Here is a 57,671-nt window from a genome sequence, read left to right as displayed (position 1 = left end):
CGCGCATTTCCGATCATCGCGGTCTTCGCCGTGCTGGCTCTGCTCGGAGTGCTGGTGTGGGTCAAGGTGTTCACCACCTCCGAGGCCACCTCGGCAACCGCCGAATGCAATGTGCCCACCACCGCCGCCGCAACGGACGGTACACAGCCGGTACCACTCGGCGAGGAAGTGGACCCGACGACACTGCTGGACGTCGAACCTGCTGCCCTGTCCGCATCGAAGGTGCGTGTCTTCAACGCGAACGGTGAGCGCGGACAGGCCGCTCTGGTGGCGGCCCAGCTCATCGATTACGGCTTCGCCAGCGCACCGGACGTCCAGGTCGGCAACGATCCGGTCTACGTCGATCAGAACATGCAGTGCCAGGGCCAGATTCGGTTCGGCCCGGCCGGGCTGGCGGCAGCGAGTGCGGTGTCGCTGATCGCGCCGTGCGCCGAACTCATCGAAGATGCCCGCACCGACGACTCGGTCGATCTGGCACTCGGTACCTACTTCAGCGAGATTCAGCCCAACGACGACGCCGAGGAAGTGTTGCGCACGCTTGCCGGTGCCGCACCCGGTGCCGCGCCTGCGCCACTCGATTCCGACCTGCTCTCGGCAGCACGCGAATCGCGTTGCTGACGCAGTAGCGCCGCGTCAGCCGGGAATCGGGTCGAGGGCACCCGCGCTGCGCAGTACGGCCACGAAGGCGTCCGCGATCCCCGGGGCCGTCGCCACCGTCACCGCACCCTGCGCACTGGTGCTGTTGGCAGCGGGCAGCCTGATCATCGCGCCTGCCTCGGCTGCGATCAGGGCACCCGCCGCCCAATCCCACGGACTGAGCCCGTGTTCGAAGTGAGCGTCCACCACTCCGGACGCGACCATGCACAGATCGAGCGCGGCCGAACCGATCCGGCGGATGTCGCGCACCTGAGGCAGCAGTTCGGAGATGATCGCGCCCTGCACCGCGCGACGCCCGGATCCGTAGCCGAATCCGGTGGCCAACAACGTCATCGACACGTCGGTGACACCGGAACAGTGCAGCTGCTCCTGGGTGCCGTCGGCTCGCTCCACCGTCGCCCCACGCCCCAGAGCGGCCGAGTAGACGAGCTCGCGGGCAACATCGATCACGGCCCCCGCAACACTGACACCGTCGATCTGGACCGCGACCGAGACCGCGTACGCCGGGATTCCGTACATGAAGTTCACGGTTCCGTCGATCGGGTCCAGCACCCATCGCACGCCGTCGAGCGAGTCGTCCTCGCTGCCTTCCTCTTCGCCGAGAATCGCATCCTCCGGCCGCAGCTGCGCCAGCATCTCGCGGAGGACTCTCTCGGTTTCGGTGTCCACTACAGTCACCGGATCGGTCGGCGTGCTCTTGGAGTGCACCGCGCCGTCACCCTCGCTCGAATCGCCGCCGAAGACCTCGGGGCGACGACGCCTGACATGCTCGGCGGCTCGCGTCGCGACCCGTACGGCGACCTCGCGCAGCACGTCCACCTCGCGCGTGTTCGATCCCTCTGCTGCCACCTGCTCTTCCGGCAATTGTGTACTGGCGGTGTCGGTCTGCGATCCGTCTGGTTTCGGCACGCGTACATCGCAACACACACCGACGTCCGAGCACCACCGCAGTGACCGCCGGTGACGTCACCGTCCCGCGAACGCCGAAACGCACTATTGTTCGGAGGCGACGGCACCACACGGATTCGATCACGCCAGGAGCGGCATCCACATGACACAGGCAGGTTCGGACAACACCACCGCTGCGGCAGCGCGCCACGGGTTCGGCGTCGATGTCGGCGGCAGCGGCATCAAGGGCGGCATCGTGGACCTGAGCACCGGAGAGCTCGTCGGCGACCGCTACAAGATCGAGACGCCGCAGCCGTCGACCCCCGATGCCGTCGCGCGCACCGTGGCCGAGATCGTCGCGCACTTCGAGTGGACCGGCCCGGTGGGCGTCACACTGCCTGCAGTGGTGACCAACGGTGTCGCTCGCTCGGCCGCCAACATCGACAAGTCCTGGATCGACACCGACGCCCGCGCGCTGTTCGCGGACGCCATCGGCACCGAGAACGTCACCGTGCTCAACGACGCGGATGCGGCCGGCGTGGCCGAGGACAAGTACGGCGGCGGCAAGGGCAAGGACGGCGTCGTGGTGCTGTTGACGTTCGGCACAGGGATCGGTTCGGCCGTGCTGCACAACGGAGTTCTGCTGCCCAATACCGAATTCGGCCACATGGAGATAGACGGCAAGGAAGCCGAGCATCGTGCGGCGTCGTCGGTGAAGGAGAATCAGGGGCTGTCCTACAAAGAGTGGGCCAAGGAGGTCTCGAAGGTTCTCGAGACGTTCGAGGCGCTGCTCTGGCCGGATCTTTTCATCGCCGGCGGCGGTATCAGCCGCAAGAGCGAGAAGTGGATTCCGCATCTGACCAACCGCACGCCCGTGGTTCCGGCAACCCTGCTGAACACTGCCGGGATCGTCGGTGCCGCACTCGCAGCGGACTCCGCCGTAGCCTCAGCCGAGACCGGTACGTCCGCGGGATCGCCGGACTGACACGCGGGTCGCCACCTGCGTAGGGCGAGGGTCGGTAACAAACTCCTGAGAGGTCGTTACAATGGTGTGTGCCGGTACGCAGCCGGCCGAATCCGAAGACCTCTCCGCCGGAAACAACTCTGGCGTGACGCCGCACGACTTCGTCACGAAAGGGCGTACGTGGCAGCCACCGATATCCGTCAGACCGTAGATTCCGAAACCGAGTCTGCGACACCTGCACCTGCTGTCAAGGCACCCGCTGCGAAGGCACCGGCGAAGAAGGCACCCGCCAAGCGCGCCGCAGCCAAGAAGGCACCGGCGAAGAAGGCCGCAGCAAAGAAGACAGCAGCAACATCCGCGTCCGGGGACGACGCCGACGAGAGCACTCCCGGGATCGAAGACATCGACATCTCCGAGGGCGATCTCGCCGCTGCCGCCAACGATGTCGTCGAGGTGGTCACCGCCGGTGACGATACCGAGGAAGACGCCACCACCGAGCCGACTGCCGAGGACAAGGCGTCCGGCGATTTCGTCTGGGACGAAGAGGAATCCGAGGCGCTGCGCCAGGCCCGCAAGGATGCCGAGCTCACCGCGTCCGCCGACTCCGTCCGTGCCTACCTCAAGCAGATCGGCAAGGTCGCACTCCTCAACGCAGAGGAGGAAGTCGAACTGGCCAAGCGCATCGAGGCCGGCCTGTTCGCGGTCGAGAAGATGCGCGAGTCCGCGGAGAAGGGCGAGAAGCTTCCCGTTGCGCAGCGTCGCGATATGACGTGGATCTGCCGCGACGGCAACCGCGCCAAGAATCACCTCCTCGAAGCGAACCTTCGACTCGTCGTCTCCCTCGCCAAGCGCTACACCGGCCGTGGCATGGCTTTCCTGGACCTCATTCAGGAAGGCAACCTCGGTCTGATTCGCGCGGTCGAGAAGTTCGACTACACGAAGGGCTACAAGTTCTCGACGTACGCCACGTGGTGGATCCGACAGGCGATCACCCGGGCCATGGCCGACCAGGCCCGCACCATCCGTATTCCGGTGCACATGGTCGAGGTCATCAACAAGCTCGGGCGCATCCAACGCGAGCTGCTCCAGGATCTGGGTCGCGAACCCACTCCCGAAGAGCTCGCGAAGGAAATGGACATCACGCCGGAGAAGGTGCTGGAGATCCAGCAGTACGCGCGTGAGCCGATTTCGCTCGACCAGACCATCGGTGACGAGGGCGACAGCCAGCTCGGTGACTTCATCGAGGACTCCGAGGCAGTCGTTGCCGTGGACGCCGTGTCGTTCACGCTGCTCCAGGATCAGCTGCAGTCGGTTCTGGAGACGCTGTCCGAGCGCGAGGCAGGCGTGGTTCGTCTGCGATTCGGCCTCACCGACGGTCAGCCCCGCACCCTCGACGAGATCGGCCAGGTCTACGGGGTCACGCGCGAGCGGATCCGTCAGATCGAGTCCAAGACCATGTCCAAGCTGCGTCACCCGTCGCGTTCTCAGGTGCTGCGCGACTACCTGGACTGATTCGTTCGCTCCACCTCGTACAACGACCGCCGATCACTGTGATCGGCGGTCGTTGTTCTCTGCTGTCTGGATGCCGTCACACCTGCGGTACCCCGAATGTTCCGTCCGGCCCCGGCCGATAGTCGAGCACCGCCGTGACGGCCGCGATCGGCAGCGGTCCGTACAGGTGCGGGAAACGCATGGACTCCGGATCGGTCGGCACCCCCGGTTCCCATCGAACGGGTGCCGCCAGACGAGCCGGATCCAGGCGCAACAGAACCAGATCCGTGCGGCCGGAGAACAGCCGATTCGCGGGCAAGTGCACTTGTTCGGGTGTGGACAGGTGCACGAAACCCACGGATTCGTACGAGTCCGGGGTGTAGTCGGCCTGACCACGCATCGCGAGCCACTCCCCTGCCGTACAGATGTGAACGAGGTCGTCCTGCTTGCTGGTCACAGTTCCATTCTGCAGTGTCGAGTGCGGGTCAGGGCGGCGGAATGTCGGCAACGCCCCGATCTCTGCGGCCCGGCAGCCCACCGACCACCACTGCCGCGATGACCGCCACGATTCCGAGAGCCTCGAGAGCCGTCGGAATCTGGGTCAGCACCACAGCACCGACCACCGTCGCCGTCGCCGGGAGCAGAGCCAGCAACAACGCGAAGCGGGCCCGGCCCACTCGTACCAGGACGTACTGATCGAGAACGTAGGGAACCACACTCGACAACAGCCCGACGCCCAATCCGAGAACCCAGATCCGCCAGTCTCCCAACGCATTCGAGTGTGCGGCCGCGAACGGTCCGAACAGCGGAACGGCCAGGAGTACGGACGCGATTGCGAACCCGGCAGCCATGTCGTCGAGCCCCTGGCCTGCGTCGGCAACCGACTTGCCCAGCACGATGTAGGCAGCCCACAGGGCCGCCGAGCCCAGTGCGAACGCGATCCCGACCAGCCCCACCTCGCCGCCCTCGAACTGCGCGGAGGCGATGGCTCCGACGCCGGCCACCACCAGGAGCAGCGCGCACACATCAGCGGGCTTTCTGGACCCTGCAGCTGCGACCGCGATCGGCCCGAGAAACTCGATGGCCACCGCGGCACCGAGCGGCAGCCTGGCGATCGCCTCGTAGAACATCGCGTTCATGCCGATCGTCGCACCACCGAACGCGGCGGCCGTGATCGCCCGGCGCACGGTCCACGCGCCGCCGGTGCCTGCCCGGTGCCGCCACGGCCGTCGCCAGAGCAGCAACACCAGCGCCGCCCCGAACCCACGCAGCCACGCCACCGCGGCCGGATCGACGGTGTCGAACAAGAACACACCGATCGCCGCACCGACGTACATGCACACCGCGCCGATCACGAACAGCGACGGAATACCCAGCTTCGATGCGCCGGAGAGCGAAGTAGAAGTCGAAGCCACACAGGGGACCCTACTGCCGCGACTCGCCGCGAACACCGATCAGCTCTCAGCGAACACTGTCGACGACGTTCCAGCTCGTGAGCCATGTTTCGTGTTAGTGACAACACAAAGAAACGCGCTCGGGAACAACGCGTGACCGCCATACGTCTGACAGAGTGAACGAACCGCGCCATACCGACGCGGCGGACCGGCCCCAGGCGAACGGGACAACCCGCAAGCCAGTACGGAGGAGTCATGCCCGGAACACTGACCAGCCCAGAATTGACAGCAGCGGACCGGTGCGACCGGTGCGGTGCAGGGGCTCGCGCGCGTGTCGTGCTCTCGACCGGTGGAGAACTTCTCTTCTGCGGTCACCACGCCACCGAACACGAAGCCCGCTTGCGTGAACTGAACGCAACGGTGATGACCGAATCGGACTCCACGGTGTAACCCACCGACGCGTCGGGGGAAACAGGTTCGCCACGATCGACGAACAACACGAAGAAGACGGACGGTCACAAGACCGTCCGTCTTTTTCGTGGCCGGATCCGCCAGGGATCTCTACATCTTCCGCAACTGCGCGATTCGCTCGCCCAACTGATCGGCCGACGCCATCGCCGTCGGCGGGCCACCACAGATACGTCTCAGATCGCCGTGAATCACCCCGTGCGGCTTCCCGGTGCGGTGGTGGTACACCGCAACCAAACTGTTCAATTCACGCCGCAGACCGGCCAACTGGCCCGCACTGGTTGCCCTGTCGTTGACGACTGCAGGCGCCGGAACCGCGGGGCCGGCAGCCGGCTTGTCGATCTGCTCCTGCTGGCGCTGGCGCAGTAGGTCGCGCATCTGCGTCGCGTCGAGCAAACCGGGCAGACCGAGATAGTCGGCTTCCTCGTCGCTGCCCGAGAACGTCGCGGTACCGAACGAGGAACCGTCGTAGATCACCTGGTCGAGTTCCGCATCCGCGCCCAGCGAGGTGTATGCCTTCTCTTCCTCGCCCAGTTCGTCCTTCTGCTTGTTGGCGTCGGCCAGCAACTCGTCGTCGAAGCCGTCCTTCTCCCGGTGCGGCTTACCGAGGATGTGATCGCGCTGCGCCTCGAGCTGCGACGCGAGATCCAACAGCACCGGTACCGACGGCAGGAAGACGCTCGCCGTCTCCCCCTTGCGCCGAGACCGCACGAAGCGACCGATGGCCTGCGCGAAGTACAGCGGGGTCGACGCGCTCGTCGCGTAGACGCCGACGGCCAGACGCGGAACGTCGACCCCCTCGGACACCATGCGAACGGCAACCATCCACCGCTGGTCGCTCTTTCCGAACTCGGCGATGCGAGCCGAGGACGTGGGGTCGTCCGAGAGCACGATCGCCGGCGTCTCCCCCGTGATCACCTCGATCAGCTTCGCGTAGGCCCGCGCCACCGTCTGATCGGTTGCGATCACCAGACCGCCTGCATCGGGCATTCCGCCTGCACGCAGTTGCGCGAGCCGCGTGTTCGCCGCCAACAGCACGGCGGGCATCCAGTCACCCTGCGGATCCAGTGCGGTGCGCCATGCCCTCGCGGTCTGTTCGGCACTGAGCGGCTCACCCAGCCGCGCGGTGTACTCCTCACCGGCACTGTCCCGCCAGCGCGCTTCACCGGAGTACGCGAGGAACACGACCGGACGGACGACACCGTCCGCAAGAGCATCGGAATAGCCGTACGCGTGATCGGCCTTGGACCGCATCAACCCGTCCTGATCCGGTTCGTAGTTGACGAACGGAATTGGACTGTCGTCGCTGCGGAACGGCGTACCGGTGAGTGCGAGACGTCGGGTGGCGTCTCCGAACGCCTCGCGAATTCCCTCACCCCAGCTCTTCGCGTCGCCGCCATGGTGAATCTCGTCGAGAATCACGAGGGTCTTGCGTGATTCGGTGCGCACCCGATGCTTGAACGGGTGCGAGGCGATCTGCGCATACGTCACGACCACGCCGTGATAGTCGCTCGAGGTCTGACCGGTCGAGTTCGAGAAGCGCGAGTCCAATGCAATGCCGACCCTGGCCGCCGATTCCGCCCACTGGTGCTTGAGGTGTTCGGTGGGCGCAACGACGGTGACCTGATCGACGGTCCGATGCGCGAGCAGTTCTGCGGCCACCCGGAGGGCAAAGGTCGTCTTGCCTGCGCCGGGCGTCGCGACCGCGAGGAAGTCCTTGGGCGAGGCGACGAGATACTTCGTCAGCGCCCGTCGCTGCCACGCGCGCAGCGGCGCTCCCCCGCTCGCGGGAGCGGCAGTCTGCTCGGTGGATGGTGGTGTCGGATCGAACATGTCAGCGCTCACTGGCCGCCGGTTCCTGGCATCGATGTAAATTCCTCGCGCTCTCGATAGCCCTGCAGTGTCCGCGGAGGAGCCTATCGCTCCGCACCGACCGATCCCGCATCGCTGGGGTGAGTCGGATGCGACACGGCGAGTCGGCTGTTAGGCGAAGTCGCCTTTCGTCAGGAATGCTGGAGGAACCATGAGCGAGTCTGCAGGCGGAACTCCACCACCGGAACGGTTGTCGGCGAGAAGGCCGATACACGCGGTGTGGAAAGTGACTCTGCGCACTCTGAGCAAAGCGTGGGACGACTCGATCTTCAGCAAGGCAGCAACGGCCGCGTTCTGGCAGACGCTGTCGCTGCCACCGCTGTTGCTCGGTGTGCTGGGCAGTCTGGGACTCGTCGGCGGATGGTTCGGACCCAACACCGTCGAGATCATCGAGTCCAAGATCATCACGTTCAGCAACACCCTCTTCAGCGGCAGCGTCGTGGACCAGATCATCGCTCCGACGGTCAAGGACGTCCTCGCCCAGGGCAGCGGCGAGATCGTGTCCGTGGGCTTTCTGCTCTCGTTGTGGGCCGGGTCGTCTGCGATCTCGACGTTCGTCGACTCCATCGTGGAAGCGCACGGGCAGGCCGACGCGCGACATCCCGTCTGGCAGAGGTTCTTCGCGCTGCTTCTCTACGTGGGTTTCCTGGTGATCGCAGTCTTCGTGCTTCCGCTCGTCGCCCTCGGACCGGTGTACGTGCAGCAGATTCTGCCGGATTCGTGGATCACCGTGGGCAGCGAGGTCATCGACTTCTTCTACTACCCGGCCGTCGGGCTGTTGCTGATCGTCGGTTTGACCACGCTGTACAAGGTGGCCTTGCACACATCGCTGCCGTGGCATCGTCTCCTGGGCGGAGCCCTGCTGGCCGGGGTGTTCTTCATGATCGCGAGCGCGGTACTGCGCCGGTACCTCGGCTGGGTGACGAGCACCGGGTACACCTACGGCGCGCTGGCGACGCCCATCGCGTTTCTGCTGTTCACGTTCTTCCTCGGCTTCGCCATCGTTCTCGGCGCCGAGTTCAACGCAACGATCCAGGAGTTCTCGCCCGCACGGGCAACACGAATGGACCAGATGCGGGAGTGGATCGCGGCGCAGGCCGCTACCGACGACAAGCCGTCGGGACCGGTGACCGCTGTCGCCCGACGGCTGGCCACGGGACCGATCAAATTGGCGGGAGACCGTACCCGGCCGGAACGCCCCGACCCGATCGCCGAGTAGGTCCTCACTCGCCTTTCTTCAGGCCCTCGTAGACCTTCTTGCAGTCCGGGCACACCGGTGATCCGGGCTTCGCGGATTTGGTGACGGGAAACACCTCACCGCACAGCGCGACGACGTGCGTACCCATCACCGCGCTCTCGGCGATCTTGTTCTTCTTCACGTAGTGGAAGAACTTCGGCCGGTCGTCCTCGGTGGTTTCGTCCGGTGCGATATCGGGACGGTCCTTCGTCTGAGTGCTCATGAACACAGATTAATCCGTGCATCCACAGCGAGGGGTAACCGGTTCCACAGCTCGTCGTATGCATTCTGTGAGCGGTAGTGCCACAGTGGAGGTATGACGAGAACCCCAGGGTTCGACGGCGGCGCGTACAGCGACTCGCCGGATGGGCCTGTCCTGATCACCGAGGCACAGCAGTCGGTCGAAGAACAACACAAAAAGCGTGTACGCAAGTACATGTTCATCATGTCTTTCCGCATCCCGGCGTTGGTGTTGGCTGCCATCGCCTACGGAATGTGGATGAATCCGTGGATCTCCATGGCGATCGTCGGAGCGTCCATTCCACTGCCGTGGATGGCGGTGCTGATCGCCAACGATCGGCCGCCCCGCACCAAGGACGAGATGAGCCGGTACGACTACCGGACCGTGGACAAACCGCAACTGGAATCGAGCAACCACCGGGTGATCGAACCGGGCGACGACTGACGCACCGGCTGTCGCCGATGCGACACTTGCGTCGTGACCGCACCGAATTCCCCGTCCCCGCTCGTCGTCGCCTGCTCCGATCTTCGTGAAGCCTTCGAGCGGGCGGGGTACGACGCCGACGGCGTTCTGACGCTGCTCGGCGACGACGCCCACGCTGCCCTCGGTCGCAGCGAGCCGGTGCCGGTACGCAACGCCAGTCGGGACGGGGGTGCGCTGGGCGTTCTGGTGCGACTGTTCCTGCTCGTCGACGACTGCCCCGAGTCCGACGTCGCTGACGCCATCGCCCCACTGACGGTGGCCGACGCGGTTGCAGCCGGGATACTCACCCGATCCGGATCGACAGTGCGGACAGTGCTCGACATTCGACCGCTCGACGCCGGACATGGAACTCGGTGGATCGTCTCGGATCCGGACGGCAGCATGCGCGCCGCCGAGACCGCCACCGACCACGTGCTCGGCGTAGGGCAGGCCTCGTTGTCGCTGTTGCGAGGAACGCCCACGTCCGCGGTGACAAGCGTTCTCGACGTCGGTACCGGCTGCGGCGTCCAGGCCGTACACGCGTGCGGCTACGCCGCGCAGGTGACCGCGACCGACATCAGTCCGCGATCGATGGACCTCGCGGCGGCGACGATCGCGCTCAACGGTCTCGACATCGAACTGCTGCACGGTTCGTGGTTCGAGCCCGTGGCCGGGCGTCGATTCGATCGCATCGTCGCCAATCCGCCCTTCGTCGTCGGCCGCGCCGAAGTGCAGCACTCGTACCGCGATTCCGGCCTCGATCTCGACGGAGCGAGCGCTCTGATGATCGGCCGGGCCCCGGACCACCTGACGCTCGGCGGTACCGCTGCCATCCTGGGCTCGTGGGTGCACGTCCGCGGTGAGGACTGGCGTGCGCGGGTGGCGTCGTGGCTGCCCGCGCACGGAATCGACGCCTGGGTCGTCGAGCGTGACGTCGCCGATCCCGCGCTCTACGTGGGCACGTGGATGCGCGACGGCGGGCTCGATCCCCGCGATCCCGACGCGGCCGCGGTGGCACAGTCCTGGCTCGACCACTTCGCCGCCGCCGACGTGGAGGGAATCGGCTTCGGGTTCGTCTACCTCCGGAGAACGGATGCGCCGACCGATCTTCTCGCCGAGGAGCTCACCCACGGCTTCTCCGACCCACTGGGCAACGAATCGATCGAGTACTTCGCGCGGCTGAACTGGCTGCGGGAGCACGACATCCTCGACTCGGTGCTCACTCTCGACCCGAACACCGCACTCGAACGCGTCTACCTTCCCGGCGACGAGGGCTGGGCTCCGGTGGCGGTGCGGGTCCATCGCGGAAACGGGCCGCAGTGGCAGCACGACGTCGACGAACTCGGTGCGGCTCTGCTCGCCGGGCTGCGACCCGATGGCCTACCGGTCGGTGAACTGGTGGAGTTGCTCGCTGCTGCGCACGACGAGGACGCCGAGGAACTGGCCGTGCATGCGGTGACGATGATGCAGGGGCTCGTCCGGCACGGCCTGGTTCTGCCGGCTCGATGAGTCCCCGACATCGCCCCGGGAGAGCGACCGTTCCCGGCGGCGTCACTTCTCAGCAACTTCTCAGGACGAACATGACGTAATCCCTGGTCACGCGGGTATCACCAGGATCGGCGTGGGAACTTATCGGAGTCTCCCGAGCGTTGAACCTGTGAGACACCACCGACCAGGAGGCAAGTCATGACCAGCCCCAGCACCACGATTCGTCCACGGCCCACCGATGCCGATCTGGACGCCCAGAGCCCAGCAGCCGATCTCGTTCGCGTGTACCTCAACGGCATCGGCCGCACCGCGTTGCTGACGGCTGCCGAAGAAGTCGATCTGGCCAAGAGGATCGAGGCTGGTCTCTACGCGAAGCAGGTTCTCGAGAACACGAAGCGGCTGAGCGCAGTCAAGAAGCGCAACCTCGCCATCATCGTTCGCGACGGCAGTGCTGCACGCAGCCACCTGCTCGAGGCGAACCTTCGCCTGGTCGTGTCTCTCGCCAAGCGCTACACCGGCCGCGGTATGCCCCTGCTCGACCTGATCCAGGAGGGCAACCTCGGGCTCATCCGCGCGATGGAGAAGTTCGACTACGCCAAGGGCTTCAAGTTCTCGACCTACGCGACGTGGTGGATTCGTCAGGCCATCACCCGCGGCATGGCAGATCAGAGCCGCACGATCCGGCTGCCCGTCCACCTGGTCGAACAGGTCAACAAGTTGGCCAGGATCAAACGTGAGCTGCATCAGCAGCTCGGCCGCGAGGCAACGGACGAGGAACTGTCGAGCGAATCGGGTATCGCGGTGGAGAAGATCGCGGATCTGCTCGACCACAGCCGTGACCCGGTCAGCCTGGATATGCCGGTCGGCAGCGACGAGGAAGCCCCTCTCGGCGACTTCATCGAGGATTCCGAGGCGACGTCCGCCGAGAACGCCGTCATCGCCGGACTGCTGCACAGCGACGTCCGTGTCGTTCTCGGCACTCTCGACGAGCGGGAGCAGCAGGTCATCCGTCTGCGCTACGGCCTGGACGACGGACAGCCCCGCACCCTCGATCAGATCGGCAAGCTCTTCGGGCTCTCCCGAGAGCGGGTCCGTCAGATCGAGCGCGAGGTGATGGTCAAGCTTCGGCAGGGCGACCGCGCCGAGAAGCTGCGGTCCTACGCAAGCTGACCCCGACCACCGACCGGTGGAGCAGCGGTGATCACCCCTGTTCGCGCCACCTCACGCGGTAGCCGAGCCGACGTTCCCTCCCCCTCGGGACGTCGACTCGGCTGCCGCTTTCGTGGCCCGTCCGTTCAGCGCAGGCGACGCGGACCCAGGTCGGCTTTGGTGGGCTCCGGCCCGATGCGGACCCGGGCGTCGGTGATCTGCGCACCGTCGGCGGAAGCCAGAACCGGCTCGCACGAGATCTCGCGAATGTCCGCGATGTCTTCTGCCAGGGCAGAAACTCGCTGAACGAGGTCGATCAGGGCATTTTTGTTGACGGGCACCGCATTGCGATATCCGGACAGCAGCGGAGCCGCCTTCGGCGCATCGATGAGCTGCGCGGCCTCGTCCTCGGTCAGCGGCAGCACCCGGTAGGCACGATCGCCCAACAGATCCGAGATCACCCCGGCCAGACCGAACGAGATGAGCGATCCGAACGACGGGTCGTCCTGTACGCGTACGACGCAGCCGATTCCCTTGACCGCCATGCGCTGAACGTGCAGTAACGGCTCGCCCGAGTCCGCCGCCAGATTCCGATACGCCACCCGCACCGCCGAGGCGTCGGCCATGTCCAGGCGCACTCCGCCGAGATCCGGCCGGTGCCGCCACCGCTCGCCGGTCGCCTTGACCGCTACCGGGTATCCCAGTTCGTCTGCTGCGGCGACGGCCTCGTCCTCGTCGGTCACGGTCCGAAAGGCCACGACGTCGAGGCCATAGCAGCCCAGCAGTTCTGCGGTCTCGAAATCCGAGAGCCACCGTCCGTGACTGCCCGCCGACCGCCATCCCTCGACCAGGTGCTTGGCACGTTCGGAGTCGATGCTCTTGGGACGGACGAGATTCGACACCGGCCGCGAACGCCACGACGAGTACCGCCACGCAGCAGCCAGCGCCGCAACGGCCCGCTCCGGACTCGAGTACGACGGCACCGAACCACGGACGGGGTGCCCACCCGGTCCGCGGACCGCCAGGACGTCGGGAATGCCCTCGGTGGCGAGGAACGTCGAGAGTACGGGCTTGTCGGATCCACGGACGGCGTTGCCGAGCGCGGCCGCGAACGGTTCGACCTCGACCGCGACCGGTGGCACGAACACGACGATCACGGCATCGATGTCGGATGCGGCCAGCGCCGACGACACGGCCGCGGCGAATTCCTCGGGTCCCGCCTGCGGGCCCACATCGGTCGGCGTACTCGCATGCAGGCCCTTGGCTCGCGCCGCGTCCACTGCCAGCACACCCAGAGCCGTCGAATTCCCCACCACGGCAACCCTCGGGCCGACCGGAAGAGGCTGATTTCCGAACAGGACGGCGCAGTCGAAGAGTTCGGAGATGGTGTCGACCTGGATGACTCCGGCCTGCGCGAACAGTGCGCGCACGATCGAATCATCGATGTCGGCACCGATGGCATGTGCGGGTGGCACGGCCCCGCGGCCGCTCTTGACCGCGATGATGGGCTTGCTGCGCGCCACCCGTCGGGCGATCCTGGTGAACTTTCTGGGATTACCGAAGCTCTCGAGGTACAGCAGGATCACCTCGGTGGCCGGGTCCGAATCCCAGTACTGCAGTAGGTCGTTTCCGGACACATCGGCGCGGTTTCCGGCCGAGACGAACGTCGACAGTCCCAGCCTGCGGTTGGCGGCCTCGTCCAGAATCGCGATACCCAGGGCGCCGGACTGACAGAAGAACCCGACGTTGCCCGGAGTGGGCAGATGCGGAGCCAGAGTGGCGTTCAGGCCGAACTCGGGATCGGTGTTCGCCACACCGAGCGCGTTGGGGCCGATCAACCGCATTCCGTGCGCCCTAGCGGCGAGCACAAGCCTGCGCTCGCTCTCCTGCCCTGCAGGTCCGGTCTCGCCGAATCCACCCGACACCACCAGCAACGCTTTGACGCCCTTGTCGAGGCAGTCGTCGAGTACCGCGTCGATCGCATCGGCCGGTACCGCTGCGATCGCCAGATCGACCGGATCCGGAATGTCGTGCACCGTGGCGTAGGCGCGGACCCCGCGAACCGAACGATGGTCGGCATTGACGGGATAGACCGGGCCGGTGAAGTTGCCCGCCAACAGATTCGCGAGAACGGCGTTGCCCACCTTCGAGCTGTCCGTCGATGCTCCGATCACGGCCACCGATCGTGGGCTGAGCACGTTGCGCACACTGCGGGCCTCGGCAGCACGCTCACGCGAATTGCGCACCGACAGCAGAGCTTCGCTGGGGTCGATGGCGAACTCCAGTCGCAGCACGCCACCCTCGAAGGACCTGCTGACCTGATAACCCGCTTCGCGGAAGACGGTGACCATGTTCCGGTTCTCGGCGAGCACCTCGGCGACGAACATGTTCACCCCGTTCTCGGCGGCCGCTCCCGCAAGGTGTTCGAGCAGGATCGGCCCCAGCCCGCGGCCCTGGTGCGCGTCGGCGACGACGAAGGCGACCTCGGCAGAATTGCCGTCCCCCTCGGGCAGTCGTTCGTACCGGCCGACCGCGATGATGTCGTCACCGAGCACCGCGACGAACGCCACCCTGTCGTGGTGATCGACCGTGGTGAAGTTGAGCACGTCACGCTGGGGCATCGTGGGGTAGGGACCGAAATATCGCAGGTATCTCGTCCGCTCGGACAGCCGCCCGTGGAACGCCACGATCCGCTCGGAGTCCGACGGGACGATGGGACGCAGGTGCACCACACCGCCGTCGGAGGTCAGAACGTCGGCAACCCAGTGCTGCGGAAAGGATGTCTCCGCTCGCTCTCTGGCCAGGTCCTTGCCGCTCGGGTCCGACGCCGCAGCGGCCGGCTCCTCGGCCGAGGGGCTGTCGGTCGGATCAGTCACGCGGGTCCTCCGGATCGAGTCCGAGCAGTGGAAACACTGCTCGACGGGTGGCGATGATCGCCGAGTCGACGCGTTCGAGCGCCCGGTCGGTGCCGTCGGTCCCGGCGAGAGATCCACCAGGTCCGTCCCACGCTGGATAGTCGACGTCTCCCCCGTCACCCATGGTCTGCGGCAGGTCGACACTCGGTGCCATGGTCCGTACTCGCTCGCGCCACGTGTCCGGCAGCGCCGACATCGGGTCGATCTCGCGACCGAGCGCGGCAGCGATGAGGTGCGTCCAGGACCGTGGAACGACGCGCACCAAGCCGTACCCTCCACCGCCGACGGCCAACCACCGACCTTCGGAGTGCTTGTCCGCCAGATCACGCATGGCCAGGAATGCAGCGTTCTGGCCGTCGACGGTCAGAGCGAGATCGGCGAGGGGATCTTCGCGGTGGCTGTCGACTCCGCATTGGCTGACGATGATCTGGGGCTTGAACGCCGCGATCGCACCCGGCACGATCGCGTGGAACGCGCGCAGCCACAACCGATCCGCGGTGCCGGGCAGCAACGGAACGTTGATCGAGGTTCCCTCACCGCGTTCGGTTCCCACCTCGGTCGACCATCCGGTGTTCGGCCACAGCGTCGCCGGATGTTGGTGCAACGAGACGGTGAGCACTCTCGGGTCACCGAGAAAAGCCGCTTGAACGCCGTCCCCGTGGTGAGCGTCGACATCGATGTAGGCGATTCGGTCGAACCCGTTGTCCAGCAACCACGAGATGGCGATCGCGGCGTCGTTGTAGACGCAGAAGCCCGAGGCCCAGTCCGCCATCGCGTGGTGCATGCCGCCACCGATGCTCACTGCGCGTCGAGCACGACCCGACGCGATTTCGCGGGCAGCGGCCAGCGAGCCACCGGCGAGCATGGCGCTCGCCTCGTGCATCTGCGGAAACACCGGATTGTCGTCGGAGCCGAGTCCGTGTACGACGTCGTCGGGATCGCGGAGGGCCGGGCCATGCGACGGTGCCTGCTTGACGGCCTCGATGTAGGCGCTGGTGTGAAACCGGAGCAGCTCGGAATCCGGTGCAGCGGCAGGTTCGACCAACTCGACGCCCTCGAGCAGGCCTATGTCGGTGGCGAGCGCCATCGTCAGATCGAGTCGAGTCGGGTTCATCGGGTGGTCGTCGCTCCACCGGTAGCCGAGGTAGTCCGCGCTCCACACGACGATGTCCTCGGGGCGGTTCGGGATGGACGCGGCGGCGCGTGTCGCCTGATCAGACATAGGGACAAAACTACGTTGTCGGGCGGGATGGTGTTGCCGGGTTCCGCTGTTGTCCCGAGAGTCCCCCTGTGAGAAGCCATGGGAAACGACGTCCACCGTTGTGGTGCGCCGCGCCCGCTGCGGCTGGGTGCAGCGCCTATTTCGGGGCGCTGACGGTAGGATCGAGCCCGACGAAGGGGTTGAGTGTGAAGGATCTGGTCGACACCACGGAGATGTACCTCCGGACGATCTACGATTTGGAAGAAGAGGGCGTGATTCCGCTCCGCGCGCGAATCGCCGAGCGGCTGGAACAAAGTGGACCCACCGTCAGCCAAACCGTTGCTCGGATGGAGCGCGACGGGCTGTTGTCCGTCGCAGGCGATCGGCACCTCGAGCTGACCGAGAAGGGCCGAAGCCTGGCGGTTGCGGTCATGCGCAAGCACCGTTTGGCCGAGCGTCTGCTCGTGGACATCATCGGTCTGCGTTGGGAAGACGTGCACGCCGAAGCATGCCGCTGGGAACACGTGATGAGCGAGGAGGTCGAGCGGCGTCTGGTCGCTGTCCTGAACAACCCGACCACCTCGCCGTACGGCAACCCGATCCCCGGTCTGGAGGAACTCGGTCTCGGCCAGTCGACTCTGGCGCCGGAGGCTCTCATCCGCCTCACCGATGTGCCCGTCGGCCAGCCGACCGCAGTCGTGGTGCGACGCCTTGCCGAGCACGTTCAGTCCGACCCGGAGGTCATCGCTCAGCTTCGCGAGGCGGGCGTGGTCCCCGATGCTCGGGTTACAGTCGAAGCCAAGCCCGGATCGGTCACGATCACGGTGCCAGGACACAGCGGTGTCGACATATCCGAGGAAATGGCGCACGCCGTCCAGGTGAAGAAGGTCTGACCTCACACCGGCGACGGCGTCGAACGCGTGTGAGGGAGAACGAACAGTGAAGCTTCTGGTTACCGGTGGTGCGGGATACGTCGGCAGCGTCTGCGCCGCCGTGCTCGTCGAGCGCGGTCACGAGGTCGTGGTCGTGGACAACCTGTCCACCGGTAATCGGGACGCCGTGCCCGGTGGTGCCACATTCGTCGAGGGTGACATCAAGGACGTGGCCGCGGACGTGCTGATCGGCGGCGGTTTCGACGCCGTCCTGCACTTCGCCGCGCAATCTCTCGTGGGCGAGTCGGTGGTCTCGCCCGACAAGTACTGGAGCGGCAACGTCGTCACCTCGCTGGCGTTGCTCGACGCCATCCGAGCATCCGGCACCGAGAAGCTGGTGTTCTCCTCGACCGCCGCCACGTACGGCGAGCCCGAGAAGACTCCCATCACCGAGGACGCACCCACCCGCCCCACCAATCCCTACGGTGCCACCAAGCTCGCAATCGATCATGCGATCACGTCGTACGCGGCGGCCTACGGCCTCGCCGCCACCAGCCTCCGGTACTTCAACGTCGCCGGTGCCTACAACGGTTTCGGGGAGAATCGCGTCGTCGAGACCCACCTGATTCCGCTCGTGCTTCAGGTCGCTCTCGGACAGCGCGAGAAGATCTCGGTGTTCGGCACCGACTGGCCCACTCCGGACGGTACGGCTGTTCGGGACTACATCCACGTCTCCGACCTCGCCGAGGCGCACATCCTCGCCGTCGACGCGGCACAACCGGGCGAGCACACCATCTACAACCTCGGCAGCGGGACCGGATTCTCCGTGCACGAGGTCATCTCGTCCTGCGAGCGCGTCACCGGCCTGCCCATCGCCGTCGAACATGCTCCCCGTCGTGTCGGTGATCCTGCCGTCCTGATCGCGTCGAGCGCGCGTGCAGTCGAGGAGCTGAAATGGACGCCGGAGCTGACCGATCTCGATCGAATCGTGGCCGATGCGTGGACCTTCCTGCAGCAGCTCGGCGACCGGTCACACGCGGCGCGCTGACCCACGTCGCAGCGGCGGGTCTTCGACGAGCCCAACTGCCGTCACCGCCGACCGAACGGGTCGCCGGGTAACAGAACTCCGCAGGCGCGTGCACATGCGAAACCGCTCTCGGCCACTTCGCGAACGAGCTCGGGACCAGCGCCTGCACTGAGCGATCTGTCCAACAGTCGCGCCAGTGAGTAGGTCTCGTCGGCTTCCAGTGCCGCATCGATCGCGATACGGGCCATCGGCCCATCTCCGCGCACGTACGCACTGAAGGCCAGAAGTGTTGCGGCGATGGCTCGTTCGCCCTTCTGCAGGACGCGGGACATCGTCGCCCAGAACTCTTCGACGAATCCCGCGTCTTCGCCGAGGGTCAGCGCCAGCAGAGCGTCACGAACCTGGACGTGACCGATCGCGAGTGCGATCCGAGCGATGTCGGTCGGGTCCAATTCGGTGTCGTACGGTCCCCGCGCAACGTAGGACAGCACCGACTTCAGCTCGTCGGCACCAGACCGGCCGCCGTCCCGTCGTTGTCTCGAGATCTCGGCGGCCACGGCCCGCACGGTCGCGTCGGGGCCCGGCGCTATGGTCTCGGCCAGCTCGCGCCTGGACCGTCGGACGGAGTAGCCGTCGAGCACGCGGGCGACGGTCATCGGCGATGCCGCCGGATCGGACATCACGCCGTGCCGCTGCGGTCCACGCAACGTCCACCAGTCGGCGGAATCGGCGATCTCCGACGCCGCGAGGGCCTCGCTGAGCTGCACTCCGAACGATGCGAGTGTGGCGTCGAGTTCGATCACCAGCGCTTCCACGTCGAGCAGATGCGGTGTTCTGACGGCTCGATCGAGCCTGTCGTCGACGAACACCGCCATGACTGCGGGGATGTTCTCCATCGCGCAGTAGCCGGCCAGGTAGCCGATGACGTCGAGCATCTCCGGGGTCGCGCGAGTGTGACTGCCTGCGCGCCGATCGATGTGTTCGCCTGCCAGGACGAGGTCGTGACGCATCGTGGGTCCGATGCTGGCACCGCCGTCCTTGACCGCGATGAGCACCATCGACCGATGCGGGTGGAACCCGAGCATGGCCGGCACGGCTGCCATCAGGTCGCTCGCGTGGCCGAGGCGAACGCGATGGCGGGAGTCGAAGTTGTCGTGAGAATTCGTCGGTGTGTACATACCGGAGAATCCTGACCGGGGTCCCGACGGCCGACGAGTCTCGACCTGGGCGTTCGTACTGCCCTGTGGAGAACTGCGGTGTTGTGGATGAATCGTGTCGCCGGAGCTGACGACGCCCGTGTCGTGTCGGTGCCGTCTGCTAGGGCTGCGTCAGCTCTGGCCGACCTTCTGGACTGCCGCGGTGAACAGCTCGTCGAGGGTCATCGCATCGGGCGTGCCCGAGCCGAACGACATGAACGTGGCCGACACTCGCACTCCGTCGATCTGGGCCATCAACGTCAGCATCGATTGGGTGACGGCGTCGCCGCCGGCTCCCGAGGCAACGGTCTGCCGCACGGCCAAGGTGTCGTCCGCATCGATGGGTGGTGCCGGCGTCAGAGTGGAGGTCACCGTCGAGGTCGCACCGGACTTGGTTGCGGTGACCTCGCCGCACTGTTCGAGCTGCTCCTTGCGCGCCGAGAGCGGTTCGTCCACTGCGGTCAACTCGATCGAGATGGTGGATCGACTGTCGTTGTCGGTGCCCACGATCATGGCCGTGCCCGTCGGGCCGAAATCCTGGTCGGCGGGCTTGCATCCTGCCGGGCTGACCTCTGCACCGGCAGGAATTCCGCTGAGATCGGGTGCGGCTTGCGAGATCGCCTGCTGGGGCAGCACCAGGGCGTCGTACGGTGCCGGGAAGCTGGACGGGTCGATCAGCAACGTGTTCAGATCCACGCCGGACTGCGACGACGAGGTGGCGGCCCCCGCGCTGGGCTCGGGAGTGCCGGTGACGGTGGAACTGCAGCCGACCAGCACGAGAGCTGCGACCGCCGCCGAGGTCGCGGCGATGGACAGGCGGGTTCTGCGTGCGGCGGGGCTCACAAGACGTCCTCTTCGGGTCGGTGGGACGCCGCAGCACACGCTCCGGCGTCCCACCACTGTCTCATTCCGACCACCTCGAACGCGGCAGGCGACCCGCCGCAGTGTCGCGAATTCAGCTGCCGCGGGCGATCCACTCCTCGAGGTGCGGTGCTTCGTCACCGATGCGCGTCCCGTCACCGTGGCCGGTGTTCACTCGGGTGTCGACGGGAAGCGCGAAGAGCCGATCACGGATGGACCCGATGATGGTCGGGAAATCCGAGTACGACCGTCCGGTGGCACCCGGACCGCCGGAGAAGAGGGTGTCGCCGCTGAACAACTCCCCCGCTTCCGGCAGATACAGGCACGTCGATCCCGGTGAATGCCCGGGCGTGTGCAACGCCAGGATGTCGGTTCCGGCCACGGTGATGCGCTGACCGTCCTCGAGGGTCGAGTGCCCGACGCCAGGGTGCGTCTGTTCCCATAGCATCTCGTCGGCTGGATGCAGCAGAATCGGCGCGTCGAGGGTGTCCGAGAGCTCGGGTGCCACGGTCACGTGGTCGTTGTGACCGTGGGTGCAGATGACGGCCTTGACGGTCCGGCCGGCAACCGCGTCGACGATCGGGGCCGCGGTGTGTGCTGCGTCGACGATCACCACCTCGTCGTCGTCGCCGATCAGCCAGATGTTGTTGTCGACGTCCCAGGTGCCGCCGTCGAGGCTGAACGTGCCCGAGGTGACGACATTCTGGACGCGGAACTGCCCGCTCACAGGACCACCACGGAACGCAGGACGCGTCCCTCGTGCATCGCGGTGAAGGCTGCCTCGACGTCGTCGATGGTGATGCGTTCGGAGACGAACTTCTCGAGCGGCAGACGGCCCTGCTGGTACAGATCCACCAACTGCGGGAAGTCGCGCTCGGGCAGGCAGTCTCCGTACCAGGAGGATTTGAGCGATCCGCCGCGGGAGAAGAAGTCGATCAGCGGCATCTCGAGGGTCATCTCGGGAGTCGGCACGCCGACGAGCACCACGGTTCCGGCGAGGTCGCGTGCGTAGAACGCCTGCTTCCAGGTCTCCGGGCGACCGACGGCGTCGATGACCACGTCGGCACCGAAGCCGCCGGTGAGTTCCTGCACGGCCTCGACCGCGTCGACGACCGAGGAGTCGACGGTGTGGGTGGCTCCGAGGCCGAGTGCCCATTCGAGCTTGCCGGGGTCGCGGTCGACCGCGATGATCGTCGATGCGCCGGCCAGGCGTGCTCCGGCGATCGCGGCATCGCCGACACCGCCGCAGCCGATCACGGCAACCGAATCTCCGCGCGAGACGTTGCCGGTGTTCATCGCTGCTCCCAGCCCGGCCATCACTCCGCAGCCGAGCAGTCCGACGACGGCGGGATCGGCGTCTGCGGCGACCTTGGTGCACTGGCCCTCGTGCACCAGGGTCTTCTCGGCGAATGCGCCGATGCCCAGAGCCGGTGTCAGCTCGGTGCCGTCCTCGAGGGTCATCTTCTGTGCTGCGTTGTGGGTGTCGAAGCAGTACCACGGGGTGCCGCGCTTGCAGGCTCGACATTCGCCGCACACGGCGCGCCAGTTCAGGACGACGAAGTCTCCGACCTCGACGTGCTCGACGCGGTCGCCGATGGTCTCGACGATTCCGGCCGCCTCGTGTCCGAGAAGGAACGGGAACTCGTCGTTGATGCCGCCTTCGCGGTAGTGCAGGTCGGTGTGGCACACCCCGCAGGCCTGGATCTTCACGACGACCTCGTTCGGCCCGGGATCGGGGATGGTGATCGTCTCGATGGAGACGGGCTCGCCCTTGCTCTTGGCGACGACGGCGCGGACCTGCTGCGGCATGTGTTCCTCCACTGTAAATCGGGTGTTTCGTGCTCTGTTCAGCCTCGCACAACGCATCAGCACGTGGCGACATCTGCATGGGTTCGATGCACCGAATCGTGGAGTTCACAAGGTTGTGACCGGGTGGGCACGCAGTCTTTGCGTACGAGCGGTACCTATGACGAATGTCTGAACCCATGGAGTACGACCTGGTGGTCATCGGCTCCGGCCCCGGTGGCCAGAAGGCGGCCATTGCGGCTGCGAAGCTCGGCAAGCGGGTAGCGATCGTGGAGAAGGGCCACATGCTCGGCGGGGTCTGCGTCAATACCGGCACCATCCCGTCCAAGACGCTGCGCGAGGCCGTTCTGTATCTCACGGGCATGAATCAACGTGAGCTGTACGGGGCGAGTTACCGGGTGAAGGCCGATATCACTCCGGCCGACCTGCTGGCCCGAACCCAGCACGTGATCGGCAAGGAGATCGAGGTGGTGCGTTCGCAATTGCTCCGCAACCGCATCGAGTTGATCACCGGTGTCGGCAAGTTCCTCGACGCGCACACCATCGTGATCGAAGACGAGATGCGGGGCGAACGCATCACCGTCAAGGCCGCCAATGTGGTGATCGCCACCGGCACCGCTCCCGCCCGTCCGGCCGACATCGCGTTCGACGACTATCGAGTGCTCGACTCGGACGGAATCCTCAACCTCGAGTTCATTCCGGCATCGATGGTCGTCGTCGGGGCCGGTGTCATCGGAATCGAGTACGCGTCGATGTTCGCTGCACTGGGAACGAAGGTCACCGTCGTCGAAAAACGTGATTCGATGCTCGACTTCTGCGATCGCGAGATCATCGAGTCGTTGCAGTTCCACCTCCGCGATCTCGCGGTGACGTTCCGCTTCGGGGAGGCGGTGACCGCTGTCGACGTCGGCCCGAACGGAACGGTGACGACGCTTGCCAGCGGCAAGCGGATCCCGGCGGAGACGGTGATGTACTCGGCCGGACGCCAGGGTCTGACCACGGCACTCGAACTCGAGAACGCCGGTCTCGAGGCCGACGCGCGTGGTCGTATCTTCGTCGACGAGCATTTCCAGACCAAGGTCGACCACATCTACGCGGTCGGCGATGTCATCGGTTTTCCGGCGTTGGCCGCGACGTCGATGGATCAGGGCAGGCTGGCGGCTTACCACGCGTTCGGCGAGTCCAGCGCCAAGCTGACCGACGTGCAGCCCATCGGCATCTACTCCATCCCCGAGGTCTCGTACGTCGGAGCCACGGAGGTCGACCTGACGAAGGGATCGGTCCCCTATGAGGTCGGAGTGTCGAGGTACCGCGAACTCGCCCGGGGTCAGATCGCCGGCGACTCGTACGGAATGTTGAAGTTGCTCGTCTCCACCGAGGACAGGTCGATACTGGGCGTGCACATCTTCGGGTCGGGTGCGACGGATCTGGTGCACATCGGGCAGGCGGTGATGGGGTGCGGCGGCACCGTCGACTACCTCGTCGATGCCGTGTTCAACTACCCGACGCTGTCCGAGGCATACAAGGTCGCAGCGCTCGACGTCACCAACAAGATCCGCGCGCTGGCGAATTTCGACCGCTGATCGTCTCGGTGTCACCGAGCAGCGACTCGACGGCAGATCGAACGACCGCCGGGGAATGAACGGCGGGCAACCGGTTGTTCTTCTCGGGTAGTGATTCGCCACGTTCGACGTCGGCGCGTACACGGCGCGAGCCGAGGGTCGGCGTATTCTGGCTCGAATCTCGCGTCGAGGTACCGACGAGTCGATCCGAAAGGGGCCCGGCCATGACCGAACAGTCGAAGATGTACGAGCTGGAGTTTCCGGCACCGCAAATCTTCTCCAACGACGGCGTCGGACCCGTCCTCGTGCACGGCCTGGAGGGGTTCTCCGACGCAGGTCACGCAGTGAAGTTGGCAACGACTCATCTGCGCGAGAGCCTGGAATCGGAGCTGGTCGCGTCGTTCGACGTCGACGAGTTGATCGACTACCGGTCCCGTCGGCCGACGATGACGTTCAAGTCCGATCATTTCTCGGACTACGACGCTCCCGAACTGAACCTCTATGCCGTCAAGGACCGAACCGGCACTCCGTTCCTGTTGCTGGCCGGTATGGAGCCTGATCTGCGGTGGGAGAAGTTCACCACCGCTGTGCGCCTGCTCGCCGAACAGCTCGGCGTCCGTCGGACCATCGGTCTCGGCTCGATCCCGATGGCCATTCCGCACACCCGGCCACTCGGTGTGACGGCCCACGCCAGCGACAAGGAGCTGGTCAAGGAAGGCAACAGCTGGGCAGGTGACCTGCAGGTTCCCGGCAGCGCCTCGTCCCTGCTCGAGCTTCGGATGGCGCAGCACGGTCACGAGTCGATGGGGTTCTCGGTGCACGTCCCGCACTACCTCGCCCAGACGGACTACCCCGGTGCAGCCGAAACGCTGCTCGAGAACGTCAGCGAGGCCGCCGAGTTGGATCTGCCGCTGGCCGCGCTGGGTGAAGCCGCGGCGCGAGTTCGGGAACAGGTGAACGAGCACATCACCGGAAACGAAGAAGTCCAGTCGGTGGTGCAGGCGCTCGAGCGCCAGTACGACACCTACGTTGCCGCGCAGGAACAGCAGTCGACGCTGTTGGCCAGTGACGAACCACTGCCGAGCGGCGACGAGCTCGGGGCCGAGTTCGAGCGCTTCCTCGCCGAGCAGGCAGGTCTCGACGAGGGAGAGGACACCCCCGAGCGGTAACAGTGTGAGTGGTCACAGAACATCATCGCTTCGGCGGGCATATCGGACAGCCCAAGCCGATCGAAACATACCTGTAACCGCAAATACGCCCGATGTTCTGCCCCGAGCGACATCTCGTGCAAGAGTCGTACCAACACGTACTCCGGTACGTACGTCTACACACTCGTGCACGGCGTCGCCGTTCTGTGCCGCCGCGCGCGGTGCACCAGGGAATGTCAGGAGGCGCAGATGAGTACCACTCCGCGCAGTCGCAAGCTCCGCCCGGTTCCCGACGAAGAACCACGGCTGATCTTCCGGACCATTCACGGATACCGGCGGGCATTCCGCATGGCCGGCGAAGGTCCGGTGCTGCTGTTGATCCACGGTATCGGCGACAACTCCGAGACGTGGAACGAAGTCATCCCGCACCTCGCGAAGAACTACACCGTCATTGCTCCGGATCTGCTGGGGCACGGTCGCTCGGACAAGCCGCGTGCGGATTACTCCGTCGCCGCGTACGCCAACGGCATGCGTGACCTGCTCTCGGTGCTGGGCATCGAACACGTCACCGTCGTCGGGCACTCGCTGGGCGGCGGCGTCGCCATGCAGTTCGCCTACCAGTTCCCGGGCATGGTCGACAGGTTGGCTCTGGTGTCCTCCGGTGGCGTCACCAAGGACGTACATCCCATTCTTCGTCTGGCGTCCATGCCGTTTCTCAGCGAGGCGGTCAAACTGCTCCGCTTGCCGGGCGCGATCCCCGCGGTGAAGTTGGCGGGCGGCCTGCTGAGCAAACTGCACAGCTCTCCTCTGCGACCCGGGACGCTTCTACACGACACTCCGGATCTCATCCGAGTGCTGAGCGAACTCCCGGCCCCGACGACGTACGAGGCGTATCTGCGGACCCTGCGCGCCGTCGTGGACTGGCGCGGCCAGGTGGTCACGATGCTGGACCGGTGTTACCTCACCGAGAACCTGCCCGTTCTGCTCGTCTGGGGTGACCAGGACTCGGTGATTCCGGTCAGTCATGCGCGCCTCGCGCACTCGGCCATGCCCGGTTCCACGTTGGAGGTGTTCGAGAATTCCGGACACTTCCCGTTCCGGGACGATCCGATGCGCTTTCTGCAGGTCGTCGAGGACTTCATCGATTCCACACCGTCGCTGACTTTCGACGAGGTGCGGTGGCGCAACCTTCTCATCACCGGTGTCGGCGAGGACATGATCACCGGCAGCGCGAGTACCCGCCTCGCGGTGCTCGGAGCGATGGGCTCGGACGAACGCAGCGCCACCTGACGCGTCGACTCGCCTGCGCCGGGCGCGGTGTCGATGCGGGTCCGGCCGTCGATCCCACATAGCCTGTAGAGGTGCTTCTCACCGAACTGATTCCCGATGCCGCCGCCGATCGGTCCGACGGCGTGGATCCGGACGTCCTGTTCGACACGTTCACCACCTGGACTGCCGATCGCGGTCTGACCCTGTATCCCGCACAGGAGGAAGCTCTCATCGAGCTGGTCTCCGGCTCCAACGTCATCCTGGCGACGCCGACCGGATCGGGCAAGTCGATGGTGGCCATCGGAGCCCACTACGCCGCGATGGCCGCAGGCATTCGTAGCTTCTACACCGCGCCGATCAAGGCACTCGTCAGCGAAAAGTTCTTCGCCCTGTGCGAGATCTTCGGTGCTCGGAACGTCGGCATGATGACCGGCGACGCGTCGGTCAACTCCGGTGCCCCGATCATCTGCGCCACCGCCGAGATCGTCGCGAACCTCGCCCTGCGTCAGGGTGCCGGCTCCGACATCGGCCAGGTGATCATGGACGAGTTCCACTACTACTCCGAGCCCGATCGAGGGTGGGCCTGGCAGGTGCCGTTGATCGAGCTGCCGAACGCCCAGTTCTTGTTGATGTCTGCGACTCTGGGCGACGTCTCGTTCTTCCGGGACGATCTGACCCGTCGCACCGGGCGCACCACCACCGTCGTCTCGGGCACCGAGCGTCCGGTTCCGCTGATGTTCTCGTACGTCACCACCCCGATCAGCGAGACCATCGAAGAACTGGTGCAGACGCACCTCGCGCCGGTGTACGTCGTGCATTTCACCCAGGCTTCTGCCCTCGAACGTGCCCAGGCTCTGACCAGTGTCAACGTCGCGTCCAAGCAGGAGAAGGCCGAGATCGCAGAGGCCATCGGCAATTTCCGTTTCACCACCGGCTTCGGCAAGACACTGTCGAGGTTGGTGAGGCACGGCATCGGCGTGCACCACGCAGGCATGCTGCCCAAGTATCGACGTCTGGTCGAGAAGCTCGCGCAGGACGGTCTACTCAAAGTGATCTGTGGAACGGACACCTTGGGGGTGGGCATCAACGTCCCCATTCGGACTGTGCTGTTCACCGGACTCACCAAGTACGACGGCATTCGAACCCGCAAGCTGCGGGCCCGCGAGTTCCATCAGATCGCGGGCCGCGCGGGACGAGCGGGCTACGACACTCTCGGCACCGTCGTGGTCGAGGCACCCGAGCACGACATCGAGAATGCGCGTCTGGTGGCCAAGGCCGGCGACGATCCGAAGAAGCTCAAGCGCGTGCAGCGCAAGAAGGCACCCGACGGTTTCGTCTCGTGGGGCGAACCGACGTTCGAGCGGATCATCGCCGCAAGTCCGGAGCCGCTCACGTCCCGGTTCTCGGTGAGCAACGCCATGCTGCTCAATGTCATTGCCCGGCCTGGCAATTGCTTCCATGCCATGCGCCACCTGCTCGAAGACAATCACGAGACCCGGCCCGCGCAGCGCAAGCACATCCTGCGGGCACTCTCGCTGTACCGCGGTCTGGTCGATGCGGGCATCGTCGAGCAACTCGACGAGCCGGACGCCGACGGCCGACACGCTCGACTGACGGTGGACCTGCAACCGGACTTCGCGCTCAATCAGCCACTGTCGACGTTCGCGGTTGCGTCCTTCGATCTGCTCGACGCCGAATCACCGACCCATGCCCTCGACGTGGTGTCGATCATCGAATCGACCCTCGACGATCCGCGTCAGATCCTGATGGCACAGCAACACGCCGCGCGCGGCGAAGCGGTGTCGCAGATGAAGGCCGACGGCATCGAGTACGACGAGAGAATGGAACTGCTCGAGGAGGTCACGTGGCCGAAACCTCTTGCAGAGCTGCTCGTTCCGGCGTTCGAGATCTATCGCGGCACCCATCCGTGGCTCTCCGAGGTCGGCTTGTCCCCCAAGTCCGTGGTGCGCGACATGGTCGAGCGCGCGATGACGTTCGCAGAATTGATCAGCCACTACGGTCTGATGCGGTCCGAGGGACTCGTCCTGCGTTATCTCGCCGACGCCTATCGCACACTGCGCCAGACGGTTCCACCGGAGTCTCGTACCGAAGAGGTGCAGGACATCACCGAGTGGCTGGGCGAGCTCGTCCGTCAGGTGGATTCGAGCTTGCTCGACGAATGGGAGAATCTGACCGATCCCGGCGCAGAGCCGGAGGCGCTGATCGAGGCCTACGGCTCCGACACCCCGCGTCCGATTTCGGCCAACCCCAGGGCATTCCGGGTTCTGGCTCGCAATGCGATCTTCCGTCGGGTGGACCTGGCGGCGCGTCGCCAATGGAACACACTCGACGAACTCGACGACGGCCCGGACTGGGAGGCCGAACTCGAACCGTTCTTCGCCGAGTACGGCCCGATCGGAACCGGGCCCTCGGCCAGGGGGCCTGCTCTGTTCACCTTGAATGTCGGTGCGGAGTCCACGACGGTGCGTCAGGTGCTCGAGGATCCGGATGGGGACCACGGTTGGTCGCTCGACGCCGTCGTCGATGTGCCGGAATCCGATGCGGCAGGCGAGATCGTGTTCGACGAGATCGTGATTACCCCCGGCTGATTCCACCTGCATTGTCGGTGAGAACCTCTGAGGCGAGAAGACTTGCCAGCGCACGGTATTCGGCTGAGCGCGCGCTCGAAGATCGATACACGAGACCGATGGTGCGGCCGGGAGCAGGGTGCGCGAACTCCGCGGTGGACAGGCCCGCACGAGTGACCTCGACATCGACGGCGCTGCGCGGCAGCAACGTCAGGCCCAGCCCACCTGCTACGCACTGCACCACCGTAGGAATGATCCCGAGCCGCAGACTGCCGGTCGGACGACCACCCAATCCCGCTGCGGCAGTGACTAATCCGTCCACGGCATCGATCGCCGCAGTGGCGCGGCCCAACAACTGGGTGCCGGCCGACGTCACCGACACCCTGCGGGTACTACGCTCGATCAACTGCACCCCCAGCCCCTGCTCGGCGCCGCCAGTGCCTGCGACAGCGAGGGCTCGGAGATGTCCGATTGCATTGCGGCGGTGCCGAACTGGCGATGTCGCGCGATAGCAACGAAGGCTCGCAGATGCGACAGGGTCGGCTGATAGCTTCGATCGGTCACGCCTATCGGTCCAGTGCCACTCATCACGTTTACCTTTCACGACATTTTTGGCACACTCGTACCGGTCGGCCGGGCCCGCACGGCTGTTTCCACGCCACCGGACTGCCCGCATACGAAACGACGCGATCATTCGACACGAGGAGAACACATGGCACTGTTGACAATTGGCGATCAGTTCCCTTCATACAACCTCACCGCCGTCATCGGCGGAGACCTGTCCAAGGTGAACGCACAGCAGCCCGACGACTACTTCACCACCGTCACCAGTGACGACCACGCAGGCAAGTGGCGCATCGTCTTCTTCTGGCCCAAGGACTTCACGTTCGTGTGCCCCACCGAGATCGCCGCGTTCGGCAAGCTGAACGAGGAGTTCGAGGACCGCGATGCACAGGTCCTCGGTGCGTCGGTCGACAACGAGTTCGTCCACTTCCAGTGGCGGGCACAGCACGACGAGCTCAAGACGCTACCCTTCCCCATGCTGTCGGACCTCAAGCGCGAATTGGCCGCTGCCACAGGCGTTCTCAACGCCGACGGCGTTGCCGACCGAGCCACGTTCATCGTCGACCCCAACAACGAGATCCAGTTCGTATCGGTCACGGCGGGATCGGTGGGGCGCAACGTGGACGAGGTCCTGCGAGTTCTCGATGCCCTGCAGTCCGACGAGCTGTGCGCCTGCAACTGGAAGAAGGGTGATCCCACCATCGACGCAGGCGAACTGCTGACGGCGAGCGTCTGACATGACGATCGACAACCTCAAGAACGCCGTCCCCGAGTACGCCAAGGACCTCAAGCTCAATCTCGGTTCCATCGCCCGTTCCACGGTGCTCAGCGAACAGCAGTTGTGGGGCACCCTGCTGTCGGTGGCCGCAGCGTCGAAGTCCGCGACGACGTTGAAGGAGATCGCCGAGGACGCAGCCGATTCGCTGTCGGCCGAGGCGTACAACGCGGCACTCGGCGCCGCGTCGATCATGGGCATGAACAACGTCTTCTACCGAACCAAGGGATACCTGGACGGCAAGTACGACGATCTGCGCGCCGGCCTCCGCATGAACATCATCGGCAACCCCGGCGTGGACAAGGCCGACTTCGAGCTGTGGTCGCTCGCGGTGTCGGCCGTCAACGGGTGCAACCACTGCCTGGAGGCGCACGAGAAGACTCTGCGCGCCGAGGGCGTCGACCGCGAGAAGATCTTCGAGGCCATCCGCGCCGCGTCGATCGTCGCGGGTGTGGCGCAGGCGATCGAAGCGGGCCGAATCCTCGACGGTGCCGCCGTCTGAGCGTCGACTCGACCTGTTCGCCGAACGAGGGATCCGCGGCCGCGGGTCCCTCGTTCGGCGTTTGGTACCGTCCGGGCATGGCTACCGACGTCTCCGTCGTCCGAGTGTTCACCGATGCCGACGGCAGGTTCGGCAACCCCCTCGGCATCGTGGCCGCGGATGATGTCGGCGAGGCGGACCGGCAGCGGTTCGCCACCGAACTCGGCTTCAGCGAGACGGTGTTCGTCGATCGCACCGAGTCCGGTACGGCCTCGGCAACCATCTACACCCCCGCTGTGGAGCTGCCCTTCGCCGGACATCCCACGGTCGGACTCTCGTGGTGGCTACGCGAGCAGGGACACCCGGTCGGTGTGCTCACCGTCCCTGCCGCACCGTTGAACATCCGCTACGACGGCGAGGACACCTGGGTTCGCGCCCGCGCCGACTGGACTCCGCAGTTCACCTTCCATCAGGTCCACGATGCGGCCGAGGTGGCGGCAGCAGACCCGAGTGCGTACGACAGCGGGCACCACTACGTCTGGGCCTGGACCGACGAGGAGCACGGCGCGCTGCGATCGCGCATGTTCGCACCGATGATGGGTATCGCCGAGGACGAAGCGACCGGTGCTGCCGCCGTCCGGCTCACCGGGGAACTCGGCCGGGGTCTCGACATCGTGCAGGGAGCGGGCTCACGGTTGCGGACCACGATCGACGACGGCTGGGTGGAACTGGGCGGACGCACGGTGGCCGACGCATCGATCACGGTGTGACGGGTACGTCCACTTCGATTTCCTCGCCCAGACGAACACCGGCGGCGAGTGGGAGTCGGTCGCCGCTCCAGAACTTTCCTGGGTCGAACCAATTGGCTTTCTTGTTGCCCGTGAGCAGACCCATCGCGTCGTAGGTCATGGCGACCACCTCTGCGCAGTAGGCGGTTTCGAGGTCTGCTCCCTCCTGCTCGCGGCGACGCAGTGTCGGGACCCGTCCGCGGAACCACCGACCGGCGAGCGCGGCGGTGGTCGGAAATGCTGTTCCGTCCAACCGGGCTATCGTGCGCAGCAGTGCGTCCTCCTGCTCCTTCGTGACGGCGTCCGCCAATTGCCGCAGCCAACAACTCTGTTGGTACTTCGTGGACCATTGGGTGACGGCCGCACGCAGATCGTGCAGCTGAACCCCACGCTGAAAGTTGCCGCTCCACATGTCCTGCAACGACTTTCCCAGTTCGGCGTGCCACATCAGCGGAGGCAGGTCGTCGATCACGACAGCCATTCCGACGTGATTGACGGGACTGTTGGTCAGTGCCTGGATAGCGCGATCGGCGTTCGATTGTCCGCGGAAAATCCAGATGTCACCCGTTCTGGTGGCCTCGACTGCGGTATCGAGGCTGATTCGCGACGGATTCATGGTCCACACCCTAGATCTCGTGACGGTACGGTGGCCGGATGAACGTGTGGAAGGCCCTCGGTCTCGCCGGAATGGTCGGTGTCGCGGCCACCGGGGTGTTGGTGGTCCGATCCGAACGCAAGCGTCGTGCGTATGCGCCCGAGGAAGTGCGTGATCAGCTGCACCGGCGCTTCGCCGCCATCTCCGCTGAGCCGCAGCCGGCAGCTGCTCCCCCGCTCTCGCGCGGAAAGCAGCTGCTGAGCAGGCTCCGGTTCAGCCGAGCGCGCTGAGGATTCGCGCGGCCAGCTCTTCGATCTCGGCGTCCGTCATGACGAAAGCCGGCGAGATCTGCATCGCGCCCTGACCGGCCGCGCGACCTGAAACACCGTGTGCACGAAGCGTTTTGACGAAAGGCAACGCCTCGGCCGGGTCGGCGAGCTGCACTGCGGCAACCGCACCGATCCCGCTGCGGATCTCCGCGACTCGCTCGTGCGCAGCGAGTGGCGCGAGGTGGGTATGCAGTGCGGCTTCGATGCGCTTGGAGTGCGTCAACAAGTCCTCGCGCTCGATGATGTCGAGGTTGGCCATCGCCGCGGCAGCCGCGCCTGCATGCCCGCCGTAGGTGTAGCCGTGCCGCCACCAGACTCCGCCTGCGAAGAACGGTTCGGCGATCTTCGGGGCGATGAACACGGCCCCCATGGGCACGTACCCCGAGGTCAGGCCCTTTGCGGTCGTCATCAGGTCGGGTTCGAGCTCGAAGCGAGTGGAGGCGAACCAGCTGCCGCCGATCCGGCCGAATCCGGTGACGACCTCGTCGGCGACGAAGAGCACGTCGTTGTCGCGGCAGATCTGCCGTACCTCGCGCAGGTAGCCCTCCGGCGGCAAGTAGACCCCGCCTGCTCCGATGACCGGCTCGCAGAAGAATGCGGCCACGTTCTCCGCACCGACCTCCTCGATCAGCGCCAGCAGCGACTTGGCGTCGTCCCACGCGACCGTCCTGGCGTCGGGCATGAGCTCGCCGTAGTGCTCTTTGTTCACCGGTATTCCGGCCAGCGCGGTGCCTGCAACGTGCATACCGTGGTACGCCTTCTGCCGACCGATGATCATCTTCTTGGACGGCTGGCCCATCTCCACCCAGTAGCGTCGCGCGAGCTTGGCAGCCGTCTCGATGGAGTCGGATCCACCCGAGGTGAAGAAGATCTTGCTGCCCGGAACCGGTGCGATGGCAGCGAGGCGATCGGCAAGAGCCAGCGTCGTCTCGGGAACGAAGTCACCGAAGTTCGAGTAGTGGGCGATCGAGCTCAGCTGCGTGGCAACGGCGTCGGCAATCTCGCGTCGGCCGTGACCGACGTTGGTGAACCACAGACCGGCAGTCGCGTCGAGATACTTCGTTCCCTCCTTGTCGAAGATGTACGCGCCCTCGCCTCGCGATACGACGAACGGGCCGCTGGCGGTAACGCCTCCCATGTCGGCGAATCCGTGCCATAGCGCGGAAGAGTGTGTGAGTCCGGTCATGGCGGTTCGCTCGGCCGCTGAATCGAGGTCAGAAGACATGCGCTACACAGTAGTGGAGTCCTGTTCGACCGAGTCCGATCCGTCACGAAACCTGACCGAACTCTTCTGTGCCGCGGCAGCATGTCGGACATTTCCGCGAATTACCGGCCGTAGCCACTGGGCCGCGCGATTGTGAGTCACAGCCCGATCTGCGTGCAGATGATCTCGTTCATGATCTCGGTGGTACCGCCACCGATCCCGAGCACACGGGCATCTCGGTAGTGACGTTCGACCTCCGATTCGCGCATGCACCCGAGGCCGCCCAGAAGTTGAACCGCCTCGTACACTGTGTGGTCGCAGACCTTGACCGCATTGTTCTTGGCCATGGCGGTCTCGGCGAGCATCCCGCCTTCGTTGACCCAGCTCACCGCAACCGACCGGCAGAACGCCTCGGCTGCGGTGATCGCCGTGGACAGTTCTGCGATGCGGTGTCGCACGACCTGACGAGTGGACAGCGGTCGCCCGAAGGTCTCGCGCGAACGAACCCATTCGATGCTCAGGTTCAGGCACCGCCGCGCGGTCGCGACGGCCTGAAAGGCGAGCGAGAGCCGTTCGCCCTGAAACTGTCGAGCAATCTGGCCGAAGCCCGATCCCTCGTCACCGATGAGGTAACCGACTGGGACGCGCACGTTGACGTAGAACAACTCTGCGGTGTCCGAGCACAGCCAACCCATCTTGTCCAGACGTCGCGAGACGGTGAATCCTGCTGCGTCGGTGGGGACCACGATCAGCGAGATACCGGCGTGTCCGCGGTCGCCCGTGCGAACGGCGGTGGTGACGAAGTCCGCACGCGTTCCTGAGGTGATGTAGAGCTTGGCCCCGTTGACGACATAGCAGTCGCCGTCTCGGACAGCGGTTGTGGTGATGTTGGCAACGTCGGATCCGCCGCCCGGCTCGGTGATCGCCAACGATCCGATCAGTCGACCTTCCAGAGCGGGTCTCGCGAATCGATCGATCAGATCCTTTTTGCCCGAGGACACGATGTGCGGGGTGGCGATGCCGTGACTGAAGAGCGCCGACACCAGGCCCGATGAGCCGCCCGAGAGGACTATTTCCTCCAAGATCGCGAGCATGTCGAGTGCGTTCCCGCCGGAGCCGCCGGCGCTCTCGGGCACCGCCGCGCCGAGGAGTCCGAGATCGGCCGCGGTCTTGTGCAGTTCACTGGGAACCTCGCCGTCTCGCTCCCAGCCTGCGAGATGGGGGACGACGTGCTTGGTGGTGAAGTTTCGGGTCAGATCGCGCAGAGCTCTGCGCTCTTCGGTGTCCCACGTATCTATCAGTGCGGCAGTCATTTTCCGCTCCAGATCGGGTCGCGCTTCTCGAGAAAGGCCATGATTCCTTCGACCGTGTCCTGCGAGGTGGTCAAGCGCGCGAGGGCTTGCTCGGTGAGCTCCCACCCCTGCGCCTCGGCGGGAACGTTGCCGTCCACCATTCCGCGGGCGACGCTCTTGCTCGCTTGTACCGCCAACGGCGCGCAGGCCGCGATGGTGTCGGCGAGTTCGAGAGCTGTGTCCAGGACCTCGGTTCGCGGAACGACACGGTTCACCAGGCCCCACCGCAATGCGTCCTGTGCGCTCAACGGCGTCCCGGTCAAGAGCAGTTCCAGAGCGATTGCGCGCGGGATCGCGTGAACCAGCCGGAACACACCGCCGGCTCCGGCGATCAAGCCGCGCTTGACCTCCGGCAAACCGAATGTCGACGTATCCGCTGCTACAACCAGATCGCCTGCGAGAGCGAGTTCCGTGCCGCCGCCGAGTGCGCTGCCGTTGACTGCCGAGATGATCGGTTTCGTGATGTGATGCTTGACCACCCCGGCGAAACCCCAGTGCGCGGTGTCCAGTGGAGTCACCCCCGCAGGCCCGGCGGTGCCGAGCGCCTTCAGGTCGGCACCGGCGCAGAATGTGGCGTCGCCGGCCCCGGTCAACACCACCACTCGAATGTCGTCGGTGGCCTGCGCATGTTCCCACGCTCGACCGAGTTCGTCGTGCACCTCGGCGTTGATACTGTTCGCCGCTTCGGAACGGTTGATCGTGACCAGAAGCGTGTGCCCTCGCTTTTCGGTCAGAACCACGTCGGTCATGGAAATACCTCTTCCTTCAGTGAGATCGTGATGTGTCCGCCGCTGTCGGTGACGGTGATCGCAGCGCCGACCAGAGATCGACTTCCGTCGCGGGTCCAACGAACCAACGCCGCCGCATCCCCCGCATCCGTCTGGCCCGCGACGCGCGATCCGTCGGGGGTGGACGCGATGACCAACCCAGATTTCGGATGGCCGTCTCTGTCGAAATCGACTGTTGCGGTTTCGATCCGGGCGTCGCCGCTGTAGTCGTGTACGACGGCTGGCGCGTCGAAGGGCATCTGCAGTGGGTCGGGTTCACCGACATACCCGTCTCGGTGTTGCATGCGGGACAGCAGGACGGTGTGCTGGTACGTCAGGTAGCCGCCGTTCGCGTGCACCAACGCAGGCCGGTCGTCGCCGCTGCGCAGCAACCGGGTCACCTCGGCGATCGCGTGGAGTGAGTAGCTGTTGAGAGGACCACCGAAGAACGAATGCCCGCCCAGCACACTCGGCACGGTGGATTCCGGTAGACCGAGGGTTCGGATCAGCAGTTTCGGCACCACCGGAAAGCAGCTGTAGGCGTCGACGATGCCGAGTTCGTCGGCCGTGATCCCGGCCCCTGCAAGTGTGCGGTCGACGGCCGCGGTCAATGCTGCCGAACGTCCGAAATCGGTTCGTGCCAGTACATCCACGGGATCGTTCGCACCTGCCCCACCCCACAGGAAGACGAGACGATCGTCGGCGACACCGAACTCCCTTGCCGCTGCCAACGAGCAGACGACAACTGCGGCAGCCTGGTCGACGAACGGCATCGCGTTCATGCTCAACGTATACGTATCGCTGACCTTGCGGTTCTGTGGTCCGCTGGTCGCGATGTCGTCCGATGTCCGAACGGTCGGCATCCACGAACACGGATGCGCAGCAGCCAGTTCGGAGAACTGCGCATACATGCGGCTCGAGTATTCCCGAGACTGTCGAGGGTTGCGACCGGTGTCGTGACCGAATCGGTTCTCGAACAACGGGTAGACCCGGGTCGGTGCGAAGATTCCGGCTCGCTGCATCTCGGTGCTGCCCAGATCGTCGGCGGTGAAGGTGGGTGGTCCGCCAGGGGCGGTCAACCATCCTTCAGCAGCCGGATCCTTGCCGAGCTTCATCAGCGCGGTCACCGATGCCTGCGCTTCACCCCCGACGAGCAGCGCCACCGACGATGACCCCTCGGCGATCTTCGATCCGATGCGGTCGAGCAGTGCCACCGGCCAGTGCCCACCGATGGGGCTCGTCCACGTTGTCGGCGCGCGAGCACCGATCCGGTCCGCGATCAGGTCGGGTAAGGCGTCGTAGGACCAGCTCGCCGTTTTCACCGCGTAGATCGAGTCGACGTGCGATCCCAGACCGTCCACCCCAGAGTCGGCCACTGCGTTCGCGGCAGCATCGGCGATGAGCTCCAACGGCTCACGGGGTGGGGCAGACGATCCTGCTCGTCCCGAGCGAACATCGGCCACACCGACGATCACGGGAATTCTCGTGGGGTCTGTCATCCCTCACACGATAATACAGACATTAATTGTCCGCAATGAACACCCCTCAGGCCGGCGCAGCCCCCAACGAACGCAGAACCGTGTCCACGATCCGCGTCGAATGATGCGTCGGGTCCGATTTCCGCGCATCGACATGCGCCTGCGAGAACAGCGCGCGCGTGAGAATGGCACCGGTCACCAACTCCAGAAGCAGTGTGGTGGAAGTGCCTTCCGGCAGTTCACCCCTCCCGATCGCGCGTTGAACGATCTGCCTCGTGGTGACCACACGACTCCGATTGAGGGTGTCCGTGAGATGCGAGAGAAGGTCGGGATTGACCATTGCATCGAGCGCGACACGAAGCGATACCAGACCCGAGAGTTCGGCGTAACCATCGGACAGCTGCCGAGACAGTTCGAGGAGATCGCCGCGAACGGTGCCGGTGTCGATCGGAGTGGACAACGGCGATCGAGCCTCCAAAGCCTCGACCAGCAGATGCTCCTTGCTCTCCCACCGCCGGTAGAGCGCGGCCCTCCCCACCTTCGCTCGACGCGCCACGGCGTCGAAAGTGAATCCCCGCCAGCTGGTTTCCCAGTAGACCTCGAGGACTGCGTCGTAGACACGGTCCTCCAGGTCCACATCGCGCGGCCTGCCGGGCCCACGCTGCCGCTCCGATGACATTCGCAAATTATCGCACTGTCGACGCCCGCGCGGATCTCCGTGATCGGCCAGGTCGAGCCATGACAGATATCGACTCGACGAGGCGCTCCACAGAAGAGGCGCTACGCAGCAGCGGAGTCGGATCCGTACCTCCACCGTCCCGCCAGCCGCCCGACAGCATTGACTGCCAGCGCCATCAGCGCGAAAGCGACGGTCAGCACAACCAGACCGATGACGAGCGCAAGGTATCCCTGCGAGCGCGGATCGAGGAACGGATAGGGGTACCAGTCGACGACGGGTCCGCGGATCAGGGTGTAGATCCCGTAGATCAGCGGGAAGAGCAACCACGTCAGGCTGCGCGACTCGGATATCTGCCGCCGCGGCGGTGCGAGCAGCCAATCGATCAGGAGCACCACAGGCATGATGCGATGCACCACATTGTTGGTCCACGGATCTGCGACACCGACGTCGATGTTCGAGAGCAGTACCGCGTAGATGATCCCGGTGATGACCATGTAGAGCGTCACCGCTCCGCGGAACAGCTGCCAGCCCGACGAGCGCGGATCGATCACACCACCGACCGTCAGCACCGACACCGTCAGGACGTTGCTGATCACGGTGAAGTAGCTGAAGTAATTGACCAACGAGAACGTAGGGGCGGCAAGTCCGTCCACGACGATCGAGACGAGCGCTGCGGCAGTGAGCGCCGCGAACAGCACCCGCAGCGTCCTGATCGGTACCGGCGTGCGTGGTTCCGCGGTCACATCGTGCGAGATGCTCATGCGGCGATCCTGGCACAGTCGCGGCCGGCATTCACGACGGTTGCGTCGATACGGATATCCTGGTGTGAGTATGTCTACCTCGAACCCGTCCGGTCAGCGAAAATCTCTCGCCATACGTCTGGCAGACGTCACCATCCGCGACGAGAACCGACTGCGGCGGCGGCTGGACAAGGCGCGCACCGACGACGCGTTCGCAGCCCTCGATCGCGATGTCGCTCGTGCCGAAGCCGTGGTCGCCCATCGCAGAGCAGCGGTCCCCACCCTCGATTTCCCCGAGTCGCTTCCGGTCAGTCTCCGCAAGGACGACATCTCCGCCGCCATCGCCGAGCATCAGGTCGTGATCGTCGCCGGTGAAACCGGCTCGGGTAAGACCACCCAGATTCCGAAGATCTGTCTCGCACTCGGTCGCGGAATTCGCGGGTCGATCGGTCACACCCAACCGCGCCGGCTCGCCGCGCGCACGGTGGCCGAACGCATCGCCGAGGAGGTCGGCGAGCCCCTGGGTGAATCCATCGGCTACAAAGTGAGATTCACCGATCAGTCCTCGGATTCGACGCTCGTCAAGCTGATGACCGACGGTATTCTCCTGGCCGAGATCCAGCGAGACAGACTGCTTCGCCAGTACGACACCCTGATCATCGACGAGGCCCACGAGCGCAGCCTCAACATCGACTTCATCCTGGGTTACCTCGCGCAGCTACTCCCCCGGCGACCCGATCTCAAGATCATCATCACCTCGGCGACGATCGATCCGGAACGATTTGCCCAACACTTCGCCCGCGGCGGCGTACCCGCCCCGATCATCGAGGTTTCCGGCCGCACGTTCCCGGTCGAAATGCGCTACAGGCCACTGACCGTCGACGCGGGTGACACCACGATCGATCTCGACCCCGTCGACGCGACCTGCCAGGCCGTCGACGAGCTGATGGCCGAGGGCGACGGCGACATTCTGGTGTTCCTGTCCGGTGAACGCGAGATTCGCGACACCGCCGATGCGTTGAACGACCGCAATCTGCGCAACACCGAGATCGTTCCGCTGTACGCGAGACTCTCTGCGGCCGAGCAGCATCGAGTGTTCTCACCGCACTCGGGCAGGCGCGTGGTGCTGTCGACGAACGTTGCGGAGACATCGCTGACAGTCCCCGGTATCCGCTACGTGGTAGACCCGGGTACGGCCCGAATCTCGCGATACTCGTTGCGCACCAAGGTTCAACGCCTCCCCATCGAGCCGATCTCCCAGGCATCGGCGCGGCAGCGGGCCGGCCGCTGTGGTCGCGTCGCCGACGGCATCTGCATCCGGTTGTATTCCGAAGAGGACTTCGAGTCCCGTCCGCAGTTCACCGAGCCGGAGATTCTGCGTACCAACCTGGCGTCGGTCATTTTGCAGATGACCGCCCTCGGGCTCGGCAAGATCGATGCCTTCCCCTTCGTCGAGCCACCGGACCCGCGCAGCATCAGGGACGGCATCGGCCTACTCGAAGAATTGGGGGCGCTGAAGCCGGCCACCAAGGATGGCACCGCGGAACTGACCACCATCGGCCGGGAACTCTCGGCACTGCCGGTCGATCCTCGGATGGCGCGGATGCTCGTCGAGGCCAACGGCAACGGCTCTCTGCGTGACGCGTTGGTGGTCGTTGCGGCCCTGTCGATTCAGGACGTTCGAGAGCGTCCCGCCGAGCATCAGCAGGCAGCGGACGAGAAGCATGCGCGTTTCGCCGTGGAGAACTCCGACTTCCTCGCGTACGTGAAGCTCTGGACCTACCTGCGCGAACAGCGGAACGAGTTGTCCTCCAACCAGTTCCGACGCATGTGCCGAACCGAGTTCCTGCACTATCTACGTATTCGCGAGTGGCAGGATCTGCACGGCCAATTACGTCAGATCACCCGCGGGCTCGGGTGGACGGTGCCCGACGCCGACTCCACCGAGACCGCCCTGCATCAGTCGCTGCTGTCCGGATTGCTCTCGCATGTCGGGCTCAGGGAGGGTGACAAGCGCGAGTTCCTCGGCGCCCGCGGAGCGCACTTCGCGATCTTCCCGGGCTCGGGTCTGTTCAAGAAACCCCCGCGCTGGGTCATGGCCGCAGAACTGGTCGAGACCGGACGCCTGTGGGGCCGCATGGCCGCCCGCATCGAGCCGGAGTGGGCCGAACGGTTGGCACCGCACCTGGTCAAAAGGACGTATTCGGAACCTCACTGGTCCATCAAGCGGGAATCGGCGATGGCCTACGAACGGGTGACGCTCTACGGCATTCCGTTGGTGACGCAACGTCCGGTGAACTACCACCGCATCGACCCCGAGGCGTCCCGCGAGCTGTTCATCCGACATGCGCTGGTGGAAGGTGAATGGAAGACCCAACACGCGTTCTTCCACAAGAACAGGGCTCTGCTCGACGACGTCGGCGAACTGGAGCATCGCGCTCGGCGGCGCGACATCGTCGTCGACGACGACGCTCTCTTCGACTTCTACGACGCACGTATCGCCCCAGAGGCGGTGTCGGCGCGGCACTTCGACACCTGGTGGAAGAAGGCACGCAGGCAGGAACCGCACCTACTCGATTTCACCACCGACACCGTCGTCAACTCCGACGCGGCCTCGGTACTGACCGGCGCGTATCCCGACGCATGGCGACAGGGCGAGATCCAGTTCCCACTGACGTATCAGTTCGAGCCGGGCACGGCGGCCGACGGAGTCACCGCTCGGATTCCGATCGCTCTCCTCGCTCAGGTACAGCCGGTCGGCTTCGACTGGCTGGTTCCCGGAATGCGCGGCGAGTTGGTGACCGCACTGATCAAGACACTGCCGAAAGCCCTGCGGCGCAACGTCGTTCCGGCTCCCGACTTCGCGGCCGCGGCGTTGGCGGTCATGAAGCCGCGCGCGGAAACTCTGGTGACGGCCTTGGCACGTGAGCTGTCACGGGCTGCGCAGTGCCACATCACGGCGAAGGACTTCGATGTTGCGGCACTGCCCGATCACCTGAAGATGACGTTCGCGGCCGTCGATCCGTCCGGAAAGGTGTTGGGCAGCAACAAGGATCTGACTGTTCTGCGCACGAACCTATCCGGGGAAGTCGGTCGTCAGGTGGCGAGCGCGGTGGGTGATGCGGAACGCGCGCCCTCGCTGGCCTGGACTTCGGGCACGCTCGGTCGGTTGGAGTCGACGGTCACCAGAGAGGTGGCCGGACAGAAGGTCACCGGCTACCCGGCGTTGGTGCCCGAAGGACAGGGCGTAGCGGTGCGAGTTCTCAGCACGCCCGCGCAGGCGCGGGCCGCGATGCGGTCGGGAACCAGAGCTCTACTGCTGTCGACGGCCCCGAAGGGAGCCAAGGCACTGCTGGCCGGACTGCCGACCGCCGAACGCCTTGCCCTCGGCCAGAATCCGTACGGCGGAGTCGATGCACTCCTCGAAGAATGCCGGGCTCTCGCGGTCGAGGAAGCGATGGATGCGCACGGTGGACCGGTACGAGATCCCGAGGCTTTCGACAAGCTCCGGGCGCTCGTCGACGCGGAGGTTCCACAGCGTACCTCCGCGGTGCTCGCCCTGGTTCGCCCTGTGCTGACCGCTGCCCTGGCATTGTCCGCGCAACTTCAATCCTCCTCGGGCGAGCCGGCAGATGATGTTCGGGAACAGCTCGACGGCTTGATCTTTCGCGGGTTCGTCACCGAGTTCGGTTCTCGCAGATTGGCAGACCTTCCGCGCTATATCGCGGCTGCGACGAAGCGGTTGGCGACCCTGCCGAGCAGCGCGGGCCGTGACGCGGCGGCGATGGATGTACTCGATCGGGTGTACGCGTCGTACGGGCGACTGTTGGATTCGCTTCCGGAAAGCAGAAAGAACAGTTCCGGGGTACAGGAACTGTTCTGGATGATCGAGGAGTTGCGCGTGGGATTGTTCGCCCAGGGGATTCGTACGGCGTATCCGGTCTCGGAGAAGCGCATCGAGAAGGCGATCTCGGACCAGAGTCGCTGACGGGCAGGACTGTCAGTCGATGTCGGCGGACTCGCGGTGCTTGCGCAGTTCGTGGATTTCTTTCTCGAAGTCCTCGGCCGAGCTGAACGAGCGGTAGACGGAAGCGAAGCGCAGGTAGGCCACTTCGTCCAGATCACGGAGTGGACCGAGAATGGCCAACCCCACTTCGTTGCTGGGAATCTCTGCGGATCCCGCTGCACGGATGGCGTCCTCGACCTGCTGTGCCAGCAGGTTCAGCGCATCGTTGTCCACATCTCTGCCCTGGCAGGCGCGTCGGACTCCCTTGACGACTTTCTCGCGGCTGAACGGCTCGGTCACGCCGCTGCGTTTCACGACTGCAAGCACTGCGGCCTCGACGGTCGTGAATCGACGACCGCACTCCGGGCAGGATCGACGCCGCCGGATTGCTTGCCCCTCGTCCATCTCACGCGAGTCGACCACGCGTGAGTCGGGATGCCTGCAGAACGGGCAATGCATAAGGGATCCTCCGTCGTAGCCGATGCTCCGACGACGAGCACGCACATCGGGGCAGTCTGTCGAGGATACTCAGTCTTCTCGAACCCGACGGGGCCGGTGGTCATCTGCCGGGCGTGTACTCGACGAGAGCTCCGTCGTGCACTTCGACCACACCGGCCGGCTGCGCGCCTGCATCGGGGGCAACGGCCCGCAGGTTCGCGATGCCGATCAGGCCGCCTGCCACGACCAGGACCGCCAACACGGTCAGCACGAGCGATCGCATCCGAACCGGCTGACTCGCGAAGTGCGCGGAGGTCGCGTCGAACTCGCGATCGGCCTCCTCGCGATCGGTGACATCGGTCCACGACGGATCGAGGACCGGGAGGCACGGTGCGCTCTGCGTACGGGGTGCCGTGACACCGTGCATCCCGATGGGACTCTGCAGAACGGGACGCGCCCGGCGGCGACGCTCGACGACAGTGGATCGGGCACGGACACCGGCGGCGGTGGGGCGATCGGTGATGATGGTCATCGGAACCTCGACTTCGCTCGTTGGATCGAATGTTCGATCAGGCGTTCGATGGACGCTTGTTCGAAGTTCTATCACGAGCCTCCGACAAAGTCTGTAGAAAACGCGACACGAGTCGAACAGATGTTTGATTCAACAGCTGATACACGCTAGATTCGTGTCAGAAACCACACGCCACGAGTCGACACCATCAACTCCAGTCCGCGCAGACCTACCCCGCAGACCGGATCCAGGACACCAGCAGGAGGCCGACAGCATGAAGGACGAGACCTCGACGAGGTCGACCACGCGTTCCACGACGACGGGTTCCAAGACGACCGGAGCCAGGGCCACCGCAACGAAGGCCGCAGCGGGTAAGCCGGCCGCGGAACCGACATCCAAGGCCATGGAGGTCGACACCGACATCAGTGCGGGTCTCACCGAGCGGCAGCGGAAGGTACTCGAGGTCATTCGCGCTTCGGTCACCGAGCGCGGTTACCCACCGAGCATTCGGGAGATCGGTGATGCGGTCGGCCTGACATCGACCTCCTCCGTCGCTCACCAACTCCGCACCCTCGAGCGCAAGGGCTTCCTCCGGCGCGACGCCAACCGCCCCCGCGCCGTCGACGTCCGCGGTCTCGACGAGGTGCAGGCCGATCAGGCTGCCGCCGCCGTCGACGGATCGCCGGCGTCCGAGGAACAGGATCGGTTGCCGACCCCGACGTTCGTACCGGTATTGGGCCGGATCGCCGCCGGCGGTCCGATTCTGGCCGAAGAGGCCGTCGAGGACGTGTTTCCGCTCCCCCGCGAGCTGGTGGGTCAGGGTTCTCTGTTTCTGCTCAAGGTGGTCGGCGAGTCGATGATCGACGCGGCGATCTGCGACGGCGACTGGGTGGTTGTTCGTCAGCAGTCCGTGGCCGACAACGGCGACATCGTCGCTGCCATGATCGACGGCGAGGCCACCGTCAAGACGTTCAAGCGGTCCAAGGGCGAGGTGTGGCTGCTGCCGCACAACCCGCTCTTCGAGCCGATTCCGGGCAACAACGCCGCGATCCTCGGCAAGGTCGTCACCGTGATGCGCAAGCTGTAGAAATCGACACCGAAGTGACACGCGAAGGGCCGCAGCACATAGTGCTGCGGCCCTCTGCGTTCTTCGGATCAGCGGATCACAGATTCAATCCGCGGCCGATGATCTCCTTCATGATTTCGGTGGTGCCGCCGTAGATGGTCTGCACACGAGAGTCCATGTACGCCTTGGCGATCGGGTATTCCTTCATGTAGCCGTAGCCACCGTGCAGCTGCAGGCACCGGTCGATCAGTTTCACCTGATTCTCGGTGGTCCACCACTTCGCCATCGCGGCTTCTTGGACGGTCAACTTGTCTGCGTTGAGCAGTTCGATGAACTTGTCCACCATGATTCGGGTGGCGGTGGTTTCGGTGGCCAACTCCGCCAACACGAATCGGGTGTTCTGGAACTTGCCGATCGACTTTCCGAAGGCCTTGCGGTCGCGGCAGTACTGGATGGTCATGTCCAGTGCCGATTCCATCGCCGCTGCGGCGACGACGGCGATGGAGAGCCGCTCCTGAGGCAGATTCTGCATCAGGTAGATGAAGCCCATGCCCTCGTCGCCGAGCAGGTTGGCAGCGGGCACGCGAACATCGGTGAAGCTGAGTTCGGCGGTGTCCTGGGCCTTCATGCCGATCTTGTCGAGGTTGCGGCCTCGCTCGAATCCGGGCATGTCGCGTTCGACGACCAGCAGGCTGAAGCCCTGTGCGCCCTTCTCGGGATCGGTGCACGCCACGACGATGATCAAATCGGCGTTGATTCCGTTGGTGATGAATGTCTTCGAGCCGTTGAGCACCCAGTCGTCGCCGTCGCGTACGGCCTTGGTCTTGATGCCCTGCAGGTCGCTTCCGGTGCCCGGCTCGGTCATCGCGATCGCGGTGATCAGTTCGCCGGAGCAGAATCCGGGGAGCCAGCGCTGCTTCTGCTCGTCATTCGCAAGATCGATCAGATACGGCGCGACGACGTCGTTGTGCAGGGTGAAGCCGATACCGCTGTATCCACCGCGGGTGGTTTCCTCGGTGACGATGGCGTTGTAGCGGAAGTCCTTGACTCCGCCGCCGCCGAATTCCTCGGGCGCAGCCGTTCCGAGGAAGCCCTGCTTACCGGCCTCGACCCAGACGCCGCGGTCGACGATGTTCTGCTCTTCCCACTTCGCATGATTGGGGGCTACGTGCTGTTCGAGAAACTTCCGGTACGACTCCCGGAACAGCTCGTGCTCGGGCTCGAAAAGTGTGCGTTCCACGAATGTCTCCTTGTTCGGTGCATACCGACGTCGACCTGTGAACGGTGTCATTCGCGGTCGTCGGTACGACTGACGTCACGTTCCAACAGTACGTTCGGGGTACAGCGGAGGTCGATGACCAAAACGTGCGCGATCCGTGACCGACCCCGCTAGCGACCTCGTTTGCCTGTACTCCTCGCGAGCGCCGAGACGATCGGGTAGCCGACAAGGATGCCGACGGAACCCCACGCGATACCGCCGAGCTCGACCGATCCGACAGCCAGTGTCAGGTCACCGATTCCGGCGACGAGCGCCGCAGCGACGACCATGAGATTGACCGGATCGGTGAAGTCGACCTTCGCGTCGGTCCAGATGCGAACGCCCAGTAGCCCGATGAGTCCGTACAGAACCAGGGTCGCTCCCCCGATGACGCCGTCGGGCACGGTGAAGATCAGGGCACCGAACTTGGGCGAGAACGCCAGCACTATCGCGGTGACGGCCGCGACCCAGTACGCGGCCGTCGAATAGACGCGGGTGGCGGCCATGACCCCGATGTTCTCGGCGTACGTGGTGGTGCCCGAGCCACCAGCGGCTCCGGCCAGGGTGGTCGCCAACCCGTCGGCGATCAGCGCGTCGCCTGCCACGTCGTCGAGGTTCTTGCCGGTCATCGCAGCGACGGCCTTGACGTGTCCGACGTTCTCGGCGACGAGGACGATCACCACCGGCAGCGCCACCAGGATCACCGACAGCTCGAACGACGGTCCACGGAACTCCGGCAGGCCGATCCAGCTCGCCGCACTCAGAGCGTCGAGGCGTGGCTGCGCGATTCCACCGGTGACCGCGGCGAACACCCAACCGACGACGACACCGACCAGAATTCCGAGTCGCCCGAGCAGTCCCGGTCCGATGGCCGTGGCCAACAGAATGGCGACAAGCGTGACGGCGGCGATGAGGGGCTGCGCCTCGAACGACGTCGTCGCGGCCGGGGCCAGATTCAACCCGATCAACACGACCACGGCACCGGTGACCACGGGCGGCATGGCGGCGTCGAGCACGCGCCGACCGGCGATCTTGACCACGACCCCGATGGCCGCGAGTACGAGTCCGACGCACAGAACGGCGCCGAGCTGCGCGGCCGGGCCGTTCGCCTGGGTGGCACCGAGCGGAGCAAGGAATGCGAAGGACGACCCGAGGTAGCTGGGCACGCGCCCCCGGGTGATGATCAGGAACAGCACCGTCCCGATGCCCGAGAACAGCAGTGTCGTCGACACCGGGAAGCCGGTGATCGTCGGAACGAGCAACGTGGCACCGAACATCGCGACGACATGCTGCATCCCGATGCCGACGGTGCGCGGCCACGTCAATCTCTCGTCCGGTGCCACCACCGCCCCGGCCTCGACGGTCTTTCCGTTTCCGTGCAGCGTCCAACCCAGATTTCTCATGATGGGAAAAGACTATGGCGTCAGCCGAGGATCGCGCTCACTGCCTCACGGGCAGCGGCGGTGCTGTCCGTTTTGAGCGCTGCGGCGGCCGCTTCCTTGCACTGGGCGAGCGTGACCGTGGCCAATTTGGAACCCACATGCGCGACGGCGGCCGACGCAGCAGACAGTGAGGTGATGCCGAGTCCGACCAACACACAGGCCAGGAGCGGATCGGCAGCGGCCTCGCCGCAGACCCCGACCGGCTTGCCGGCCTTGGCACCCGCGGCAGCGGTGTGGGCCACCAGTGCCAATACCGCCGGCTGCCACGGATCGGTCAGACCGGCGAGCTGAGCAGACATGCGGTCGGCGGCCATCGTGTACTGCGCCAGGTCGTTGGTGCCGATGGACAGGAAGTCCACATGCTCGAGGATGTGCTCGGCGAGCAGCGCGGCTGCGGGAACCTCGATCATGACGCCGGGTGTCAGTCCTCGTTCACGGACGTCGGCGGCGAAATCTTTCGCCTCCAGCGCGGTTGCGATCATCGGAGCCATCACCCACGGGGAGGAATCGGTCGCCTTCGCGGCTGCTGCGATGCCGTCCAGCTGGCGGTACAGAATCCCGCGGTCGGCCTCGGCGATGCGGATGCCGCGAATGCCCAGGGCCGGATTGGCCTCGTCGGGATGGGTGGCAAACCTGAGCGGCTTGTCCGAGCCGGCGTCGAGAGTCCGCACGACGACCTTCTTGCCTGCGAACGCGTCGAGCACCTGGGCATAGATCTCGGCCTGCTCGTCGACGGTGGGTTCGGAGTCGCGGTCGAGAAAACACAGTTCGGTTCGGAACAGTCCGACGCCATCCGCTGCGCTGGACCGCGCTGCGCGAGCACCGGCACCGTCCTGGACGTTGGCGAGAATGTCGACCGCATGGCCGTCGGCGGTGGTACCAGGACCGACCCACTGGGATACCCGGTCGAGCTCGTCGCGGGCAGACACGACGGCAGCGCGAGCCGAGTCGGCGTCGGGTTCGAGGTCGATGCGGCCGCTGGTTCCGTCGACAGATGCGTTCGTACCTGCGGCGATGTCGTCGAGCCCGGCCACGGCGACGATGCACGGGATACCGAGCTGGCGGGCGATGATCGCGGTGTGGCTGGTCGGACCTCCGAGCGAAGTCGCCAGTCCGACGATCAGGGTGGGGTCGAGGCCCGCGGTGTCGGCCGGCGCAAGGTCGTCGGCGAACAGGATCGACGGTTCGTCCGGCACCGGAACACCGGGCTCCGGAACACCCAGGATCTCGGCGATGACGCGATCACGGATGTCGCGAAGATCGGTCACGCGCTCGGCCATCAGTCCGCCGAGCTGGGTGAACATCGCGGCGAACTTCTCCGTCGCTGCCGCTGTCGCGGTGACGGCTGAACTGCCCTTGGCGATCGAGGCGCGCGCGGCCCCGAGCCAACCGCGGTCCGTTGCCATCGCGGCGTTTGCCGACAGCACCTCCGAGGCAGCTCCCGTCGCCAGCTCCGCGCGACCGCGCAGTCGAGCGGCGACGGCGTTCGCAGCGGCATCGAAGACAGCCTTCTCCGACTCCCGATCGGCCTCGGCAACCTCGCCGGTATCGGCGGGAATGGACGGACGGGCACCGGGACGAATGACGGGACCGTATCCGACACCGGGCACGACGGGCGTGCCGTGCAGCGTGGTCTGCGCTGCCCCGGTTTCGGCCGCATCGACTGTGGTGTCTGCGTGTCCGGTCGAAGCGGTGCTAACCGATCCCGTCATGTGGTCCTCCTCGGATCCTGCGTGAACAAAAGGTCTTCGTACTGTTCGGCGAGCTGTGGCGCACTCAATTGCTTGCCTGTGTTGTGACCGAGATTACTCCAAAGCCTTGACATGTCAACACACACGGGCGTAAAACAACATAAAGCAACATCAACCGGGAAGGAGACGCAGGTGTACGCCGAAGAACGACAGCACGCGATTGCCGAATTGATCAGCACCCACGGCCGCGTCTCCGTCAACGATCTCTCCGCCACCTACGGCGTCACGACAGAAACGGTGCGCCGCGACCTCGCCACTCTCGATCGAATGGGCGTCGTGCGCCGCGTCCACGGTGGAGCTGTACCCGCATCGGCGCTGACCACACTCGAACCGGGCGTCTCGGAACGCGAGTTCACCCGCGCCGATCAGAAGGACGCGATCGCGGCCGCCGCCCTGTCCTTCCTGCCACCGGTCGGGGGCAGCGCCGTGTTCGATGCCGGCACCACTACGGGCCGACTCGCCGGTTTGCTTCCTCACGATCGCGAGCTGACGTTGGTGACCAACTCGGTCCCGATCGCCGCTCGCGCCGCGACGATGTCGAGCGTCAGCCTTCGACTGCTCGGCGGACGTGTACGCGGGACCACCCAGGCGGCTGTCGGCGACGAAGCGCTGAGCGCCCTCGAATGGCTCCGCGTGGACGTCGCGTTCATCGGCACCAATGCCATCAGCGTCGGGCACGGACTGTCCACTCCCGACAGCGACGAGGCAGCAGTAAAGCGTGCCATGGTCGAGGCGGCCAACCACGTTGTGGTGCTGGCGGATTCGTCGAAGATCGGCCGCGAGCATCTGGTCAGCTTCGCCCGAGTGGGATCCATCGACGTCATCGTCACCGACAGCGACATTTCGACCAATGACCGAAAGAATCTCAGCGACAAAGGAATCGAGGTGGTGATCGCATGATGGTCACACTCACGGCCAATCCGAGCGTGGACCGCACGGTCACACTCGACGCACCGCTCGTCCGCGGCGGCGTACACCGGGCATCGACGTCGGCCACCGACCCGGGCGGCAAGGGCGTCAACGTCGCTCGCGTACTCGGCGGATCGGGAGTCGAGGCGTTGGCAGTGCTTCCGGCCAACGTCGGCGACCCCCTGCTCGACGCGATGGCCGCGAAGGGAGTGCGGTATTCCGCGGTTCCGACGTCGGGTCCGGCTCGGACCAACATCACGGTGAGCGAGGTCGGCGGTACCACCACCAAGATCAACGAGCCCGGTGCGACGGTGTCGGAGCGCACCCGCGCCGAGCTGCGGGAGCGAATCCTCTCTCTCGCAGTCGATGCCGAATGGGTGGTGCTCTCCGGTTCACTTCCGCCCGGTCTGCCCGTCGACTGGTATGCCGAGCTCGTCACGGCGCTGCGTGCCACGTCCGCGAAAGTTGCGGTGGACACCTCCGACGAGCCACTGCTCGCTCTCGCGGCGGCGTTCCCTGAGTCGGCACCCGATCTGATCAAACCCAATTCCGAGGAACTCGCCCAACTCACCGGGTACGATTCCGAGGAGTTGGAAAGCGCAGCGGCGCAGGGTGATCCGACGGCTGCGATCGCGGCCAGCACAATCCTTCTCGGCCGCGGCGTCGGCGCGGTACTGGCCACGCTCGGCAGTGCCGGAGCCGTACTGGTCACCGAGGACGGGTCCTGGTACGCCAGCCCGCCCCCGATCACCGCGGTCAGCACGGTCGGCGCAGGCGATTCCTCGCTCGCCGGCTACATCCTCGCCGATGCCGAGAACTGCTCCGACGCAGACAAACTTCGCCGCGCCGTCGCCTACGGAACGGCAGCCACCGCACTACCAGGCACCACGCTTCCTCTGCCCGAGCAGACCCACCCGAATTCGGTGACGGTCCGTGCGCTCGACATCCCCACCTCCGTCACCCAGTCCACACTCTCCCCTTCTTCGAACCGTCTCTAGGAGTCTGCAATGTCCACCCCCACCGAGAATCAGCAGATCATCGCCGAGGATCTGATCCTCCTCGACGCCGATCTCGGCGAATCCAAGGAAGCCGTCATCGAACGCCTCGCAGGCGTTCTGGCTTCCGCGGGTCGCGCAACCGAGACCGACGCTCTGCGCGACGCCGCCCTGGCCCGCGAAGCGCAGTCGGCAACAGGCCTGCCCGGCGGGATCGCCATCCCGCACTGCCGCTCCGAAGCGGTCACCTCGGCCTCGCTCGGATTCGCCCGGCTGAACCCCAAGGTCGATTTCGGTGCCCCCGACGGCCCCGCAGACCTGGTGTTCCTCATCGCAGCGCCGGCCGGTGCCGGTTCGGCACACATGAAGTTGCTCTCCAGCCTGGCGCGCGCACTGGTCAAGCCGGAGTTCGTCACCTCGCTGCGCAACGCATCCTCGGCAGCCGAGATCGTCTCGCTCGTCGACGGCGTCATCAACCCCGCGGCGAAGCCCGCCGCTGCGGCTCCGGCAGCAGCTGCCCCCGTGTCGACCGCCAAGCACAGCGCGGCCGCCACCCCGGCCGAGGCCACTGCCCCGAAGCACATCGTCGCAGTCACCGCCTGCCCCACCGGAATTGCGCACACCTACATGGCTGCCGATTCACTCGTCGCAGCAGGTGAGCGGGCCGGAGTCACGGTTCACGTCGAGACCCAGGGCTCGAGCGGCAGCACGCCGCTGGATCCTTCGATCATCGCCGGTGCCGAAGCAGTCATCTTCGCCACCGATGTGGGCGTCAAGGGCCGCGAGCGTTTCGCCGGCAAGCCTGTCATCTCCTCCGGCGTCAAGCGCGCTATCAACGAGCCCGACGTCATGCTCACCGAAGCCCTTCGCGCTGCACTGAACCCGGACGCAGCCCGAGTCGGCGGCACCGCCGTCGCGGCCGGCTCGAGCGAATCGGCCGGTGAACTGGGCTGGGGTACCCGCATTCGTCAGATCCTGCTGACCGGCGTCAGCTACATGATTCCGTTCGTCGCTGCCGGTGGTCTACTGATCGCCCTTGGATTCCTACTCGGCGGATACGAGATCTCCGGAGTTGCCGAGGACATCGTCGTCAACAACTCCATCACCTCGCTGCCCGAAGGCGGAATCGCCGCCTACCTCGGTGCCGTGCTCTTCCAGATCGGCGCGCTGTCCTTCAGCTTCCTGGTGCCCGCGCTGGCCGGCTACATTTCCTACGCCATTGCCGACAGACCAGGTCTGGCACCAGGATTCACCGCAGGCGCGGTGGCCGTCCTCGTCGGTGCAGGCTTCATCGGCGGTCTCGTCGGTGGTCTGATCGCCGGCTTCGTCGCACTGTGGATCAGCAAGTGGAAGATCCCCGCAGTTCTGCGCGGCCTCATGCCGGTCGTCATCATTCCGCTGTTCGCCACACTCATCGTCGGCGCGATCATGTTCCTGCTGCTCGGCAAGCCGCTCGCCGCGATCACCAGCGGACTGACGGACTGGCTCAACGGCCTCAGCGGTTCCTCGGTCATCATCCTCGGCATCATTCTCGGCCTGATGATGTGCTTCGACCTCGGCGGACCGGTCAACAAGGCGGCCTACGCCTTCGCAACGGCAGGCCTGTCGGTCACCGACACCGCATCGCTGCGCATCATGGCAGCGGTCATGGCCGCAGGAATGGTGCCGCCGCTGGCCATGGCACTCGCCTCGACCGTCCGCTCGCGTCTGTTCACCGAGGCCGAGCGCGAGAACGGTAAGGCCGCATGGTTCCTGGGAGCTGCATTCATCTCCGAGGGCGCAATCCCGTTCGCTGCCGCGGATCCGTTCCGCGTCATCCCCTCGATGATGGCCGGCGGCGCAGTGACCGGTGCCATGATCATGGCGTTCGACGTCACCCTCAGCGCACCCCACGGCGGAATCTTCGTGTTCTTCGCGATCGGAAACATCCTGTGGTTCATCCTCTCGCTGGCAGCGGGCACCATCGTCTCCGCGTTCCTGGTCGTCTCGGCCAAGCAGTTCGTCAAGGGTAAGAACGCCCCGTCGGACGCCGAACTCGATCCGGCACTCGTCACCGTCTGACACTCGCTACGATCGCAACAACCCCACTACGAAGGAGCAGCACATGCCCAGCACCACAGTCGCCGTCGGATCCTCGATCGGTCTGCATGCTCGTCCCGCAGCACTGATCGCCGACGCCGTCGCCGAAGCCGGCGTGGACGTCACCCTCGCAGTGGCCGACTCGGAGCCGGTCGACGCAGGTTCGGCCCTGATGATCATGACGCTCGGAGCCACCAAGGGCACCGAAGTCACCGTCACCAGTGACGACCAGGCAGCACTCGACAAGGTCGTCGCACTCGTCGAAGCAGACTTGGACGCTTGAGTCGTTCCGCAGGCTCCACTCCTGCGACGCCTGAGTCGTTCCGCAGGCTCCACTCCTGCGACGCCTGAAACACAGCGTTCAGCGAGAGCGCATCGATCGCCGGACGGTGAATCCCACCGCTCCGGCGATCAGCACCACACCGGCAGCGACGGCCGCTCGGAATGTCCATTCCGAGTCCGTCGCTGTCGGCGTTTGCGTCGGCTGCACAGGAACGGCGGTCGGCAATACCGGATCCACGACAACAGATTCGGGGGCGGACATGTCGACCGCTACCGCGTCGGGGATTCTCAGGATGGGCGGAAGCGTGGCCTCTGCGGGTCCGAATCCCGCCTCGGATGCGATGAGCAAGGAACCGTCGTCGGTGAACACCAGTGCCTCGCCCTGCGGCTGATCGGGCAATGACACCACGGCGCGAGACGCTGTCGGATCGACCAATGCCGACGCGATGTCCCCGTCCGACGGGCGGAACAGGTAGGCGTCGGTGTAGGTGCGCACTGCGGCGACGGTGCCGTCGGCGCTCACCGCTCCCCCGGTCGCCAGTATCGATCCGACCACGAAGGGCGGCCCCCCGACCGTGTCCGTTGCGGTGAACGCCAGATTCCCGACCTTGCGCATCGGCGTCGGCCCAGGGCTGGTCAGATCGGCAACGGATTCGTCGCCTGCTGGTACGTACACCCCGCTCACGCCCGAAAGTTCCTTGGTGACGATCACCGGCCTACCACCGGGCTCGATCAGTATCGTTTCGGCGTCGTGCGCGCCGTCGGGATAGGTCAGTCGGTACAGTTCGCCCGCACCCGATTCCGGGTCCATTCGCGTCAACGCCACTGTGTCGCGGCGCATCTGATTGTCGCCGAGGTCCGCCAACCACAGCGAGCCGTCGTACGACGCCAGGTCCTCGACGTCGTACGGGTCGACGGGCACGTCGATCCATCGCTGAACCGCACAGTCGGCACCGAGCGCCGCGACCCGATCATCGGCTCCACTGTCACCGATCGCGTAGAGGACCCCGTCGATCGAGGTCAGACCGGACAACTCAGCGAGACCAGGATCGTTCGGAAGACAATACGTTTCGGTCTCGATCGGAGCAGCGAAGGCAGTTCCCGAGAACGCGATCGTCGTGGCGACCGCAGCCGCGGCCGCTCCGCACACCACCAGCCGTGGCCCCACCGAGGTCAGACGCTGGGCACGGTTGCCGTGAATTCGACGAGCGCTGCCGCAAGCGATTGCGGCACACGAGCTTCCACGCGCGTGCCCTCTTCCTCGTGCGTGGACTTCACGATCCGGCCGTCGGTGTGGATTCGCGCGACCAGATCACCACGCGTGTAGGGCACGAGAACGTCGACCAACACGTCCGGCTCGGAGAGGATCTCGGCCAGGTGATCTCGCAGAGCATCGATTCCCTCGCCGGTCTTGGCCGAGACGAACCGCGCGCCGTCGAGCAATCCGCGCAGCTGGGTCAGCTGCACCGGATCGGCAGCGTCGATCTTGTTGACCACCAACAATTCCGGCGGCATCTTCGCATCCTGCTCGCGAACCACCTCGGTGATCACCTCGCGCACGGCCTTGATCTGATCGATCGGAAGAGGATCCGATCCATCGACCACGTGCAGCAGCAGATCTGCATCGGTGACTTCCTCGAGCGTCGAGCGGAACGCCTCGACCAACTGAGTCGGAAGATGCCGAACGAAGCCGACGGTGTCGGTCAGCACGATCTCGCGACCGTCTTCGAGCGTCGACTTGCGCGTGGTGGGATCGAGGGTGGCGAACAACGCGTTCTGAACCAACACACCGGATCCGGTCAGCGCGTTCAACAGACTCGACTTGCCGGCGTTCGTGTACCCCACGATCGCGATGGACGGCACCGTACCGCTCAGACGCTGTTCGCGTTTGGTGTCGCGGGCCTGCTTCATTCCCTTGATCTCGCGGCGCAGCTTGGCCATTCGCTCACGGATGCGTCGACGGTCGGTCTCGATCTTCGTCTCACCCGGTCCGCGCAAGCCCACACCACCGTTGCTGCCTGCACGTCCACCGGCCTGCCGCGACATGGATTCGCCCCAGCCGCGAAGCCTGGGCAGCATGTATTCCATCTGCGCGAACGCGACCTGCGCCTTGCCTTCTCGCGAGGTCGCGTGCTGAGCGAAGATGTCGAGGATCAGCGCGGTGCGGTCGATGACCTTGACCTTGACGACCTTCTCCAGGGCATTGAGCTGAGCAGGCGTCAGTTCACCGTCGCAGATCACGGTGTCGGCACCGGTCGCGAGGACGATGTCGCGCACCTCCTTGGCCTTACCGGAACCGATGTACGTCGCGGCATCGGGCTTGTCGCGTCGCTGCATCAGCGCTTCGAGTACCTCCGAGCCGGCGGTCTCGGCCAGAGCAGCCAGTTCCGTCATGCTGGACTCGGCCTGCGCGGCCGTGCCGGTGGTCCAGACTCCGACCAACACGACGCGTTCGAGGCGCAACTGCCGGTACTCGACCTCGGTGACGTCGGTGAGCTCGGTGGACAGTCCGGCCACTCGACGTAGCGCGGTGCGGTCTTCGAGCTGCATGTCGCCGGAGGACGGGGAGTTCTCGTCATTGAGCGGAGACCGGGCCAGTCGCCTCGACCACGCGTCGGACTCTTCACGAGTCCAGGCGGATTCGGTTTCGGGAGCACCGTCGATATCGTCGCGACTGTCGTCGACCGGTTCGCCCGCAGGGGATGTTTCATGTGAGTTCGTCATACGCCACCCATGATCCACGAAAGTCCCAGCGTATGCACGCGGGTTTCGGTCCGCGCGGATGCCGAGGCCGGTGCGATCGTCAGGACTGAGCCTTCAGCCACCGGTCGTCGATCTCGCCGCGGGCCAGCAGCACCGACGGTCCGCGCAGAGTGGCACCGACGTGATCGATGGCCACGCGCACCCGACCGCCGAGCACACCGACGCTCACCTCCCCGGTCTCGAGGCCCTCGTAGGACAGCGCGGCTGCGGCCGCTGCCACGGTTCCGGTGCCACAGGATCGCGTCTCCCCGACGCCACGCTCGAACACGCGCATCTCGACGGCACCGTCGTCGAGCCTGGTCAGGATCTCGACGTTCGCACCGTGGGGAAAGAACTCGGAGTCCAGTGTCGGCGGTGCGGACAAGTCGAGAGCGCCGAGAGATGAGCGCGTCAACGCACCGTCCACACAGGCCAGGTGAGGATTCCCGACGTCGATTCCGATGCCCTCGTACGTTCCGCCCGCGAGGGTCGCCGAGCTCGAGCCCATCAGCGTGACGTCACCCATCGCCACGGTGACATCGGCGTCGGTGTCGTCGAACGAGTGGACGGTCACAGCGCGTGCGCCTGCCCGCGAACCCACCACGAACTGGTCGCGTTGTTCGAGATCGTGTACGCGGAGGTAGTGCGCGAACACGCGGACACCGTTGCCGCACATCTCGGCAATGGTGCCGTCGCCGTTGCGGTAGTCCATGAACCAGTCCTCGGGCTCGACACCCGACGGAATTCGGTCGAGTACGCCTGCATCTCGGAGCACACCGGCCCTGGCGACGCGCAGAATTCCGTCGGCACCGAGGCCCTGGCGTCGATCGCACAGCACCGAGACCGCCGACCTGGTGAGTTCGAGCTCGGCTGCCGGATCCGGCAGTACGACGAAGTCGTTCTGAGTTCCGTGGCCTTTGGCGAATTCCATGTCCGCGAGTCTACGGGGGTTCGGCTACGAGGGGTCGAGCGCGGACAGGGCGTCCGACATCAGCGTGGGCGACGCACCGTCGAGCCAACGGACGCGGTCGTCGCGGCGAAACCAGGATCGTTGGCGTCGCACGTAGCGTCTGGTTCCGATGAACGTCCGTTCGCGTGCGAACTCGACGTCGTACTCCCCCGCCAACACGCCGAGAGCCTGCGCGTAGCCGATCGCCCGCGACGCGGTGACGCCCTCCCGCAGTCCCAGGACGAGCAGGCCTTCCACCTCGTCGAGCAGTCCGGTCTCGAACATCAGCCGAGCACGCTCGGCGATCCGCCCGTCCAGTTCGACCGTGTCGCGGTCGACTCCCAACACCACCGTGCCCCAGCGAGGTGCACCGATCTTCGGGGCCGATGCCGCGAACGGCTGCCCGGTCAGCTCCACCACCTCGAGCGCCCGGACCATACGCCTGCCGTCGGTGGGCAGGATCGATGCGGCAGCATCGGGATCGGCGGCCGTCAACGCGCGATGGATCTCCTCGACACCGTCGCGTTCGAGGACTGCTTCCCATGTCGCTCGGACGACGGGGTCGGTGGCAGGAAAGGCCCACTCGTCGAGCAACGACTGCACGTACATCATCGATCCGCCGACGATGATCGGTCGCAAGCCCCGCGATCGAATGTCCTCGACGTCGGCGACCGCAGCTGTCTGGTACCGCGCGACGGTAGCGATATCGGTGACCTCGAGCACATCGAGTTGATG

General features: G+C 65.5%; 51 protein-coding genes and 1 pseudogene (2 of these 52 cut by a window edge). 24 read left to right on the top strand and 28 right to left on the bottom strand.

What is annotated here, in order from left to right:
- On the top strand, positions 1-618 hold the 3' portion of the coding sequence (gene cei, locus R4P57_RS04510; RefSeq protein WP_317801719.1) for an envelope integrity protein Cei. The gene continues 63 nt to the left of window position 1, outside the view; 618 of the gene's 681 nt are visible here — the last part of the coding sequence; the start codon falls outside the window, past its left edge; the stop codon is at positions 616-618.
- Positions 619-633: 15 nt separating this feature from the next.
- Here cei and R4P57_RS04505 read toward each other — a convergent pair whose 3' ends face one another.
- Positions 634-1,521, bottom strand: coding sequence for an inositol monophosphatase family protein (locus R4P57_RS04505; RefSeq protein WP_411742301.1), 888 nt, complete (start codon positions 1,519-1,521; stop codon positions 634-636).
- Between the two features lie 187 nt (positions 1,522-1,708).
- Between R4P57_RS04505 and ppgK the strand changes: the two genes are divergently transcribed.
- Both ppgK and R4P57_RS04495 read left to right on the top strand, forming a co-directional pair.
- Positions 1,709-2,530 carry a polyphosphate--glucose phosphotransferase gene (gene ppgK / locus R4P57_RS04500; protein WP_317801607.1) on the top strand — a complete coding sequence of 274 codons (822 nt, stop codon included), beginning with the start codon at positions 1,709-1,711 and terminating at the stop codon, positions 2,528-2,530.
- 159 nt (positions 2,531-2,689) lie between these two features.
- A complete protein-coding gene (locus R4P57_RS04495; protein WP_317801606.1) occupies positions 2,690-4,021 on the top strand; it encodes an RNA polymerase sigma factor in 1,332 nt (443 codons plus the stop codon).
- A 76-nt stretch (positions 4,022-4,097) separates the two neighbouring features.
- Here the strand turns inward: R4P57_RS04495 and R4P57_RS04490 are convergent, their stop codons facing one another.
- Positions 4,098-4,457 carry a DUF952 domain-containing protein gene (locus tag R4P57_RS04490; protein ID WP_411742289.1) on the bottom strand — a complete coding sequence of 120 codons (360 nt, stop codon included), beginning with the start codon at positions 4,455-4,457 and terminating at the stop codon, positions 4,098-4,100.
- 28 nt (positions 4,458-4,485) lie between these two features.
- On the bottom strand, positions 4,486-5,415 hold the full coding sequence (locus R4P57_RS04485) for an EamA family transporter (RefSeq protein ID WP_317801605.1): 930 nt from the start codon (positions 5,413-5,415) through the stop codon (positions 4,486-4,488).
- A gap of 234 nt (positions 5,416-5,649) precedes the next feature.
- Between R4P57_RS04485 and R4P57_RS04480 the strand changes: the two genes are divergently transcribed.
- Positions 5,650-5,844: a hypothetical protein gene (locus tag R4P57_RS04480; protein WP_317801604.1), complete on the top strand. Its 195-nt coding sequence runs from the start codon at positions 5,650-5,652 to the stop codon at positions 5,842-5,844.
- Positions 5,845-5,955: 111 nt separating this feature from the next.
- On the opposite strand, the gene R4P57_RS04475 is transcribed toward R4P57_RS04480, so the two are convergent.
- Complete coding sequence (locus R4P57_RS04475) at positions 5,956-7,695, bottom strand: DEAD/DEAH box helicase (protein WP_317801716.1); 1,740 nt, start codon at positions 7,693-7,695, stop codon at positions 5,956-5,958.
- 190 nt (positions 7,696-7,885) lie between these two features.
- Between R4P57_RS04475 and R4P57_RS04470 the strand changes: the two genes are divergently transcribed.
- Entirely contained in the window at positions 7,886-8,953 is a 1,068-nt protein-coding gene (locus R4P57_RS04470; RefSeq protein ID WP_317801603.1) for a YihY/virulence factor BrkB family protein, read from the top strand.
- Positions 8,954-8,957: 4 nt separating this feature from the next.
- Here the strand turns inward: R4P57_RS04470 and R4P57_RS04465 are convergent, their stop codons facing one another.
- Positions 8,958-9,194, bottom strand: coding sequence for a DUF3039 domain-containing protein (locus tag R4P57_RS04465; RefSeq protein WP_042939664.1), 237 nt, complete (start codon positions 9,192-9,194; stop codon positions 8,958-8,960).
- A 93-nt stretch (positions 9,195-9,287) separates the two neighbouring features.
- Between R4P57_RS04465 and R4P57_RS04460 the strand changes: the two genes are divergently transcribed.
- From R4P57_RS04460 to R4P57_RS04450, 3 genes are all read left to right on the top strand, one after another.
- Complete coding sequence (locus R4P57_RS04460) at positions 9,288-9,656, top strand: DUF3099 domain-containing protein (RefSeq protein ID WP_317801602.1); 369 nt, start codon at positions 9,288-9,290, stop codon at positions 9,654-9,656.
- A 33-nt stretch (positions 9,657-9,689) separates the two neighbouring features.
- The gene (locus R4P57_RS04455) at positions 9,690-11,183 is read left to right on the top strand and encodes a class I SAM-dependent methyltransferase (protein ID WP_317801601.1); all 1,494 of its coding nucleotides are present in this window, start codon (positions 9,690-9,692) and stop codon (positions 11,181-11,183) included.
- A gap of 177 nt (positions 11,184-11,360) precedes the next feature.
- Positions 11,361-12,332, top strand: a complete 972-nt coding sequence (locus R4P57_RS04450; RefSeq protein WP_032377730.1) for a sigma-70 family RNA polymerase sigma factor — start codon at positions 11,361-11,363, stop codon at positions 12,330-12,332.
- Between the two features lie 125 nt (positions 12,333-12,457).
- On the opposite strand, the gene R4P57_RS04445 is transcribed toward R4P57_RS04450, so the two are convergent.
- Complete coding sequence (locus R4P57_RS04445; RefSeq protein WP_317801715.1) at positions 12,458-15,115, bottom strand: GNAT family N-acetyltransferase; 2,658 nt, start codon at positions 15,113-15,115, stop codon at positions 12,458-12,460.
- Positions 15,116-15,179: 64 nt separating this feature from the next.
- Positions 15,180-16,448: an acetoin utilization protein AcuC gene (locus R4P57_RS04440; RefSeq protein WP_317801600.1), complete on the bottom strand. Its 1,269-nt coding sequence runs from the start codon at positions 16,446-16,448 to the stop codon at positions 15,180-15,182.
- Positions 16,449-16,633: 185 nt separating this feature from the next.
- On the opposite strand from R4P57_RS04440, the gene R4P57_RS04435 reads away from it, so the two are divergent.
- On the top strand, positions 16,634-17,320 hold the full coding sequence (locus R4P57_RS04435) for a metal-dependent transcriptional regulator (protein ID WP_317801599.1): 687 nt from the start codon (positions 16,634-16,636) through the stop codon (positions 17,318-17,320).
- A gap of 46 nt (positions 17,321-17,366) precedes the next feature.
- Positions 17,367-18,347, top strand: a complete 981-nt coding sequence (galE, locus tag R4P57_RS04430; RefSeq protein WP_317801598.1) for a UDP-glucose 4-epimerase GalE — start codon at positions 17,367-17,369, stop codon at positions 18,345-18,347.
- Between the two features lie 41 nt (positions 18,348-18,388).
- Here the strand turns inward: galE and R4P57_RS04425 are convergent, their stop codons facing one another.
- From R4P57_RS04425 to R4P57_RS04410, 4 genes are all read right to left on the bottom strand, one after another.
- Positions 18,389-19,504 carry a DUF4192 domain-containing protein gene (locus R4P57_RS04425; RefSeq protein ID WP_317801597.1) on the bottom strand — a complete coding sequence of 372 codons (1,116 nt, stop codon included), beginning with the start codon at positions 19,502-19,504 and terminating at the stop codon, positions 18,389-18,391.
- Between the two features lie 150 nt (positions 19,505-19,654).
- A complete protein-coding gene (locus R4P57_RS04420) occupies positions 19,655-20,365 on the bottom strand; it encodes a DUF5642 family protein (protein ID WP_411742288.1) in 711 nt (236 codons plus the stop codon).
- A gap of 112 nt (positions 20,366-20,477) precedes the next feature.
- Entirely contained in the window at positions 20,478-21,110 is a 633-nt protein-coding gene (locus R4P57_RS04415) for an MBL fold metallo-hydrolase (protein WP_317801596.1), read from the bottom strand.
- Entirely contained in the window at positions 21,107-22,192 is a 1,086-nt protein-coding gene (locus R4P57_RS04410) for an S-(hydroxymethyl)mycothiol dehydrogenase (protein WP_317801595.1), read from the bottom strand. Before R4P57_RS04410 ends, R4P57_RS04415 begins: the two co-directional genes overlap by 4 nt.
- Positions 22,193-22,356: 164 nt before the next feature.
- On the opposite strand from R4P57_RS04410, the gene sthA reads away from it, so the two are divergent.
- The 4 genes from sthA to R4P57_RS04390 all read left to right on the top strand — a co-directional run bounded on the left by sthA (position 22,357) and on the right by R4P57_RS04390 (position 28,777).
- The gene (sthA, locus tag R4P57_RS04405) at positions 22,357-23,772 is read left to right on the top strand and encodes a Si-specific NAD(P)(+) transhydrogenase (protein WP_317801594.1); all 1,416 of its coding nucleotides are present in this window, start codon (positions 22,357-22,359) and stop codon (positions 23,770-23,772) included.
- A gap of 203 nt (positions 23,773-23,975) precedes the next feature.
- On the top strand, positions 23,976-24,920 hold the full coding sequence (locus R4P57_RS04400; RefSeq protein WP_317801593.1) for a PAC2 family protein: 945 nt from the start codon (positions 23,976-23,978) through the stop codon (positions 24,918-24,920).
- Positions 24,921-25,148: 228 nt separating this feature from the next.
- Positions 25,149-26,189: an alpha/beta hydrolase gene (locus R4P57_RS04395; RefSeq protein ID WP_317801592.1), complete on the top strand. Its 1,041-nt coding sequence runs from the start codon at positions 25,149-25,151 to the stop codon at positions 26,187-26,189.
- A gap of 71 nt (positions 26,190-26,260) precedes the next feature.
- Positions 26,261-28,777 carry a DEAD/DEAH box helicase gene (locus R4P57_RS04390; protein WP_317801591.1) on the top strand — a complete coding sequence of 839 codons (2,517 nt, stop codon included), beginning with the start codon at positions 26,261-26,263 and terminating at the stop codon, positions 28,775-28,777.
- On the opposite strand, the pseudogene R4P57_RS04385 reads toward R4P57_RS04390, so the two are convergent.
- Positions 28,764-29,320, bottom strand: a pseudogene (locus R4P57_RS04385) (LysR family transcriptional regulator). The gene R4P57_RS04390 and the pseudogene R4P57_RS04385 overlap by 14 nt on opposite strands.
- A 148-nt stretch (positions 29,321-29,468) precedes the next feature.
- Here R4P57_RS04385 and R4P57_RS04380 point away from each other — a divergent pair.
- From R4P57_RS04380 to R4P57_RS04370, 3 genes are all read left to right on the top strand, one after another.
- Entirely contained in the window at positions 29,469-30,056 is a 588-nt protein-coding gene (locus tag R4P57_RS04380; protein WP_032397906.1) for a peroxiredoxin, read from the top strand.
- Position 30,057: 1 nt separating this feature from the next.
- Positions 30,058-30,597 carry a carboxymuconolactone decarboxylase family protein gene (locus tag R4P57_RS04375; protein ID WP_037189489.1) on the top strand — a complete coding sequence of 180 codons (540 nt, stop codon included), beginning with the start codon at positions 30,058-30,060 and terminating at the stop codon, positions 30,595-30,597.
- A 77-nt stretch (positions 30,598-30,674) separates the two neighbouring features.
- Entirely contained in the window at positions 30,675-31,346 is a 672-nt protein-coding gene (locus tag R4P57_RS04370; protein ID WP_317801590.1) for a PhzF family phenazine biosynthesis protein, read from the top strand.
- Here the strand turns inward: R4P57_RS04370 and R4P57_RS04365 are convergent.
- Positions 31,336-31,980: a hypothetical protein gene (locus R4P57_RS04365; RefSeq protein WP_317801589.1), complete on the bottom strand. Its 645-nt coding sequence runs from the start codon at positions 31,978-31,980 to the stop codon at positions 31,336-31,338. The genes R4P57_RS04370 and R4P57_RS04365 overlap by 11 nt on opposite strands.
- 38 nt (positions 31,981-32,018) lie before the next feature.
- On the opposite strand from R4P57_RS04365, the gene R4P57_RS04360 reads away from it, so the two are divergent.
- On the top strand, positions 32,019-32,249 hold the full coding sequence (locus R4P57_RS04360) for a hypothetical protein (RefSeq protein WP_317801588.1): 231 nt from the start codon (positions 32,019-32,021) through the stop codon (positions 32,247-32,249).
- On the opposite strand, the gene R4P57_RS04355 is transcribed toward R4P57_RS04360, so the two are convergent.
- The 6 genes from R4P57_RS04355 to R4P57_RS04330 all read right to left on the bottom strand — a co-directional run bounded on the left by R4P57_RS04355 (position 32,233) and on the right by R4P57_RS04330 (position 38,529).
- Positions 32,233-33,513, bottom strand: a complete 1,281-nt coding sequence (locus R4P57_RS04355) for an aspartate aminotransferase family protein (protein WP_317801587.1) — start codon at positions 33,511-33,513, stop codon at positions 32,233-32,235. The genes R4P57_RS04360 and R4P57_RS04355 overlap by 17 nt on opposite strands.
- Before the next feature lie 137 nt (positions 33,514-33,650).
- Positions 33,651-34,805, bottom strand: coding sequence for an acyl-CoA dehydrogenase family protein (locus tag R4P57_RS04350; protein ID WP_317801586.1), 1,155 nt, complete (start codon positions 34,803-34,805; stop codon positions 33,651-33,653).
- Positions 34,802-35,593 carry an enoyl-CoA hydratase-related protein gene (locus tag R4P57_RS04345; RefSeq protein ID WP_317801585.1) on the bottom strand — a complete coding sequence of 264 codons (792 nt, stop codon included), beginning with the start codon at positions 35,591-35,593 and terminating at the stop codon, positions 34,802-34,804. Before R4P57_RS04345 ends, R4P57_RS04350 begins: the two co-directional genes overlap by 4 nt.
- Positions 35,590-37,110, bottom strand: coding sequence for an acetyl-CoA acetyltransferase (locus R4P57_RS04340; protein ID WP_317801584.1), 1,521 nt, complete (start codon positions 37,108-37,110; stop codon positions 35,590-35,592). The genes R4P57_RS04345 and R4P57_RS04340 overlap by 4 nt, the downstream gene beginning before the upstream one ends.
- Before the next feature lie 46 nt (positions 37,111-37,156).
- Positions 37,157-37,768: a TetR/AcrR family transcriptional regulator gene (locus R4P57_RS04335; protein ID WP_317801583.1), complete on the bottom strand. Its 612-nt coding sequence runs from the start codon at positions 37,766-37,768 to the stop codon at positions 37,157-37,159.
- A 101-nt stretch (positions 37,769-37,869) separates the two neighbouring features.
- A complete protein-coding gene (locus R4P57_RS04330; protein WP_317801582.1) occupies positions 37,870-38,529 on the bottom strand; it encodes a Pr6Pr family membrane protein in 660 nt (219 codons plus the stop codon).
- A gap of 70 nt (positions 38,530-38,599) precedes the next feature.
- Here R4P57_RS04330 and hrpA point away from each other — a divergent pair, with 70 nt between their 5' ends.
- Positions 38,600-42,496, top strand: coding sequence for an ATP-dependent RNA helicase HrpA (hrpA, locus tag R4P57_RS04325; RefSeq protein WP_317801581.1), 3,897 nt, complete (start codon positions 38,600-38,602; stop codon positions 42,494-42,496).
- A gap of 12 nt (positions 42,497-42,508) precedes the next feature.
- Here the strand turns inward: hrpA and nrdR are convergent, their stop codons facing one another.
- Together nrdR and R4P57_RS04315 are read right to left on the bottom strand one after the other, a co-directional pair.
- The gene (gene nrdR / locus R4P57_RS04320) at positions 42,509-42,973 is read right to left on the bottom strand and encodes a transcriptional regulator NrdR (protein ID WP_008716872.1); all 465 of its coding nucleotides are present in this window, start codon (positions 42,971-42,973) and stop codon (positions 42,509-42,511) included.
- A gap of 100 nt (positions 42,974-43,073) precedes the next feature.
- A complete protein-coding gene (locus R4P57_RS04315) occupies positions 43,074-43,484 on the bottom strand; it encodes a hypothetical protein (protein WP_317801580.1) in 411 nt (136 codons plus the stop codon).
- Between the two features lie 382 nt (positions 43,485-43,866).
- On the opposite strand from R4P57_RS04315, the gene lexA reads away from it, so the two are divergent.
- A complete protein-coding gene (lexA, locus tag R4P57_RS04310) occupies positions 43,867-44,550 on the top strand; it encodes a transcriptional repressor LexA (protein ID WP_317801713.1) in 684 nt (227 codons plus the stop codon).
- 76 nt (positions 44,551-44,626) lie between these two features.
- Here the strand turns inward: lexA and R4P57_RS04305 are convergent, their stop codons facing one another.
- The 3 genes from R4P57_RS04305 to ptsP all read right to left on the bottom strand — a co-directional run bounded on the left by R4P57_RS04305 (position 44,627) and on the right by ptsP (position 48,941).
- A complete protein-coding gene (locus R4P57_RS04305) occupies positions 44,627-45,769 on the bottom strand; it encodes an acyl-CoA dehydrogenase family protein (protein WP_317801579.1) in 1,143 nt (380 codons plus the stop codon).
- A gap of 149 nt (positions 45,770-45,918) precedes the next feature.
- Positions 45,919-47,190, bottom strand: a complete 1,272-nt coding sequence (locus tag R4P57_RS04300; protein ID WP_317801578.1) for a uracil-xanthine permease family protein — start codon at positions 47,188-47,190, stop codon at positions 45,919-45,921.
- 20 nt (positions 47,191-47,210) lie between these two features.
- The gene (gene ptsP / locus R4P57_RS04295; protein ID WP_317801577.1) at positions 47,211-48,941 is read right to left on the bottom strand and encodes a phosphoenolpyruvate--protein phosphotransferase; all 1,731 of its coding nucleotides are present in this window, start codon (positions 48,939-48,941) and stop codon (positions 47,211-47,213) included.
- 171 nt (positions 48,942-49,112) lie between these two features.
- Between ptsP and R4P57_RS04290 the strand changes: the two genes are divergently transcribed.
- Genes R4P57_RS04290 through R4P57_RS04275 form a run of 4 tightly spaced genes read left to right on the top strand, consistent with a single transcriptional unit; the run spans position 49,113 to position 53,246 of the window.
- A complete protein-coding gene (locus tag R4P57_RS04290; RefSeq protein ID WP_317801576.1) occupies positions 49,113-49,880 on the top strand; it encodes a DeoR/GlpR family DNA-binding transcription regulator in 768 nt (255 codons plus the stop codon).
- Entirely contained in the window at positions 49,877-50,887 is a 1,011-nt protein-coding gene (locus R4P57_RS04285; RefSeq protein ID WP_317801575.1) for a 1-phosphofructokinase family hexose kinase, read from the top strand. The genes R4P57_RS04290 and R4P57_RS04285 overlap by 4 nt, the downstream gene beginning before the upstream one ends.
- Before the next feature lie 9 nt (positions 50,888-50,896).
- Complete coding sequence (locus R4P57_RS04280; RefSeq protein WP_317801574.1) at positions 50,897-52,945, top strand: fructose-specific PTS transporter subunit EIIC; 2,049 nt, start codon at positions 50,897-50,899, stop codon at positions 52,943-52,945.
- 43 nt (positions 52,946-52,988) lie between these two features.
- Complete coding sequence (locus tag R4P57_RS04275) at positions 52,989-53,246, top strand: HPr family phosphocarrier protein (protein ID WP_032377711.1); 258 nt, start codon at positions 52,989-52,991, stop codon at positions 53,244-53,246.
- Between the two features lie 78 nt (positions 53,247-53,324).
- Here R4P57_RS04275 and R4P57_RS04270 read toward each other — a convergent pair whose 3' ends face one another.
- The 4 genes from R4P57_RS04270 to miaA form a co-directional block, all read right to left on the bottom strand.
- Positions 53,325-54,413, bottom strand: coding sequence for a hypothetical protein (locus R4P57_RS04270; RefSeq protein WP_317801573.1), 1,089 nt, complete (start codon positions 54,411-54,413; stop codon positions 53,325-53,327).
- 5 nt (positions 54,414-54,418) lie between these two features.
- Positions 54,419-55,969 (bottom strand): GTPase HflX, encoded by a 1,551-nt coding sequence (gene hflX / locus R4P57_RS04265; protein ID WP_220709105.1) that lies wholly within the window; start codon positions 55,967-55,969, stop codon positions 54,419-54,421.
- Between the two features lie 79 nt (positions 55,970-56,048).
- The gene (gene dapF / locus R4P57_RS04260) at positions 56,049-56,918 is read right to left on the bottom strand and encodes a diaminopimelate epimerase (protein WP_317801572.1); all 870 of its coding nucleotides are present in this window, start codon (positions 56,916-56,918) and stop codon (positions 56,049-56,051) included.
- 24 nt (positions 56,919-56,942) lie between these two features.
- On the bottom strand, positions 56,943-57,671 hold the 3' portion of the coding sequence (gene miaA / locus R4P57_RS04255; protein ID WP_317801571.1) for a tRNA (adenosine(37)-N6)-dimethylallyltransferase MiaA. 201 nt of this gene lie beyond the right edge of the window; only the last 729 of its 930 coding nucleotides appear in the window; the start codon falls outside the window, past its right edge; the stop codon is at positions 56,943-56,945.

The sequence above is a fragment of the Rhodococcus sp. IEGM 1330 genome (genome assembly GCF_033142445.1).
GTDB lineage: Bacteria > Actinomycetota > Actinomycetes > Mycobacteriales > Mycobacteriaceae > Rhodococcoides.
This window is presented reverse-complemented; position numbering and strand designations above follow the sequence as displayed.

Excerpts from the sequence above, each read along its gene's own strand:
- ppgK (WP_317801607.1), top strand. The coding sequence starts at position 1,709 with ATGACACAGGCAGGTTCGGACAACACCACCGCTGCGGCAGCGCGCCAC.
- R4P57_RS04480 (WP_317801604.1), top strand. The coding sequence starts at position 5,650 with ATGCCCGGAACACTGACCAGCCCAGAATTGACAGCAGCGGACCGGTGC.
- R4P57_RS04475 (WP_317801716.1), bottom strand. The coding sequence starts at position 7,695 with ATGTTCGATCCGACACCACCATCCACCGAGCAGACTGCCGCTCCCGCG.
- R4P57_RS04470 (WP_317801603.1), top strand. The coding sequence starts at position 7,886 with ATGAGCGAGTCTGCAGGCGGAACTCCACCACCGGAACGGTTGTCGGCG.
- R4P57_RS04465 (WP_042939664.1), bottom strand. The coding sequence starts at position 9,194 with ATGAGCACTCAGACGAAGGACCGTCCCGATATCGCACCGGACGAAACC.
- R4P57_RS04460 (WP_317801602.1), top strand. The coding sequence starts at position 9,288 with ATGACGAGAACCCCAGGGTTCGACGGCGGCGCGTACAGCGACTCGCCG.
- R4P57_RS04450 (WP_032377730.1), top strand. The coding sequence starts at position 11,361 with ATGACCAGCCCCAGCACCACGATTCGTCCACGGCCCACCGATGCCGAT.
- R4P57_RS04440 (WP_317801600.1), bottom strand. The coding sequence starts at position 16,448 with ATGTCTGATCAGGCGACACGCGCCGCCGCGTCCATCCCGAACCGCCCC.
- R4P57_RS04425 (WP_317801597.1), bottom strand. The coding sequence starts at position 19,504 with ATGTACACACCGACGAATTCTCACGACAACTTCGACTCCCGCCATCGC.
- R4P57_RS04410 (WP_317801595.1), bottom strand. The coding sequence starts at position 22,192 with ATGCCGCAGCAGGTCCGCGCCGTCGTCGCCAAGAGCAAGGGCGAGCCC.
- sthA (WP_317801594.1), top strand. The coding sequence starts at position 22,357 with ATGTCTGAACCCATGGAGTACGACCTGGTGGTCATCGGCTCCGGCCCC.
- R4P57_RS04400 (WP_317801593.1), top strand. The coding sequence starts at position 23,976 with ATGACCGAACAGTCGAAGATGTACGAGCTGGAGTTTCCGGCACCGCAA.
- R4P57_RS04395 (WP_317801592.1), top strand. The coding sequence starts at position 25,149 with ATGAGTACCACTCCGCGCAGTCGCAAGCTCCGCCCGGTTCCCGACGAA.
- R4P57_RS04380 (WP_032397906.1), top strand. The coding sequence starts at position 29,469 with ATGGCACTGTTGACAATTGGCGATCAGTTCCCTTCATACAACCTCACC.
- R4P57_RS04375 (WP_037189489.1), top strand. The coding sequence starts at position 30,058 with ATGACGATCGACAACCTCAAGAACGCCGTCCCCGAGTACGCCAAGGAC.
- R4P57_RS04370 (WP_317801590.1), top strand. The coding sequence starts at position 30,675 with ATGGCTACCGACGTCTCCGTCGTCCGAGTGTTCACCGATGCCGACGGC.
- R4P57_RS04365 (WP_317801589.1), bottom strand. The coding sequence starts at position 31,980 with ATGAATCCGTCGCGAATCAGCCTCGATACCGCAGTCGAGGCCACCAGA.
- R4P57_RS04360 (WP_317801588.1), top strand. The coding sequence starts at position 32,019 with ATGAACGTGTGGAAGGCCCTCGGTCTCGCCGGAATGGTCGGTGTCGCG.
- R4P57_RS04355 (WP_317801587.1), bottom strand. The coding sequence starts at position 33,513 with ATGTCTTCTGACCTCGATTCAGCGGCCGAGCGAACCGCCATGACCGGA.
- R4P57_RS04350 (WP_317801586.1), bottom strand. The coding sequence starts at position 34,805 with ATGACTGCCGCACTGATAGATACGTGGGACACCGAAGAGCGCAGAGCT.
- R4P57_RS04345 (WP_317801585.1), bottom strand. The coding sequence starts at position 35,593 with ATGACCGACGTGGTTCTGACCGAAAAGCGAGGGCACACGCTTCTGGTC.
- R4P57_RS04340 (WP_317801584.1), bottom strand. The coding sequence starts at position 37,110 with ATGACAGACCCCACGAGAATTCCCGTGATCGTCGGTGTGGCCGATGTT.
- R4P57_RS04335 (WP_317801583.1), bottom strand. The coding sequence starts at position 37,768 with ATGTCATCGGAGCGGCAGCGTGGGCCCGGCAGGCCGCGCGATGTGGAC.
- R4P57_RS04330 (WP_317801582.1), bottom strand. The coding sequence starts at position 38,529 with ATGAGCATCTCGCACGATGTGACCGCGGAACCACGCACGCCGGTACCG.
- hrpA (WP_317801581.1), top strand. The coding sequence starts at position 38,600 with ATGTCTACCTCGAACCCGTCCGGTCAGCGAAAATCTCTCGCCATACGT.
- nrdR (WP_008716872.1), bottom strand. The coding sequence starts at position 42,973 with ATGCATTGCCCGTTCTGCAGGCATCCCGACTCACGCGTGGTCGACTCG.
- R4P57_RS04315 (WP_317801580.1), bottom strand. The coding sequence starts at position 43,484 with ATGACCATCATCACCGATCGCCCCACCGCCGCCGGTGTCCGTGCCCGA.
- lexA (WP_317801713.1), top strand. The coding sequence starts at position 43,867 with ATGGAGGTCGACACCGACATCAGTGCGGGTCTCACCGAGCGGCAGCGG.
- R4P57_RS04300 (WP_317801578.1), bottom strand. The coding sequence starts at position 47,190 with ATGAGAAATCTGGGTTGGACGCTGCACGGAAACGGAAAGACCGTCGAG.
- ptsP (WP_317801577.1), bottom strand. The coding sequence starts at position 48,941 with ATGACGGGATCGGTTAGCACCGCTTCGACCGGACACGCAGACACCACA.
- R4P57_RS04285 (WP_317801575.1), top strand. The coding sequence starts at position 49,877 with ATGATGGTCACACTCACGGCCAATCCGAGCGTGGACCGCACGGTCACA.
- R4P57_RS04280 (WP_317801574.1), top strand. The coding sequence starts at position 50,897 with ATGTCCACCCCCACCGAGAATCAGCAGATCATCGCCGAGGATCTGATC.
- R4P57_RS04275 (WP_032377711.1), top strand. The coding sequence starts at position 52,989 with ATGCCCAGCACCACAGTCGCCGTCGGATCCTCGATCGGTCTGCATGCT.
- hflX (WP_220709105.1), bottom strand. The coding sequence starts at position 55,969 with ATGACGAACTCACATGAAACATCCCCTGCGGGCGAACCGGTCGACGAC.
- dapF (WP_317801572.1), bottom strand. The coding sequence starts at position 56,918 with ATGGAATTCGCCAAAGGCCACGGAACTCAGAACGACTTCGTCGTACTG.